Origin of the sequence: Subtercola sp. RTI3, from assembly GCF_035018625.1 — a bacterium.
Taxonomy (GTDB): Bacteria; Actinomycetota; Actinomycetes; order Actinomycetales; family Microbacteriaceae; genus Subtercola; species Subtercola vilae.
On record NZ_JASJXO010000032.1, the window covers coordinates 1 to 43,138 of the forward strand.

A 43,138-nucleotide genomic window follows, 5' to 3' on the forward strand; every position below is an offset into this window, starting at 1 on the left:
AGATGTGTATAAGAGACAGACCCCCACCCATCGAGTGGGTGGGGCGCGGGAGGATACTTGAGGCATGACTTCGAGCACGAGCAACAACGACACCGGCACGAGCAACACCGGCACGAGCAACACCAGCACCCAGTGGCACCTTGTCTCCCGCCCCAGCGGCGAACCGACGGGCGAGAACGTCGTACGCGTCGCCGTCGACCTGCCCGAGCTCGGCGAGGGCGAGGTGCGCGTGGCCAACGAGTTTCTCTCGGTCGACCCGTACATGCGCGGCCGGATGAACGCGGGCCGGTCATACGTGCCCCCTTTCGAGCTCGGCGAGCCGATGACCGGTGCCGCCGTCGGCCGGGTGACCGCGTCGCGCTCCGAGCGGTTCGCCGTCGGCGACACCGTGCAGCACCAGCTCGGCTGGCGCGATGTGGCGCAGGGCCCCGAGCGGGAGTTCAGGGCGGCGCCGCCGGTGCCCGGGCATCCCCTCTCGGTGTACCTCGGAGCACTCGGCCTCACCGGCATCACCGCCTGGGTGGGCCTCACCCAGATAGCCAAGGTGAGGGAGGGCGACGTGGTGTTCGTCTCGGGCGCCGCCGGGGGAGTGGGCACGATGGTGGGCCAGATCGCCCGACTGAAGGGCGCCTCCCGCGTCATCGGCAGCGCGGGCACGGCGGCCAAACTCGAGCTATTGCAAGGCAAGTACGGCTTCGACGCCGTGTTCAACTACCGTGACGGCGATGTGGCCGGCCAGCTGAAGAACGCAGCTCCCGGCGGCATCGACGTCTATTTCGACAACGTGGGCGGCGACCACCTCGAGGCGGCACTGCGGGTCTTCAACGACGGCGGCCGAGCGGCGCTCTGCGGCTCGGTGGGCGGCTACAACTCGGTCGGCGACGACCCGGGCGTGCGGCACCTGACGAACATCATCACGCGTGGCCTCACGCTGCAGGGTTTCACCATGCCGAGCTACTACCACCTGGCGCCTGCCTTCGCGGCTGAGATGCAGCCGTGGTTGGCTGCCGGCGAGATCGTCTACGACGAGACCGTGGTGCACGGCATCGACCGCGCCTTCGAGGCGTTCCTCGGCATGATGCACGGTGAGAACGTAGGAAAAATGATCGTGGCCCCCTGACCTGCTGCGGGCACGAGACGTACGATAGGCCCATGAGCGAGCCGACCCTGCCGATGTTTCCGCTCGGGTCGGTACTGTTCCCCTTCATGCCCCTGCAGTTGCGGGTGTTCGAGGAGCGATATCTCACGATGCTGTCGCACATTCTCGAGCTCGACCCCGCCGAGTTCGGCGTCGTGCTCATCGAGCGCGGGCAGGAGGTGGGCGGCGGTGAGCAGCGTTTCAGCACCGGAACCGCGGCCCAGATCATCGAACTCGACACCGACGAGGGGTTCGTCACGCTGGTAGCCGTCGGTGAACGACGGGTGGTCGTCGGTGAGTGGCTCGCTGAAGACCCGTACCCCGCGGCCACGGTGCGCGAACTGCCCGAGCTGCAGTGGGATGCCGCACTCGAGTCGCTTCGCGACGACGCCGAGCTCGTGGTGCGCCGTACCCTTGCGCTCGCCGCCGAGTACAGCCTGCAGCAGTGGCCGCCCGACCTCGTTCTCTCAGAAGACCCGGTGGCGGCCGTCTGGCAACTCGCGGGAATCTCGCCCCTCGGCCCGATCGACCAGATCGCGCTGCTGCGTGCGGAGACCGCCGAGCAGCTGCTCACCGACCTGATCGAGTTCACGATCGCCGCAGAAGAAGCGCTGAACATCACCTGGCCCGACGAAGAAGTGTGAGGGTGTTCGCCCAGCCGCCAGTCCGCTGAGTGTCTGCCCGATCGGCCCTTCTGTGCCGGGTGCGGGCGGTTATCTTTAGACGTGCGAACTTACTCCCTCGACTCGCGGCGCCTGGTCGTCGTGGGGTTGTTGGCAGGTGTTCTCTTCGCCGGGGCACAGGCGGCCCCCGCCTTCGCGCACGACACCATCGAGTCGTCGACGCCGGCTGCGGGTGAAGTTGTGACGACTTCGCTGAGTGCGGTGAACATCACGTTCAGCGACGACCTGGCTTCGGTGGGTGGGGTGCAGAACGCGCTCATCCAGGTCACGGATGCCTCGGGCGGCCACCACGAATCCGGCTGCGTGACGACAGACGGTGCGGCAGCCAGCACGAGTGTCGCGCTGGGCGAAGCAGGGGTGTACTCGGTGCTCTGGCACGTGGTGTCATCTGACGGGCATCCGGTCGAAGGGGCGTTCACGTTCAGCTGGCAGCCGTCGGCCGTCACGATGGCAGCCCCCTCGCTTGCGGAGGCTCCAGGGTGCGGCGACGACTGGTCTGGCACGACCTCGAGCGCTGCAGCAGGTTCTCCTAGCGGCGCCAGCGGCACCGACCCGACCGGTTCGACAGGCTCCGACTCCGCTGGTTCGACTGGGTCTGCCTCAACCGGCGCCGCGGCCGGCAGTTCGGGTCAGTCTGCGCCGCTCGCGTCAGACGCGCCGGTACCCGCTGGCAGTGCGACCGCACTGCCGCAGCCGACCATGACCATTCTCTCGGCTGTTCCCGCCGAAGCGACCGACCACTCGAGCCTGGCTCTGCCGGTCGCGGTCGGGGTGGCCATTGGGGGCCTCGCAGCCCTCTCGGCCCTCGTCGTCTGGGTGACCCGGCGACTGCGCAATCACCACTTCAGCGGCCGGGGCCGCTAGGCTTGAGTTGCACTGCACAACTGAATACTGTTGGCCGTTAGGTCGGCGCGGGAGAGCCTGGCACCAGTCGCCGGGCACCGAAGGAGCAATTCTCTCCAATAATCTCTCAGGTTCGTGTACCGCGTTGAACTGGCCACTCTGAAAAGAAGCACGTCGCTTGAAGCGACGAGGCTCGCCCACGGTGAAAGCCGGTTCACCCTGCGGGTGGCCGGTGAAACTCTCAGGCACCATGACAGAGGGAGAGTTCTCGGGCTTCGTTTCGAAGCCTGTGACCTATCGCCGCCTGTCGCTCAACGTTGTTGTTGCACAGGTCGGCACCGATCAGGAGAACTCATGACCGCTGGCCCCCTCTTCTCGCCACTTCACGACGAACATGTCGCGGCAGGCGCGAGCTTCACCGATTTCGCGGGGTGGCAGATGCCGGTTCGGTACTCGAGCGATCTGACTGAACACCATGCCGTTCGCACGGCCGCCGGCCTGTTCGATCTGTCGCACATGGCCGAGATTCTCGTCTCCGGTATCGACGCCCCACGGTTTCTCGACTACGCCCTGGCGGGCAAGATCTCTGCCACCAAGCTCGGTCAGGCGAAGTACAGTCTGTTGCTCACCGAGCAGGGCGGCATCGTCGACGACCTCGTGGTCTATCGAACGGGTGACGAGCGTTTTCTGGTGGTCGCCAACGCCGGCAATCACGAGGCGGCCGTCGCCGCGCTGAGCGAGCGGGCCACGGGTTTCGACGTCGACGTTCGTGACGTGAGTGACGAGACCGCGCTGATCGCGGTTCAGGGCCCGCTGTCGCGGGGCATCGTCGAGGCGGTACTCGATGTCGAGCCGCTGCATGCCCTGCGGTACTACTGGTCGGTCGAGGCGCATTTCGGCGGGCATCCGGTACTCGTCGCACGAACCGGCTACACCGGTGAAGACGGTTTTGAGCTGTACATCGCGCCGAACGCCGCGCCCGAGCTGTGGGCCGCACTCGTCGATGCCGGTGAGTCTTCTGGAATGGTCGCCGCGGGCCTCGCCTCCCGCGACACTCTGCGGCTCGAGGCTGGCATGCCGCTCTACGGGCACGAACTCGGGCTCGAGACCAGGCCCGCAGACGCAGGGCTCGGCCGTGTGCCGAACTTCACGAAGGGCGAGTTCGTCGGCCGCACGGCCCTCGAGAGCACGCCGGAGCCCGGCGCCGGTGCCGGCACGACAGCCTCCCGCGTTCTGGTCGGCCTCATCGCCGAGGGCAAACGGGCCGCGCGCGCCGGCTACGAGCTGTTCGAGAGCGACGCGGCGAGTACACCGATCGGGGTCGTCACCAGCGGCATCCTGTCACCGACGCTCGGCGTGCCCATCGCGATGGCGTACGTCGACCCGGCCTTCGCCGGTGTCGACACCCCTCTGAGCATCGACATCCGCGGCAAGCGCCTCGCCTACCGCGTCACCGAGATTCCGTTCTACAGCAGAAAGCGAGACCTATCGTGACCGACTACTCCGACCTCAAGTTCACGGCGCAGCACGAGTGGGTTCGGTTCGAACCGGCCGCTGACGGCGCGGCGCCCACCGCCACCATCGGTATCACTTCGTACGCGGCCGACAAGCTGGGAGACGTGGTCTACGTCGACCTGCCCGACGCGGGAACCGTGATCGCCGATGGCGCCATCGTGGGTGAGATCGAGTCGACCAAGTCGGTCGGCGAGCTGTTCGCCCCCGTCGACGGCACGGTCGTCGAGAAGAACCCGGCCGTCGAAGACGCGCCTGAGCTGGTGAACAGCGACCCGTTCGGCGAGGGCTGGCTCATTCGGGTCGAGTTCACGGCGCTGCCCGAACTGCTCGACTACGCGGCATACCAGGCGTTGCTTGGCGACGAGGAGTCTGCACACTGATGAGCATTCCCTTTCAGGCCCGCCACATCGGCACCGACCAGGCCGCCCAGGCCGTCATGCTCGAGCGCCTCGGCTACACGTCGGTGACCGAACTGGTCGAGGCCGCTGTTCCGCCGTCGATTCTCGTCGATGCGAACGGGCCGGCCTCGATCATCCCACCGCCCGCCAGCGAGCGGGAGGTGTCGGCTGAGCTTCGAAAGCTCGCCGACCAGAACTCGGTCAAGCGCTCGATGATCGGGCTCGGCTACTACGACACCATCACGCCCGCCGTGATCAAGCGCAACGTCTTCGAGAACCCGAGCTGGTACACGGCGTACACGCCCTACCAACCCGAGATATCGCAGGGCCGGCTCGAAGCGCTCATCAACTTTCAGACGATGGTCGCCGAGCTCACTGGCCTCGTCACCTCGAACGCCTCGATGCTCGACGAGGGCACGGCCGTCGTCGAGGGCATGCTGCTCGCCCGGCGCGCCAGCAAGTCGCCCACCTCGCCGTTCATCGTCGATGCGGATGCCCTGCCGCAGACCAAGGCACTGCTCGCGTCGCGCGCCGAAGCTGTAGGCATCGACCTCGTCGAGATCGACCTCGCAGCGGCCGACCCAGAGGGCCTGCCCGACGCGTTCGGCGTCTTCATTCAGTACCCCGGGGCTTCGGGGCGCATCTGGAACCCGGCCGAGGTCATCGCGAAGGTGCACGCCGGGGGAGGGCTGGCCGTTGTGGCGGCCGACCTGCTCGCGCTCACCCTGGTCACCTCCCCGGGCGAGCTCGGTGCCGACGTCGCAGTGGGCACCAGCCAGCGGTTCGGTGTGCCCATGGGCTTCGGCGGGCCCCACGCGGGCTATATGGCGGTGCGCAAGGGGCTCGAGCGCCAGCTTCCCGGCCGGCTCGTCGGCGTGAGCGTCGACGCGGTGGGCAACCGCGCCTACCGTCTCAGCCTGCAGGCCCGCGAGCAGCACATCCGCCGCGAGAAGGCGACCTCGAACATCTGCACGGCTCAGGTTCTGCTCGCCGTCATGGCCGGCATGTACGCGGTCTACCACGGCCCCGAGGGGCTGAAGGCCATCGCCCGGCAGACGGCCTCCTGGGCCGCCGAGCTCGCCCGGCTGCTCGAGGGCGGCGGCTTCACCCCGGTGCACGACGAGTTCTTCGACACCGTTCAGGTGCGAGTGGCCGAGGCGGGGGCATCCGCAGTCGTGGCACGCGCACGGGAGCTCGGCGTCAACCTGCTGCTCGTCGACGAGTCGATCGTGGGCGTCTCGGTCGACGAGACCACCACTGCCGACGACATCGCCCGGGTTGCGCAGGCGTTCGGTGTTGCTGCGTCGCCGGGTGCCGTTGTCGGCGATAGAGCCCCTGCCGGCGCAGCCTTCGGCATCACCGCGTCGCCGGGCCAGGCACCCGATGAATCGCTCACGCGCCTGCCTGCCGCGCTTCGGCGCACCAGCGAGTACCTCACGCACCCGGTCTTCAACACGCACCGCTCGGAGACGAGCATGATGCGCTATCTGAAGCGGCTCGCCGATTACGACTACGCGCTTGACCGCGGCATGATTCCGCTCGGGTCGTGCACCATGAAGCTGAACGCGGCTACCGAGATGGAGGCTGTCAGCTGGCCCGAGTTCGCCGGGCTGCATCCGTTCGCCCCGCGCGACGACGTCGAGGGGTACCTCACCCTCATCGACCAGCTCGAGGCGTGGCTCACCGACGTGACCGGGTACGACTCGGTTTCGCTGCAGCCCAACGCCGGCAGCCAGGGCGAACTCGCGGGCCTGCTGGCCATCCGCGGCTACCACCGCTCGCGGGGCGACGATGCTCGAACGGTGTGCCTCATCCCCTCGAGCGCCCACGGCACGAACGCCGCCTCGGCCGTTCTGGCGGGCATGAAGGTCGTCGTCGTCGCGTGCGACGAACTCGGCAATGTCGACGTGAATGACCTGCGAGCCAAAATCGCCGAACACTCGGCCACGCTCGCGGCCCTGATGATCACCTACCCGTCGACCCACGGGGTGTACGAGCACGACGTGGTCGACATCTGCCGGCTGGTGCACGAGGCCGGGGGCCAGGTCTACGTCGACGGCGCGAACCTCAACGCCGTTCTCGGGTTCGCGCGGTTCGGTGAGTTCGGCGGAGACGTCTCGCACCTGAACCTGCACAAGACGTTCTGCATCCCGCACGGCGGCGGCGGGCCCGGTGTCGGGCCGGTGGCCGCGAAGGCGCACCTCGCGCCCTTCTTGCCCGGGCACGCGTTCGCCCAGAACGCCGAGCATCCCGCCAGGGGCGGCTCGAGTGTGGTGCACGGCGGCGGGGCCGTGTCGGCTGCACCGTACGGCAGTTCGAGCATCCTGCCGATCAGCTGGGCGTACGTTCGCATGATGGGCGCCGAGGGCCTGAAAGACGCCACGGCTGCGGCGGTGCTCGCGGCGAACTACGTCGCGGCCCGGCTGCGCGAGCACTTCCCCGTGCTGTACGCGGGCGACAACGGTCTGGTGGCGCACGAGTGCATTCTCGACCTGCGGCCGTTGCGCGAGGCCACCGGCATCACGGTCGACGATGTGGCGAAGCGACTCGTCGACTACGGGTTCCACTCGCCGACCATGAGCTTCCCGGTCGCGGGCACACTGATGGTCGAACCGACCGAGAGCGAAGACCTGGCCGAGATCGACAGGTTCATCGACGCGATGATCGCGATCAAGGCCGAGGCCGACGCCGTCGCTGCCGGGCAGTGGCCGGCAGACGACAATCCGCTCGTGCACGCCCCGCACACGGCCGAATCGGTGGTGGTGGGCGACTGGATGCACTCCTACAGCCGCGAGACCGCTGTGTACCCCGTCAGCAGCCTGGTGCGGAGCAAGTACTGGCCGCCCGTGCGGCGCATCGACCAGGCCTACGGCGACCGTAACCTGTTCTGCGCGTGCCCACCGCCGGAGGCCTTCGAATAAAACGCAAACGAGAAAAAATCATTCCTCTATCATTGAGTGTGATGACTCGACACTCTCGCCGCACCAGGCGCACCACACTGTTCGCCGGCATCGCCGCCGCGTTTGTTCTCGTGCTGTTCGGGGGCGCGCCCGCTTTCGCGGCGGGCGCGCTGGCTGGGCCGATGCTGGCCGACCCCGTCTATTCGCACGACGGCTGCATCATCAACCGCAGCGCCAACGGGCCGGTTGCCGGCGGCAGCCAGTGCCCTGGTGTCGACCTGAGCGGGCAGCACCTGGCGCAGTCCGACTTCGACGGGGCGAACCTCACCGGTACGAACTTCGCGAAAGCCGACGTTCAGGCGTCGACATTCGCGGGGGCCGTCATCACGGGGGCCGACTTCAGCGGCACACGCATCGTGGGGGCCGATTTCACCGGCGCGGGCATCCTGCCGCCCACCGTCGACGCCGTGGCCGCCACGACGGCGGGCACGGCCGTGAGCCTCACGCCCGTGCTGCCGAAAGGCCTCACCATGACAGGCTGCAGCATCGCGGGGGAGCAGGTCGATGCAACCGCGGTGTTCCCCCTCGGCCAGACCGGTCTGGTTTGTTCGTTCGCTTCGTCGAGGCCGAACGAGGTGGCCACGGTACTCGTGAAGATCTCGGTGACCAATACCGCCACGAGCGCGCCTCCCGTACCGGTATTCACGCCCCAGCCGAGCGCCACCTCGGCGTCGGCCCCCGCCGCACAGGGGCCCAGTATGCAGACGCTCTCGCTGCTGCTCGTGGGCGCGGCGGCGGTCATCGTGCTGGGCGTGGTGGCGCTGGTGGTACGGGGAGTGCGCGGCAAGCGCGACTGAACCTACGACGCCGTTGAACCTACGACGCCGTGAACAGGCCGGGCAGCAGGGCCACGGCGAGCCCGTAGCCGACGAACGACGCGATGTCGAGAATCCAGTGCGTGATCACCAGCGGAACCGTGCGGCCCCAGCGCGTGTAGAGCCAGCCGAACAGCACCCCCATGGCGAAGTTGCCCACGAACGGCCCAAAGCCCTGGTAGAGGTGGTAGCTGCCCCGGAGGGCCGCTGTGCTGGCGATGATGACCCATTTGTGCCAGCCGAGCCGGCCGAGGCGCTCGAAGAGAAACCCGACAACGATGAGTTCTTCGGTGAGTGCCGCCCGCAGGGCCGACAGAATGAGCACCGGAATCGTGAACCAGTACGTGCTCTCGGGCTGCGTCGTCACGTTCACCGTGATGCCCACGGCACGGCCGAGCAGGTAGAACGCGAGGCCCGGCACGCCGATGACGACCACCAGCAGCAGCCCGCGGCGGAGGTCGCAGAGAGGCTGGCTGGCGGTGAAGCCGAGGCGGGCGAACGGGTTGCTGCCCGAGAGCTTCAGTAGGTAGAACGCCAGCACCACCGGGAGAATCGCGAAGAAGATGCCGAGCAGTTGATAGGTGAGATCGAACCCGGCACGGTCGCTCAGGTCGCCATTCAGCGCGGTCGACTGGGAGCCGAGAGGTTTGGCGCGGGTCAGTAGATCGATGAGCTGAACGACCGCGTAGACCGCTGATGCGCCCAGCGACAGACCGAGCACGATGAAGATTTCGAAGCCCACCTGGCCACGGCTCATCGGCTGCTCTGCGAGTGATGCAGAGGTCGGTGAGGGGGTCTCGGTCATGGCGCTGCTTTCTTGCGTTGAAACTTATGAATGCACAAAGATTGTGCATAGAGCACAACAATTCGGTGATTTTAGTTTCTAGTATGTAACTTTTTTCACACGCATTTGGTGAAGCACTGCGCCCCCTTTTAGGGTACTCCGTAGTCATCGTGCGTTCCGATCATCTCGGCGTGCGCGATTTGCGGTGCTTTCACACGCGTCGCGAGCGACACATTCGATTCGATTTCCCGGCCACAAGTCGTGATTTTGATTTGCCCAGTTTGCACAGGAGGAAACCTTGAAAATCAGACGTATTGGAGTGGGCGCAGTCGCCCTGGCCGCAGCCAGCGCACTCGTACTCACCGGATGCTCGTCAGGCAGCAGCACACCTGCGAGCAGCGCGAACACCACTGCCATCATCACGACCAACGGCTCTGAGCCCCAGAACCCGCTGATTCCCACCAACACCAACGAGACCGGTGGCGGCAAGATCGTCGACTCCATCTTCGCTGGGCTTGTGTACTACGACGCAACCGGCAAGCCGATCAACGACATGGCCGACTCGATCACCACGAACGACTCGCAGACCTACACGATCAAGATCAAGGCCAACCAGACGTTCAGCGACGGCGAAGCGGTCGACGCGAAGTCGTTCGTCGACGCCTGGCAGTACGGCGCCCTGACCAGCAACGCCCAGGTCAACCAGTCGTTCTTCGCCCCGATCGAGGGCTACAACGACGCGGCGAGCAGCCCCCTCACCGGCCTCACCGTCGTCGACGCCACGACCTTCACCGTGAAGCTCTCGGCTCCGCAGTCAGACTTCCCGCTGCAGCTCGGCTACACGGCGTTCGACCCGTTGCCGGCCAACGCATTCAAAGACATGACCGCGTTCGGCCAGAACCCGATCGGCAACGGCCCGTACAAGCTGGCTTCTGCATCGGCATGGCAGCACAACGTGCAGATCGATCTCGTTCCGAACACCACCTACACCGGTGGTCGCAAGCCTCAGAACGGTGGGGTGACCTTCAAGTTCTACGCTCAGGCCGACGCCGCGTACTCCGACCTGCAGGCCAACAACGTCGACGTGATCGACGAGATCCCCGACTCGGCCATCTCGACGTTCACGAACGACCTTGGTTCGCGTGCGATCAACCAGCCTTCAGCCGTGTTCCAGTCGTTCACCATCGGTACCTCGGCTCCGCACTTCCAGGGTGCAGAAGGCCTGCTCCGCCGCCAGGCGATCTCTGAAGCCATCGACCGCCCCACGATCACCAAGGTGATCTTCAACGGCACGCGCACCCCGGCGAAAGACTTCACGTCGCCCGTGCTCGATGGTTACACCGACTCGCTCAGCAACAACTCGGTGCTGACCTACAACGCTGACGACGCGAAGAAGCTGTGGGCCAAGGCTGACGCCATCTCGCCGTGGTCAGGTACGTTCCAGCTCGCCTACAACGCCGATGGGCCTCACCAGGCCTGGGTCGACGCCGTGGCGAACAGCGTCAAGAACGTTCTCGGCATCGACGCAGCGGGCGCGCCCACTCCGACCTTCGCCCAGTTCCGTTCGCTGGTCACAGACAAGACCAAGCCGATCGAGACCGCGTTCCGCACCGGATGGCAGGCCGACTACCCGGCGGTCAGCGACTTCCTCACGCCCCTCTACGCGACCGGTGCCAGCTCCAACGACGGTCACTTCAGCGACCCGGCCGTTGACGCCCTCTTCAAGAAGGCCGCTTCAGAGACCAAGACAGACGCAGCGATCAAGGACTACCAAGACGCTCAGGTCATCCTGCTCAAAGACCTGCCGGCGATTCCGCTCTGGTACGCGAACGTGACGGGCGGCTACGCCACGGGCGTGTCGAACGTTCAGTTCGGCTGGAACTCAGTTCCGCTGTACTACGCGATCACCAAGGGCTAGTCTCTCCCGCCAACCGAAAGGGGCGGCAGCTTCACGCTGTCGCCCCTTTTGGTTTGACTCTCGATAAGGTCTACTTACCCGTATGCGCACTTACCTCTCGTCTCGAGGCTGAACTTCTATGGCCGGATATATTCTCAGGCGCCTGTTGCAGGCAATTCCCGTTTTCTTCGGAACAACGTTTCTCATCTACTTCATGGTCTTCGCAATGCCGGGAGACCCGATCCTCGCCCTGTTCGGCGACAAGACACCCAGCCCGGCGCTCGTCGCCCAGCTCCGTGCGCAGTACCACCTCGATCAGCCCTTCATCGTTCAGTACCTGATCTACATCGGCGGAATCTTCCAGGGCAACTTCGGAATCTCGTACTCGGGCCAGCCCGTCGGCGACATCCTGCTCCGCACGTTCCCCGTCACCCTTCGGCTCGCTGTGATCGCGCTGTTCTTCGAGACGGTGTTCGGCATCGTCGTCGGCCTGATCTCGGGCCTTCGCAAAGGCAAGCTCTTCGATGCGTCGTCGCTCGTCGTCAGCCTCATCCTGATCTCGCTGCCGATCTTCGTGATCGCCTTCGTGGGGCAGTATGTGTTCGGGGTGCAGCTCGGCTGGGCCAGAACGACCGTCGGAACCGGAGCGCCGGTGCAAGACCTGATCCTGCCGGCGCTCGTGCTGGCGAGCATCAGTTTCGCGCAGATCGTGCGCCTGACTCGGTCATCGGTGATCGAGACGTCGGGGCTCGACTTCGTTCGTACGGCGTACAGCAAGGGCCTCAGCCGCAATCGCATCGTTCCGGTGCACATCTTGCGCAACTCTCTGATTCCCGTCGTCACCTATCTGGCCACCGACTTCGGTGTTCTGCTGGTCGGGGCAACGGTCACAGAGGGCATCTTCAACGTTCCGGGCGTCGGCAACACGCTCTACCAGGCGATCATCCGCAGCGAAGGCCCCACGGTCGTCTCGTTCGTCACCGTGATGGTGTTGCTCTACCTCATCGTCAACCTCATTGTCGATCTGCTCTACGGCTTGCTCGACCCAAGGATCCGCTATGTCAAATGACCTTTTCGAACACCCCGTGACCGCCTCCGAGCCCGGGGCCTCGCACTTCGTAGCGCCGCTCGAAGAGACGCCTCTCGTCGCCATCGACGTCGTCAACGTCGCCGACAAGCCCAGCAACCTCTGGATCGATGCCTGGCGTGACGCCCGGCGCCGCCCCACGTTCTGGGTTTCGGGTGCCCTGATCATTCTCGTCGTGGTCGTCGCGCTCTTTCCGTGGCTGTTCACGAGTGTGCTGCCCAACAACGACTGCCAGTTGCTCAACAGCAACGGAGGGCCCACCGCCGGGCATCCACTCGGCTTCACGAAGCAGGGCTGCGACGTCTACTCGCGCATCATCAACGGCACTTCGACGTCGCTGTCGGTCGGCATCATCGTCATCGTTCTGACCACCGTGCTCGGTCTGGTGTTCGGAGCCTTCGCCGGGTTCTACGGCGGAGTCGTCGACGCCGTGCTCTCGCGCATCGGTGACATCTTCTTCTCGATTCCCTACATCCTGGCCGCCGTGGTCATCATGTCGGTGCTCGTCAACTACCGCAGCGTCTGGACCATCTCACTCGCCATCGGGCTCTTCGCCTGGCCGGCGACTGCGCGCGTGCTTCGAGCAGAGATACTCCGCGTCAAGAACGCCGACTTCGTGATGGCATCCGAGGCCCTCGGGGTCTCGAGCCTTCGTATTCTGCTTCGACACGTCTTGCCGAACTCCATCGCCCCGGTGATCGCCATCACGACCATCTCCCTCGCCGCAGCGATCGTCGCCGAAGCCACCCTGTCGTTCCTGGGTGTCGGTCTCGGCAGCTCGATCATGTCGTGGGGCAACGACATCAACCAGGCCCAGCGTGACCTCCGCACCAACCCGCAGACGTTGATCTACCCGTCGCTTGCTCTGTCGATCACAGTTTTTGCGTTCATCCTCATGGGTGAAGTGATTCGAGACGCACTCGACCCGAAAGCGAGAGCCCTTCGATGAGTACCCCTTCTCCCAGAACGCCTGGTTCCTCCGGTACGGATGCCCGGGTGCCACTGCTTCAGATCACGAACCTGCAGGTCGGTTTCCAGACGCAGAGCGGTGTCATTCCGGCGGTGCGCGGGGCGAACATCACGCTGCACGCCGGTGAGACGTTGGCCATCGTCGGCGAGTCGGGGTCAGGCAAGTCGACCACCGCGCACGCCATCATCAACCTGCTGCCCGGCTCCGGCAAGATCATGGGCGGCCAGATTCTCTTCGACGGCCAAGACCTCACGAAGCTCTCCCAGAAGCAGATGCAGGAGGTGCGGGGCAAGCTCATCGGTTTTGTGCCGCAAGACCCGATGTCGAACCTCAACCCGGTGTGGAGCGTCGGTTTTCAGGTGCAGGAGGCCATCAGGGCCAACGGCATCGCACAAGGCCGGGCCGACGTGAAGAAGCACGCGATCCAGGTGTTGAAAGAAGCCGGCCTCGGTGACGCAGAGAAGCGCCTGAAGCAGTTTCCACACCAGTTCTCCGGCGGAATGCGCCAGCGAGTGCTCATCGGTATCGGTCTCTCGTCGAGGCCCAAGCTGCTCATCGCCGATGAGCCCACGTCTGCTCTCGACGTGACGGTGCAGCGCACCATTCTCGACAACCTCGAGAAGCTGACCCGTGACACGGGTACCGCGCTGCTGTTCATCACCCACGATCTGGGTCTGGCCGCCGAGCGCGCCGAGCACCTCGTGGTGATGTACAAGGGCCAGGTTGTGGAGTCGGGCCCGTCGAAGGAGATTCTGGCGAACCCGCTGCATCCCTACACTCAGCGCCTCGTTGCCGCGGCTCCGAGCCTCGCCTCGCGGCGCATCCAGTCGTCGGCCCACAAGCTCACCGAGCTCGACTACTCGGCCACCGGTGTGACCGAGGGTCTCGACCTCATCGAGACGGCAGAGGCGCGGGCCGGCCAGCTGGCAGCTGCGCCCAAGCGCGAAGACGCCATCGTCGTCGAGCACCTCACCAAGGTCTATAAGATCCGCGGCAACAAAGAGGCGTTCACGGCCGTCGACGACGTGTCGTTCAGTATTCAGCGCGGTACCACAACGGCGCTGGTGGGGGAGTCCGGCTCTGGCAAGTCGACTGTGGCGAAGATGCTGCTGCGGCTCGAAGACGCCACGCACGGCGAGATCCGCATCGACGGAACGAACACGGCACCTATGAAGGGTAAAGCTCTGCTCGACCTTCGCCGCAAGATGCAGCCGGTCTTCCAAGACCCCTACGGTTCGCTCGATCCGCTGCGTAACATCGGCAACACCATCGGTGAACCGCTGAACACGCACAAGGTGGGCGACAAGAAGTCGCGCCGCGACCGCGTGTTCGAGCTTCTCGAACAGGTCTCACTGCCGCGGGCCCTGGCCAGCCGGTACCCGAACGAACTCTCCGGGGGGCAGCGCCAGCGCGTTGCCATCGCCCGTGCGCTCGCGCTGAAGCCCGACATCGTCATTCTCGACGAGGCTGTCTCGGCTCTCGACGTGCTCGTTCAGGCTCAGATTCTGCAGCTGCTGTCAGACCTTCAGACCGAACTCGACCTCACGTATCTCTTCATCACACACGACCTCGCGGTCGTGCGGGTGATCGCCGACAACGTCTGTGTCATGCAGCGCGGCAAGATCGTTGAGACCGCTACGACCGATGAGGTGTTCGACAACCCGCGTATGGAATACACTAAAGAGTTGCTGAATGCGATTCCCGGGGCTGGTATTGCTCTGGGGGTCTAAGTTTTGCGTCGGCAACCCGGGCGTAGCCGCCCCCACCCGTTTATTTCGTCGGGCTCGCCTACAGATTGAGTCCGCATTACTTTGAGGACGATCATCCATGGCGTCAGCCACCCGCGATGACCTACGTAACGTAGCGATTGTTGCCCACGTCGACCACGGCAAGACCACTCTTGTCGACGCGATGCTCAAGCAGACCAACTCGTTCGACGCCCACTTTGAGGGCGAAGACCGCATGATGGACTCGAATGACCTTGAACGCGAAAAGGGCATCACGATCCTCGCGAAGAACACCTCGGTGCTCTACAGCGGCAAGCACGCCGATGGCAAGTCCATTGTCATCAACGTCATCGACACTCCGGGCCACGCCGACTTCGGTGGTGAGGTCGAGCGCGGCCTCTCCATGGTCGACGGTGTCGTTCTGCTCGTCGATGCGTCTGAGGGCCCGCTGCCGCAGACGCGTTTCGTGCTGCGCAAGGCGCTCGAGGCGAACCTTCCGGTCATCCTGCTGGTCAACAAGACCGACCGGCCGGATGCCCGCATCGACGAGGTCATCGCAGAGTCGCAAGATCTTCTGCTCGGCCTTGCGAGCGACATGTCTGACGACCACCCCGACCTCGACCTCGACAAGGTGCTCGACGTGCCGATCGTCTATGCCTCCGGGCGTAACGGTGCCGCGTCGAACAACAAGCCCGAGAACGGCACGCTGCCCGACAACGACGACCTCGAGCCGCTCTTCGAAGCGATCTTGAAGCACGTTCCGGCTCCCACCTACGACGACGATCTGCCCCTGCAGGCGCACGTCACCAACCTCGACGCGTCGCCGTTCCTCGGCCGCCTCGCGTTGCTGCGCATCTTCAACGGTCACATCAAAAAGGGCCAGCAGGTCGCCTGGGTTCGCCACGACGGTTCGGTTCAGAACGTCAAGCTCACCGAACTGTTGATCACGAAGGCGCTCACGCGCTTCCCGACCGAGACGGCTGGCCCCGGCGACATCGTGGCCATCGCGGGGATCGACGAGATCACCATCGGAGACACCATCAGCGACCCCGACGATGTTCGGCCGCTGCCGATCATCACGGTCGACGACCCCGCCATCTCGATGACCATCGGTACCAACACCTCGCCGATGATCGGCCGCACCAAGGGCTCGAAGGTCACGGCCCGTATGGTGAAAGACCGCCTCGACCGCGAGCTGGTCGGTAACGTCTCGCTGAAGGTCGTCGACATCGGTCGCCCCGACGCGTGGGAGGTGCAGGGTCGTGGAGAACTGGCTCTCGCCATCCTCGTCGAGCAGATGCGCCGCGAGGGCTTCGAGCTCACCGTCGGCAAGCCGCAGGTGGTCACCAAGCAGGTCAATGGCAAGACGCATGAGCCGTTCGAGCACCTGACCGTCGATGCGCCCGAAGAGTTCCTCGGTGCCATCACCCAGCTTCTCGCTTCCCGCAAGGGCATGATGGAGACCATGCAGAACCACGGCACCGGCTGGGTTCGCATGGAGTTCATCGTTCCGTCGCGTGGGCTCATCGGTTTCCGCACCGAGTTCCTCACCACCACGCGTGGTACCGGTATCGCCAACGCCATCTCACACGGCTACGCTCCGTGGGCCGGCGCCATCGTCACCCGCAACAACGGGTCGATCGTGGCCGACCGCTCGGGTGTCGTCACGCCGTTCGCCATCGTGAACCTGCAGGAGCGCATGTCGTTCTTCGTGGAGCCCACCCAAGAGGTGTACGAAGGCATGGTCATCGGCGAGAACTCGCGCGCCGACGACATGGACGTCAACATCACCAAAGAGAAGCAACTGACCAACATGCGCCAGTCCACTTCTGACACGTTCGAGCGCATGACGCCGTCGCGCAAGCTGACACTTGAAGAGTCGCTCGAATTCGCTCGCGAAGACGAGTGCGTCGAGGTCACGCCCGAATGGGTTCGCATCCGCAAGGTCGAGCTCTCCGCGCAGGCTCGCCAGCGGAGCGCGTCGCGCGTCAAGTCGCAGAACGCGAACGCGTAGCGCGTCCCGCCCCGCTTCACCAGACCCCCGCCCCACGCGCTTCGGCTCGTGCGGCGGGGGTCTGTCGTTGTACAGGCCCGGCCGGCGTGATAGCTGAGCAGTTGTCACGTGCAGACGCGCGGCGTAGAATGAGTGAGTGATTCTCAGTAAACGTCGGCCTAAGGGGCCGAAATGTGTTCGCACGCCGATCGCGCGTGCTCATCGGCTGAACGTCGGGTCGGCCCTCGGGCTCGGCCTGGCGCCGTTGGTTCTGACCGGATGCGCGGTGCTGCCGTCAGCGTCAGCGCCGGGTGCAGCGATTCCCAGTGCCGCTGCCGCCGTAGCCGCTATCGACGCTCAGCTCACTGCCGCGGGCTTCGTGGCCAGTGATCTGAACTCCCAGGGCAATCGGTTCGGTACCTTCGACGGAACAGCGTTCGATGTGGTCGGCGCGCAGGCGACTGGCTACGTTCGAGGTGCCTACTCTGTCATGGTCGGCGTCGGCACTGACGACAAGGGCAACACCGACGCGGTCTACTTCATCGACAAGGCCTCGTCGTGAGCGCCTCTAGGCAGGGCCGCCTGCGCGGACCCGCCCGCCGCCGCGCCCACATCGTTCTCTCGGTGCTGGCTGCGCTGGTGACGGCCGGGGTTGCGACCGGGTGTTCAAACCCGATCAACAGCATCGTCGGGCTCACATCGGGCGGACACGTGAGCGTGGGGGCGTTGCCCGGCAACTTTCCCTCCGACATTCCCATCGCCGACGGCAAGATCCTCGCCGGTACAACCGACTCCGATGACGTCGAGACCGATTGGGTGATCGCGGTGGTGCTCCCGAACGCCACCGATGCCGACGCCGTCGTGAGCCAGCTCACCGGGGCCGGGTTCACCGAGTCCGACCTCAACAGTGCCGGCAATCGCTTCGGCACGTTCGACGGCAAACAGTTCGACATCGTGGGCGGCGCCGGCCTCGGCTTCACGCGCGGCGACGACCAGATCATCCTCGTGATCGGCGTCGACCACCAGCACCGCACCATCGCCGCGTACGAGGTCACCCGGTACGCCCCCTCGGCAAGCGACCCTGCCGCGCCTGCCGCTGCCGGGTGAGTCAGTCGACCGCCGGGTGATTCAGTAGGAGGCGGGTGCGTCAGTCGGCGTCGGCGTAGCTGGCGACGATGGAGACGTCGAGCGGAACGTCAAGGGGGAACGCGCCGAAGAGCAGGCGGGTGGCGGCTGAGGCCGAGTCGCGGAGAGCATCCGCCACCGCGTCGGCGAGTTCAGCGGGGGCGTGCACGATGAGTTCGTCGTGCAGGAAGAACACGAGGTGCGGGGCGTGAGTGAACGGCTTGGCGGCCCGGCCCGCAGTGGTCGTGGGAGCTGAGACGGGTCGGCCCGACGGTGGCACGTCAACGACGGGTGGTGTCGGCCGGGCCTGCGACGGGCCAGACGGGACAGACGTGCCAGACGTGCCAGACGGGCCAGACGGGGGCCTCGGGGGAGTTCGCGGAGTGCTGGTTGACGGCGGTGCCGTTACGGCAGGGGCTGGGGCTACGACGGGAGCGGGCTCGGAGTGGAGGGCGACCGGGCGAACGCTCGCGCCGGAGGAGCGCAGCTCGGCGAGGCGCCTGGCCATGTCGGCAACCGGGTCGGCGGCCTTGAAGGGAGAGGGGGCGGCGATGCGACGCTCGCGTTCGGTGATCTCCGCTTCGACGGCCGCCCGGCGCGCCGATTCGAGCGCCTTCGCGGCAGCGGCAGCGGCGACAGGGTCGAGCGAAGCGGCAGAGTTGTCGCCGGTGAGCAGTTCGAGCGCGTGGGTGACGGCGTCGTCGCTGCCCGCAGCTGCAGTCGGGGCCGTGGAGATGCCGTCGAGCGAGGGGTCGGCGTGTGGTGTGGTGGCGTCGAGCGAAGGGACGGCATCCGGGGCTGCATCGTCGAACGAAAGCTCGGCATCCTGCGCCGCGTCGGCGAGGGGCGCATCATCGAGCAGTGGCTCGTCGAGCGCCGCGTCGTCTGCGGGCGCAAGGTCGGCGAGCCGTCGCCGCAGGTCTGCCATCCAGCAGAGCGCCCAGTCGGCGGCGCTCGCCTGCACGACGAAGTTGCGCGTGAAGCGGCCCCAGTCGCGAGCCTGCTGGCGGGCGAACTGCTGGGCGCGCTCGTTGGGGGTACCCTCCGAAGCCCGCGCCTGGGCCTCCCACCATTCCTCGTTGGGGCGCGGTGCGCTGCGCCCCAATCGCGACGTCACGACTTCGCCCCGTTCGCCGGCACGGGCGGCGTCTTCGACATAACGCAAAGCGGTGGGAAACGCGCGGGCCAGCCGCGGCAAGAGTCGCCCGCTCTCACCGGTGGTGGCACCATACATGGCTCCGAGCATCGCAACTTTGGCCTGCGCGCGGGTTTCGAGTGCGCCCGCCGAGACGATTCCGGCGTAGAGGTCGGTGCCCCGGCCGGCCGCCGCCATGACGGTGTCGCCCGACACGCCCGCGAGGATGCGCGGCTCGAGTTGGGCGGCATCGGCCACCACGAGCACCCATCCGTCGTCGGCAGTGACCGCGCGCCGAACCTGCTTGGGCAACTGCAGCGCCCCGCCCCCGCGGGTGGCCCAGCGCCCCGACACCACGCCGCCCGGAACGTAGTCGGGTGAGAATCGACCATTGGTGACCCAGGAGGCCATCCATGACCATCCGTTCGCACTGAGCAGGCGCGAGAGTTTCTTGTATTCGAGCAGGGGCGCGATGACCGGATGCTCGATCGACTGCAACTCGTACGACCGGGTGGTGGTGACCATCAGCCCGGCAAAACGCAGCGCCCGCAACAGGTCGGCGGGGGAGTCGGGGTTCAGCTGGGGCGTGCCGAGCGCGGCGCGCACCGCGACGGCGAGCTGTTCGAGGCGAGCAGGGCGAAGCCCCGGTGCGACCTGTTCGCCGAGCAGTTCGGTCAGCAGCGCGTCGTGCACGTCTTCGCGCCACGGCAGCCCGGCGTGCGACATTTCAGCCGCGATGAGTGCGCCGGCCGACTCAGCGGCGAGCAGCAGCCGCAGCCGGTTGGGTTCGGTGGCGGTACGGATGGCATCGAGTTGCAGCCTGAACTCCGCCACCAGCCGGTTCACTTCGGCCGCGCCCACGGCGTCGGGTTCCTGCCCAGAATCGCCGACCCCTCCGCCGCCGCCGCTCAGAACGCCGCCCGCCTGCGGCACAGCCCCACCAATGCCGTCGAACAGCGCCGTCTGCCCGGCCCGGCTGCTCGCCGAGCCAGGCACACCATCGCTCGGCATGAGCGGAGCATCCCACGCCGAGCGCGGCCCCGCAGCCAACGCAGACGCGGCCGTGAGGCTCGACGCCCGCAGAATGGCGTGTGTCAGCCGCAGGTCATGGCAACGTTCGACCCGAACTCCGTGCGCCAGCAGGCCCGGGTACCGGATGCCCGTGTCGGCCCACACCCAACGCGGGCGTTCGAGCTCCAGTGCTTCGACCGCGCCCGCGAGCTCTGCCTCTTCGTACGTCTCGCTCGGCTGCTCGGGGTCGTTCTCGCCGCTGTCGGTGAGATAGGTGAGGGTGAAGACGCCGCGGGGGGATTCGGAGAGAACGACGTACACAGCGTCTATTCTCCCCGACGAGGGCCGCACCGCGCGCACGCGGGCCGGGGCGTTGCGAGACCTGAGCGCCAGCTTCGAACTCGGATGAGCGCGAATTCTGGTTAGCACAGCCGAACCTTACTAAGTGTAGGCTTACCTTTGTTCGGCCGATTCAGGCGTTCTCATCACAACCGTCCCGCGGCACCTCTGCGGGCACCCACCGCTGGAGCTTCTTCGTGCTTGCAACGTTCGTCATCGGCCTTCGTGAAGGCCTCGAGGCGGCGCTCATCGTTGGAATCATCGCGGCCTTTCTGAAGCGCAACGGCCACTCGCTGAAGTCGATGTGGATCGGCGTCATCGCCGCCATGGTGCTCTCGGTTGCCGTCGGCGCGATTCTCGAGGTCATCTCGGTGGGCCTACCCCAGGCTGAGCAAGAGGGCATGGAATCGATCATCGGCGCCGTGGCCGTGGTCATGGTCACCGCCATGATCGTGTGGATGAGCAAGCACGCCCGCACCATGCGCCGCGAACTCGAGTCGACCGCCACCGAAGCCATCAAGAACGGTTCGGTTCTCGCGCTGGCCGGCATGGCCTTCCTCGCGGTGCTGCGCGAGGGCTTCGAGACCTCCGTCTTCATGCTGGCGGCGTTCCAATCGTCGGTGAGCCCGCTGACCGCAGGCCTCGGCGCTCTCCTCGGCCTGCTGCTCGCTGTTCTGATCGGCTACGGCATCTACCGCGGCGGTGTGCGGCTGAACCTCGGCAAGTTCTTCACCGTCACGGGTGTCTTCCTGGTGTTCGTCGCGGCCGGCCTCGTGATGAGCGCCCTCCGCACGGCTCATGAAGCCGGCTGGATCGTCGTCGGCCAGAACACCACCGTCGACCTGGCCTGGCTGGCTCCCGGTGGCTCGGTTCAGGCCGCCCTCATCACCGGCGTTCTGGGCATCCCCGCCGACCCCCGCGTCATCGAGGTGCTCGGTTGGGCGCTGTACCTCGTGCCCGTTCTGCTCTTCGTGCTGTGGCCCGTGAAGCTTCGCCCGGGCATCCACGCCTACCGCGTGCAGTTCTCGCTCGCCGGTGCCGCCGCGATCGCCGCCCTCGTCCTGGTGGTCGCCGTTCCCGCGCCCGCCCCGCCCACTCTCGGCACGGGCCCCGCCGCCCTTACCGGCACCGATGGCCGCCAGCTAGGCACGGCCCAGCTCACCGGCAGTGATGCACGCCTCGCTCTTGAAACAACAGTTCTCGCCAATTCGACCTCGACCCTCCTCGAGTCGTCGGCGTCGACCGCTGACACGCATCTGGGTCAGGATGCCCGCACCTGGTCACTCGACTCCACGGTCACTCCCACCACGCTTCCCACCACCCTCACGCTCGCCGACCTCGACACGCTGAACGGTGGTCGCACCCCGGTCGGAATCAACCGGCAGACCAACCCTGGCCCGTTCACCGCCGCCTGGAAGGTGAGCGTCACTGAGCACGTCTGGGCGGTCGGCACAACCCTCCTCGACGCCTCGCGGTCGACGGTCACCACTCTCGCTCTCTCCGGCGGCGGTCTCACGGCCGCTCGCACGGTCACGGTGACAGCGGGCGACACGGCGGCCGAGTCGCTTTCGTGGAGCCTCGACAGCCAACACACCGAAGCGGTCGCGGCTGAGCTCTCGGCGTGGCAATCCGATGTCGCCGAGACGCAGCTCTTCAAGACCTCCCTGCCCGCCGTGCTCGCAGTGGCCGCCCTCGTGCTGCTGCTCGCCGGCCTCAGAGGCTTTCGCGCCTCGCGGCGACGCGGCACCGCCCTGCCAGAGCCCGGCGGTGCGGGCGACGCTGCCCGGGCATCCGGCGCCCCCGATTCTCTCTCGCCCGATTCTGATCTCAAGGAGCTCGACCTACATGACGTCGTCACGAAATAGCCCGGCCACCCGCCGCGCCGCCCGCCTCGCCCTGTTGACCGGCCTCGTCGCCGGAAGCATGCTGCTCGCCGGTTGTAGCGCGGGGTCGACCACTGCGGGCTCAACCGCCTCGGCTGGCGGCACCGCACCCGTCGCCAACGGTGCCACGCAGATCAAGGTCACCCTCAGCGGTTCGAGCTGCGCCATGGACTACGCCACGGCACCCGCCGGCCCCGTCACGTTCACCGTGACCAACACCGACGCGGCCGGCCTCAGCGAGGTCGAGCTGATGAGCGACAAGCGCATTCTGGGCGAGCGGGAGAACATCGTCGCGGGCCTGCAGCCCGCCACCTTCACCGTCACCCTCGGCGGCGGCACCTACCAGCTGAACTGCCCGGGTGCCTCGGCCGAGAACACTGACTTCGTTGTCACCGGCGCTGCGGCAAGCACCGCCAGTGACGTGCAGACGCTGCTCACCACCGGTACGACCGGCTACGGCGCCTATGTCGAAGACCAGTCGGCGGCTCTCGTGACCGCCGTGGCCGCTCTGGATGCCGCGATCCAGTCAGGCGATGTCGCTGCGGCCCAGAAGGCCTACGCCGTCGCCCGCCCGTTCTACGAGCGCATCGAGCCGGTTGCCGAGAGCTTCGCCGACCTCGACCCTGAGGTCGATGCTCGCGTCGCCGACGTCGACCCCGGTACCGAGTGGACGGGGTTTCACCCCATCGAGAAAGACCTCTTCGAGACCGGCGCAATCAGTGCATCGACCAAGACGCTGAGCACCAAGCTCGTCGCCGACATCGCGCAGCTGCAGACCCTCACCAAGGGCCTCACATACAAGCCCGAAGAGCTTGCGAACGGCGCCTCGGGTCTGCTCGAAGAGGTTCAGTCGTCGAAGATCACCGGCGAAGAAGAGGCCTACAGCCACATCGACCTCGTCGACTTCGCGGCCAACGTCGAAGGGTCAGAGCAGGCGTTCGAGTATCTGAAGCCCGCGCTCAGCACGATCGATGCGAACCTCACGGCATCGATCAGCACCCAGTTCGACTCCGTGAACGCGCTGCTGGCCACCTACAAGGATGCCTCCGCTCTCGGCGGTTACGACCTGTACACCGAGGCGCTCAAAGCATCTGATGCCACGAAGCTCACCCAGGCCATCCAGGCCCTGCAGCAGCCGCTCAGCCAGATCAGCGAAAAGGTGGCGACGGCGTAACCGATGACACAACGCAGTTCTGGCGAAACGTCTGACGACGGGTCGAGCGAAGAGGCGCCTCGCGGGTTCTCCCGTCGGGCGTTCTTCGCGGGCGCCGTCTCGAGTGCTGCGGCCGGCGCCGCTGCCGGAGTGGTGGCGACCGGGCTGAGCGGTGCTGCCGCGAGCGGCACCGGCCCGGCGGCCGTCGCAGCTGCCGACGAGGTGTACCCGTTCTACGGGGCGCACCAGGCCGGCATAGCCACGCCCCCACAAGACCACCTCGTGTTCATGGTGTTCGACGTGACCACCACCTCGGCCAGCGAGTTGCAGGTGATGCTGGCGAAGTGGTCTGCCGCCATTGCGCAGTACACCCAGGGCCTTGCGGTGGGCTCGGTCGAGCCCGACCGAGCCCAGGCGGTGCCCGGTGACACGGGCGAAGCCGCCGGCATGGGAGCGAACCAGCTGACGGTGACGGTTGGCTTCGCGCCGTCGATGTTCGATGGTCGGTTCGGCTGGGCGAAGTACAAGCCCGCGGCGCTGAAAGACCTGCCTGCGTTTGCGAGCGATGCCCTGACACCAGCCTTCACGGGTGGCGACATCTGTGTGCAGGCGTGTGCCAGCGATCCGCAGGTGGCGTACCACGCGATACGCAACCTTGCGCGCATGGCCAGAACCACCGCGACGACACGGTGGACGGTGCAGGGGTTCGGGAGGGCATCCAGAGGCACCGGCCAGACCACGCCGCGCAACCTGATGGGCTTCAAAGACGGCACGCGCAACATTTCAAGCGACGACGACTTCGCGCAGCAGGTGTGGGTGGGGGCAGACAGCGACCAGAGCTGGATGACCGGTGGCTCGTACCTCGTTGCCCGCAAGATCCACATGCTGATCGAGACGTGGGATTCCGACGGCATCGGCGACCAGCACGCGGTCTTCGGGCGCACCAAGGCTGAGGGTGCACCGCTCAGCGGAACGGGCGAATTCGACACGCCCGACTTCGCGGTGAAGGCCGCCGATGGCACGCCGGTCATTCCCGTGAACGCGCACGTCGCACTGGCAGCGCACGAGAACAACAACGGCACCAAGATTCTGCGTCGCGGCTACAACTTCACCGACGGCATCGACAGTGTGGGGAGACTGGATGCCGGGCTCATGTTCATCTCGTACCAGAAAGACCCGGCGCAGTTCTCACAGCTGCAGTCGAAGCTGGGCGCCAACGACCGGCTGAACGAGTACATCCGCCACGTCGGATCGGGTGTGTTCGCGGTGCCGCCCGGCCTGAGTGCGGCCGGCGACTACTTCGGCAAGGCGCTGTTCGCCTGACGGCTGCGACGTGCGGTACTGCGGTGCGGCACTGCGGGGCGGTACTGCGCGGCGCCAGTGCGGTGCAGTGCAGTGCGGTGCGCTACTGCGACGCGCCGGTGACCGCGCCCATGGTGGGCGTGATCTGGGCGAGCGAACTTGCCAGGGCTGCGACCTTGGACTGCAGAGAGGCGCGGTCGGCGGGTGCGACGGCGTCGAACGTCTTCATCAGAACGCCGCTGCGTTCAGCGTTCAGCGACCCCTGCACCCCGTCGAACTCGTGGTCGAGGGTGGTGGCCAGAGCTGCGTCTTGCGTGACCAGAACGTCGCGAATTCCTTCGAACACCACGCGCACGCCGTCGAGGTAGCCCTGCAGATCGTTCAGATCGGTGTGCGAGGCCGCGTCTTGGGTGCCGCTCGCCGCGTTCAGGCCGAGTGTGAGCATCAGCGTCGCTGCCCCCGTGGTCTGCTGGTCGACCGAGGGGCGAAGCGCCATGATGCGCTGGTTGAGTGCGTACGTGTCGTCAGAGAGCTGGCGGGCGAGGCTCGACCGTGCGGCCGCGGAGAGCGGCACTGTGCCGGCCGGCGGGTACAGGTCTTGCTCTACAGCGTGCCAGCCGGTGAGGGTGGCACCGGGAGCGAGATCGGATGCCCTCAGGTCGAGCCGCGCCGTGAGGTCGCTGAACGAATCTGAGACGGCCAGCAGACGGTTGTAGAACATGCGCGACGGGGCATACAGCGATCGCGCGAGCTCATCGTTGCCGGAGGAGTATGCGGCCGCGAACTCGTCGGTGGCGGTCTGCAGCTGCTCGGCCTGTTGCCGGGCGTAGAGCGCGAAGTCGTTGTTCGACTCGCGCAGCTGCAGGGCGACGAACCCCTCCGACTGCACGGTCTGAGCCTGGGCGCCAGTGGTGCCGGTCGTGCTTCGGGCGCACCCCGTGAGAGCGAGTGCGATGATGACGACGGCCAGAGCCAGTGCGCCAGGTGTGGATTTCACGAAACAGGTTCCTCGTGGTCGATTCGAAACAGAAGCTCTACAGAACACGGCTCCATCGCCGTTTACACGGTACAGCGTTCAGGTTGGGTCGCTAAATTGAAGCGCAACAACGAAAGGCAATCGTGATGTCGTACAGTGAGCCCGCTGCAGTGGGCGAGTCGTGGTTCGTGCGGGTGGCGAGCTGGGTCGTGGGTCTGCTGCTCGGTGCGGTGTTCGCCATGCTCGGCACGGTGGTCAACCAGGCCAGCTTCAGTTTCTTCGGTCTGTTCGACGTTCCCATCGGCGTGATCATGGCCGTTCTGGCCAGCGCGCTGCTGCTGCTCGGCCTCCGTCTGGTACTGCCGAGTCGCACGGTCGCCATTCTGGCGGCGGTGGGTCTCGTGGGCATGGTGTCGCTGCTCAGCCTGCCCAGTCGCGGCGGCTCGGTGCTCATTCCGGCCACACCTCAGGGCTATGTGTGGACCTTCGCGCCCACCATTGTGGCGCTCGTCATTCTCGCGTGGCCGAAGAGGCCGGTTCGCCGCACCTCAGCCGACGCTTAGAATAAAAGTGCCGTTTCGAAGGGATTTCACCACTGTGACTTATGTCATCGCTTTGCCGTGTGTCGATGTCAAAGACCGGGCGTGCATCGACGAATGCCCCGTCGACTGCATCTACGAGGGTGAACGATCGCTGTACATCCACCCCGACGAGTGCGTCGACTGCGGTGCGTGTGAGCCGGTGTGCCCGGTCGAGGCCATCTACTACGAAGACGATCTGCCCGCCGAGTGGGCCGACTACTACAAGGCCAACGTCGAGTTCTTCACCGACATCGGTTCGCCCGGTGGGGCCGCGAAGGTCGGCGTCATCGCCAAAGACCACCCGGTCATTTCGGCTCTGCCGCCCCAAGTGACCCCGGCGTGAGCCTCGGGCCGCTGCCCGACTACCCGTGGGATCAGATGGTGCCGTTCGTCGAACGTGCCGCAGAGCACCCGGGCGGGCTGGTCGACCTCTCGATCGGTTCGCCTGTCGACCCCACGCCGCCGCTCATCCGTGGCGCGCTCGCTGCGGCGACGGATGCCCATTCCTACCCTGCGACGGCGGGTACCCCCGCTCTGCAACGCGCGATCGCGGCCTGGTTTGCGCGTCGTCGCGGGGTCGCCGGGCTCAGCGAGGCTCAGGTTCTGCCCACTATCGGGTCGAAAGAGCTCGTGGCCTGGTTGCCGTTCATGCTGGGTCTCGGCGAGGGAGATGCGGTCGTGCATCCACTGGCCGCGTACCCCACCTACGCCGTGGGAGCCACGCTGGCGGGAGCCCGGGCGGTTGCGGCAGATGACCCCGCGCTCTGGCCGGCCGACACCAAGCTCGTCTGGTTGAACTCACCCGGCAACCCCGACGGCCGCGTGCTCGATGTCGAGGCGTTGCGGGCAGCGGTCAATCGCGCCCGTGAGCTCGGCGCCATCGTCGCGAGCGACGAATGCTACGCCGAACTCGGCTGGGATGGCCGGTGGGCCACCGAGCCCGTGCCGAGCGTGCTCGACGAGCGCGTGACCGGGGGAGACCTAACCGGCATTCTCGCGGCCTACTCGCTCAGCAAGCAATCAAATCTCGCCGGTTACCGCGCCGCGTTCGTGGCCGGCGACGAGGCCCTCATCTCGAGGCTGCTCACCGTGCGCAAACACGCCGGAATGATGCCGCCGTCACCGGTTCAGACCGCGATGGTGCTCGCCCTCGGCGACGACGAGCATGTGGCACGCCAGAAGTCGCTCTACCGCGCACGCCGCGACGTGCTGAAGGCGGCGCTCGAGGCGTGGGGGCTGCGAATCGATCACAGCGAGGCGGGGCTCTATCTCTGGGCGACCGCCGGTGTCGACGGCTGGCAGACCATTTCAGAGCTGGCAGAGCTCGGTATCGTGGCCGGTCCGGGTCATTTCTACGGAAGCCACTACCCCGAGCACGTACGCTTCTCACTCACAGCGACAGACGAGCGCATCGCGGAGGCGGCCGTTCGGCTCGGAGCCGTGCGTCCTTTAGGCTGAGTGTGCAATCCCATATATCTCAAGGAGGCGCTGTGGGCGATTTGAACGAGGCGACAGCTGCTGAGGCGAACGTGACCGCCAGTGCTGAACCGAACACTGCAACCCTGCACTTCCCGGGCGGAACGGCGCAGTTCCCCATTCTGACGAGTGTCGACGGGGCATCGTCGATCGACATCTCCACCCTCACACGGCAGACGGGGCTGACAACGCTCGACTACGGCTTCGTGAACACGTCGGCGACCCGCTCGAACATCACCTACATCGACGGCGACAAGGGAATTCTGCGCTACCGCGGGTACCCCATCGATCAGATCGCCGAGAAGTCGACATACCTCGAGACCGCCTGGCTTCTGATCTACGGCGAACTGCCGACACCGACGGAGCTCGAAGACTTCGACACGCGCATCCGGCACCACACGCTGCTGCACGAAGACCTGAAGAGCTTCTTCGATGCGCTGCCGCACGACGCCCACCCCATGTCGGTGCTCTCGGCAGGCATCTCAGCCCTGTCGACGTACTACCAAGACTCGCTCGACCCGCGTAACCCCGAGCACGTCGAGATCTCGACGATTCGCCTGCTGGCGAAGCTGCCGGTGATGGCAGCGTATGCGCACAAGAAGAGCCTGGGCCAGGCGTTTCTGTACCCCGACAACAGCCTGAGCTTCATCGACAACTTTCTGCGGCTGAACTTCGGCACCATGGCCGAGCCGTACGTCATCAACCCGGTGCTGTCGAAGGCGCTCGAGCGGCTGCTCATTCTGCACGAAGACCACGAGCAGAACGCGTCGACCTCGACGGTTCGCCTCGTGGGCTCGACCGAGGCAAACATGTTCGCCTCGATCTCGGCCGGCATCAACGCGCTCTACGGCCCGCTGCACGGCGGCGCGAACGAGGCCGTTCTCACCATGCTCGCGCAGATTCGCGACTCCGGCGAAGGCGTCGAGAAGTTCGTCGAGCGCGTCAAGAACAAAGAGGCGGGTGTTCGCCTGATGGGCTTCGGCCACCGCGTCTACAAGAACTACGACCCGCGGGCGAAGCTCGTCAAAGAGGCGGCCGACGAGGTTCTCGCGGCGCTCGGCGTCAAAGACGACCTGCTCGACATCGCCAAAGAACTCGAAGCCATCGCGCTGGCCGACGACTACTTCATCTCGCGCCGGCTGTACCCGAACGTCGATTTCTACACGGGTGTCATCTACAAGGCGATGGGTTTTCCCACCCGCATGTTCACCGTGCTGTTCGCCATCGGCCGGCTTCCCGGCTGGATCGCGCACTGGCGTGAGATGCAGACCGACCCGGCCACCAAGATCGGGCGCCCCCAGCAGCTCTACCTGGGCAGCCCCATGCGCGACTTCCCGACGCGCTGACACCACCTTGGCCGCGGCGAGCGGGGGAGGCGGGGGCGCAGCGGGGAGGCGGCGCGCGCAGCGGGTCAGGCGGGGCGCGCAGCGGGTCAGGCGGGGCGCGCAGCGGGTCAGGCGTGCAGAACGGTGTTCAGCGTGACACCAGAGCCGGCGCGCGAGAGCACTTCGACCGCGCCCGAGAGCGAGTTGCGCCGAAACAGCAGGTTGGGCACGCCCGACAGCTCGACGGCCTTGACGGTCTGCGCCGATCCGTCGGCCCGGGGCGCTGAGCCCACGACGACGACCTTCGTGCCCGCCGTCACATAGAGACCGGCCTCGACGACCGAGTCATCACCGATCGAGATACCGATGCCCGAGTTCGCGCCGAGCAAGGCGCGCTCGCCGATCGATACCCGCTGCGTGCCGCCGCCCGAGAGGGTGCCCATGATGGATGCCCCACCGCCCACATCCGACCCGTCACCGACGACGACCCCCTGTGATACGCGACCCTCGACCATCGACGTGCCGAGCGTGCCGGCGTTGAAGTTCACGAAACCCTCGTGCATGACCGTGGTGCCGGGCGCGAGGTACGCGCCGAGCCGAACCCGCGACGCATCGGCGATGCGTACACGGTCGGGGCTCACATAGTCGAGCAGGCGCGGGAACTTGTCGATGCCGTGCGCGGCGATTCCGTGGCGCTGCAGCGACAGCCTCAGGCGGTCGAAGTCGGCGGGCAGCACCGGCCCGGCGTTGGTCCACACCACGATGGGCAGGTGAGCGAAGATGCCGTCGAGGTTGAGGGTGTTGGGCTTCACGAGCAGGTGCGAGAGCAGGTGCAGGCGCAGGTACGCATCGCTGGTCGTCAGCGGCGCCGCGGCGAGGTCGATCTCGACCGTCACCACTTCGAGCCGCACGTTGCGGCGCTCATCGGCCCCGGCCGCCTCTTCGAGTTCGGCGGGAATCACCCACGGTTCGGTCTCCTCCGAGAGCCGGCCGAGGCGGGGCGCGGCGAACCACGTGTCGAGAACTGTTCCGTTGCCGGCGATCGTGGCGAGGCCGTAGCCCCATGCATTACTCATGATTCAAGGGTAGTTCAGTGCTGGGGTTCGGTTCGGCCACCATAAACTTGAGCAATGCTGACCGACCCCCGCGCCCAGAACGTGCTCGACCTTGCCGCCTCGTCGGTCGAACTCACTCGCCAGATCTGCGATTTCGAGTCGGTGTCGGGCGACGAGAAGCCGCTGGCCGACGCCATCGAGGCCGCCCTCGCCGGGTTCGGGCACCTCGAGATCATCCGTGACGGCGACACGATCGTGGCCCGTACGAACCTCGGGCGATCGCAGCGCGTGGTGATCGCCGGGCACATCGACACGGTTCCGCTGAACGACAACCTGCCCACCCGCTTCGAGACCATCGACGGGCTCGAGTACCTCTGGGGCCGCGGCACGGTCGACATGAAGGCGGGTGTCGCCGTGCAGCTGAAGCTCGCCGCCGAGCTCACCGAGCCCACGGTCGACATCACCTGGATGTGGTACGACCACGAAGAGGTGTCTGCAGCGTTGAACGGCCTCGGTCGACTGGCAGCGAACCGCCCCGACCTGTTCGAGGGCGACTTCGCCATTCTGGGCGAGCCGAGCAACAGTCAGATCGAGGGCGGCTGCAACGGCAACCTCCGCATCGAGGTGCGCGCGTTCGGCCTGCGCTCGCACTCGGCACGCGGGTGGGTCGGCACGAATGCCATCCATCGCATCGCGCCCATTCTCGACACGCTTGCGGCCTATCGAGCGCGTGAGGTCGAGGTCGACGGGCTGGTCTACCGCGAGGGTCTGAATGCCGTGGGCATCTCGGGCGGCGTCGCCGGCAACGTGATTCCTGACGAGGCCATGGTGCACATCAACTACCGTTTCGCGCCCAGCCGCTCGGCCGACGAGGCGATCGCGCACATGCATGAACTGTTCGGCGAGTACGAGATAACGGTTGTCGACCTCGCCGAGGGTGCCCGCCCCGGGCTCGACGCGCCTCTGGCCCAGCAGTTTCTCGCGGCCGTCGGCGGCGAGGCCAAACCCAAGTACGGCTGGACCGACGTGGCCCGCTTCTCGGCCCTCGGCACCCCCGCGGTGAACTTCGGCCCCGGCGACCCCCTCAAGGCGCACGCCGACGACGAGCGGGTGCTCACCTCGCAGATCATCGACTGCGAGCGGGCGCTTCGCCTGTGGCTCTCGAAAGAGTAGGCAGATGACCCAGGCGCTCGACGACAGGGCTCTGCCAGCAGAGACGCCGGCTCCGGATGACCGGGGGCCGGGCATCCGGAGCCGGCGGTTCAGCAGCCCCTGGTGGCTCACCGTCACGCTCGTGTATCTCGCGGCGCGGGTGGTCACCACCGTGATGCTGCTCGCGCTGGCGAGCGTGCAGGGTAAGAACCCATGGACGGGGGCGAGCCCCTCGTACTGGGACTACGCCTCGATCTGGGACGGCACCTGGTACAAGATCATCGCCTACTGGGGCTACCCCGGCCAACTGCCCCTCAGCACGTCGGGGCATGTGAGCCAGAACGCCTGGGCGTTCCTGCCCGGCTACCCGTTTCTGGTGCGCGGGGTCACCGAGGTCACCAGCGTGCCGTGGGAGTACACCTCCGTCGCGATCTCATTCGTGTTCGGCCTCGGTGCGACACTGGTGTTCTACAAGCTGATGCGGCTCACGCTGCCGGCCGGTACGACGCTGTTCGCTGTGCTGTTGTTCTGCATCTCGCCGGTGTCTCCGTTGTTTCAGGTGGCCTACGCCGAGTCGATGTACACCTTCCTGCTCATGCTCGGGCTCTACTTCGTGGTCACCCGGCGGTACGTGCTGCTGTTTCCGATCATCCTCGTGATGTCGCTGACGCGGCCCAGTGGGCTGGCATTCGCTCTTTTTCTCGCCATCCACATCGCTCATCGCTGGTGGGTGCGGGAGCGCGATCCGTTCCCCACCGGCCAGCGGGTTCTCGCCGTCGCGGCAACGGTCTTCAGCGGCGTCATGGGGTTGGCGTGGAGCATCATCGCGTGGATCGGAACGGGGTACTTCTCCGCCTACACCGAGACCGAACTCGCGTGGCGCGCGTCGTACATCGGGTATTCGCACCTCGTGCCATTCACATCGTGGATCCAGGGCGGCAACTGGTGGCTGGGCGCACCGGCGGGTGCCGTGGTGGTGGTGCTGCTCGTCGTCGCCTTCGCGCTGTTCATGCTCACCAAGGGTGTGCGGCGCATCTCGCTCGATCTACGGTTCTGGGTGATCGCGTACGCACTGTACCTGTTGGCCGTTTTCTTTCCTCAATCGAGCGTCTTTCGGCTGCTGATGCCCCTCTTCCCGCTGCTCGGTGTCATCGCTCTGCCGAAGTCGCGCATCTACCGAGTTCTCGTCGTTCTGCTGTTCCTCGCCGCGCAGTGGGGCTGGCTGCTGCTCTGCTGGGGCGTCGACGGCGCCGACTGGACCCCGCCGTGATGCCCGGTGTTACGCCTCTGGCGGGCGGAGTTTTCTCCCGGGCCGCTCATGAACGATAATAGATGTACGACACCACGAAAGGGGATGCCGCATGGCCGCCATGAAACCCAGGACCGGAGACGGCCCGATGGAGGCTGTTAAAGAAGGGCGCCTCATCATCGTGCGCGTTCCTCTTGAAGGAGGCGGAAGGCTTGTGGTCTCTGTCAACGACGCCGAGGCTAAAGAACTGCACGACGCCCTCGCCGGCGTTGTCACCGCTGCCTGACCTCTACAGATGACGAATGCCCCGGGCCGCGGCCCGGGGCATTCGTTCGTCTCGGCGCAGAAAGTCAGCCGAGGAGTTTCGTGATCTGGAGCAGCCCGTCGCCAATGGGCGAGAGTGCCGTGATGACGGCACTCGACTGGGTGATCTCGCTGATGAGGGAGCGGAAGTCTGCCACGGTGTCGTCGCGCTGCACCGGGTCTGCCACGCGGTCGCGCCAGAGTGCGTGCGGCACGAGTACGGTGCCCCCGACACGGGCGAGGCGCAGGCCGTGCTCGACGTACTCGATCACCGACTCGGGGTCGGCGTCGATCAGAACCAGGTCGTACGAGCCCTCGTTCATGCGCGGGAGCACGTCGTTGGCACGGCCGGTGATCAGGCGAACACGGTTGGCCGCTGCGCCCTGGCTGATGAACGCGGCGCGGGCCGATTGCTGCCGGTCGACCTCGGTGTCGATCGAGGTGAAGGTGGCCAGGGGTGCGCCGGCGAGCAGCCAGAGCCCCGAAACCCCCACTCCGGTGCCAACCTCGATGATCGACTTCGCGGCCGTCGCCGCGGCAATGACTGCAAGCTGCGCACCGATGCCGGGAGACACTGCTTCGACCCCCAACTCGATGGAGTGGGCGCGTGCCAGCGCTATCACCGCCGGCTCAGCGACGATGTCTTCTGCATACTTCCAGTTGGTCTCTTTTGACACAGGTATTGCCTCCGGAGGTCAGCTTAGACACCGCCAGCGGTAGGTGAGGGAAGGCTCGCAGTATCTCTGGCAACACAGGGTAGTCTTTACGCATGTTCGGGTTGACGTTTGAGAAGCTGATAATCATCGGCGTCATTGCGGCCTTCGTGATCGGCCCAGAGCGCCTGCCCCACTATGCCTCGGTGCTCGCGAAGTTCGTGCGCCAGTTGCGTGATTTCACCAATGGTGCGAAGACGCGCATGAAAGAGGAGATGGGGCCCGACTTCGACGAGATCGAGTGGAAGAAGCTCGACCCCCGGCAGTACGACCCGCGTCGCATCATTCGCGATGCGCTTCTCGAAGACCCCGAGGCGGTGCCGGTGAAGCCCACAACGGCACCCATGGCGCCGGCCGCAGCGGCTGCCGCATCGGTCGACCCTCTGATCGCGAGCCAGTTGCCGGTGAATCAGTTGCCTGTCGACCCGCTCGCTGGCGACCAGCCCTTCACAGGGTCGCACCTGTCTCCGCCCGAACCGGCCTACCTCACCCGTAGCAAGACCGAGCGTGCCGAAGCCGCCCAGGTCACCCCGCACGACTCCGAGGCGACCTGAGCTGATTCGCGGTCGGCCTGCCGCTAGCGGTTCACCGACGACATGTCGGCGTAACGCTCGCCCGAGGGGGCAGCGACGGCGTCGAGAGTGGCCAGCTGTTCGATTGTCAGCGTGAGGGCATCCGACGCCGCGTTCTCTTCGAGGTAACTCACACGCTTCGTGCCGGGAATGGGTGCGATGTCGTCGCCCTGCGACAGTAGCCAGGCGAGCGCGACCTGGCCGGGCTTCGCGCCGAGCTCTGCCGCCACGAGATCGACCTGTTCGACGATGCGGATGTTCGCTTCGAGGTTGTCGCCTTCGAATCGCGGGCTCGTGCGCCTGAAGTCGTTCGCGTCGAGCTGGTCGACCGAGCGGATCGTTCCGGTCAGAAACCCGCGCCCGAGCGGCGAGTAGGGCACGAACCCGATTCCGAGTTCGCGTACGGTCGGCAGAACCTCGGCCTCGGGGTCGCGGCTCCAGAGCGAGTACTCGGTCTGCAACGCGGTCACCGGATGCACGGCGTGAGCCCGGCGAATGGTCTCCGGCGCGGCCTCCGACAGGCCGATGTAGCGAATCTTGCCCTCTTCGACGAACTTCGCCAGCTCGCCGACGGTCTCTTCGATGGGCACCTTCGGATCCATGCGGTGCTGGTAGAAGATGTCGATGTAGTCGGTGCCGAGCCGCTTCAGTGAGCCCTCGAGCGCCAGGCGCGCGTTCTCGGGGCTGCCGTCGAGCCCGCGGCTGCCGTCACCGCGGTGCAGCACGAAGCCGAACTTGGTGGCAAGAGTGACCTCGCCGCGGCGGTTGCCAAGGGCGCGGCCCACCAGCTCTTCGTTGACGAACGGGCCGTAGATCTCCGCGGTGTCGAAGAAGGTGATGCCGATTTCGAGGGCCCGATGGATGGTCGCAATCGACCCCGCCTCGTCAGTGCCGCTGCCCGTGTAGTAGTCGCTCATTCCCATGCAGCCGAGGCCGAGGCGTGAAACGTCGGGGCCGTCTGTTCCCAGTGTGATGTGTTTCATGCTTTCAGCCTATGCCTGCCCAAACGAAAGCCTGCCGATAGTCTGGCGGGTATGGAGCTCGGGATCTACGCCGTGGTCGGGGTCGCGGTGATCGTTGGCGTTGCCGCGTTCGCTCAGCGTCTCGGGGTGGCGGCGCCCATCATTCTGGTGGTCGTGGGCGTCGGTCTGTCGTACTTGCCAGGGGTGCCGGAGATCGAGATTCCGCACGAGTACGTGCTCGACGGGCTGCTGCCGCCGATTCTCTATGCCGCCGCCATCGCGGTTCCGGTGGTCGATTTTCGGCGCAATCTCGGCACGATCACCAGCCTGTCAGTGGTGCTCGTGCTCATCACCGCCTTCGGCACCGGGTTTCTGCTGTACACGCTGCTGCCCGATCTGAACCTCGCAGCTGCCATCGCGCTCGGCGCCATCATCAGCCCGCCCGACGCCGTGGCTGCCACCTCGGTTGGCCGCCGGCTGGGGCTGCCGCCGCGACTGCTCACCGTGCTCGAAGGCGAGGGCCTCGTCAACGACGCAACAGCCCTCGTGCTGCTGCGATCGGCGTCGGCCGCCGCCGTGGGCGCGCTGGCGAGCCCGTGGGCGGGGGTGGCCGACTTCTTCTACGCGGTGGTCGTCGCCATCGTCATCGGGCTGGCGGTGGGGTTCGTCACGGTGTTCGTCAGGTCGAAGCTGAACGACCCGGTACTCGACACTGCGATTTCGTTTGTGGTGCCTTTTGCCGCGTTCGCCCCGGCGGAGGCGTTGGGGGCATCCGGAGTTCTCGCCGTCGTCGTCGCCGGCCTCTACACCGGCCACGCGGCGCCGAGCCACTTCTCGGCCCAGTCGAGAATCAGCGACCGCATCAACTGGCGAACCGTGCAGTTCTTTCTCGAGAACGGTGTCTTTCTGCTGATCGGGCTCGAGATTCGCACGCTCATCGAGAACGTCAACGAGCACCCCTCGGCCATCGGCGTGTGGGAGTCGGTGAGCATCGGCCTGATCGCCACCGTCGCTCTCATTGTGCTGCGGTTCGTCTGGTCGGGCCCGCTGGTACTCGGGCTGCAGCGGCGCGCCCAGCACGCCGAGAAGAAGACCCTGAACAGGCGGCTGGCCCTCGACTACGTCAGAACTCTGCCGGTCACCGGCCCCCGGCAGGCCCGGCGGCGACGCTTCGCCGAGCGAACGTACGCGAGGCAGCGGGCCGACCTGCAGCAGCTGCGGCGTGAAGGCGTCGACTGGCGCGGGGGAGTCGTGCTCGGCTGGTCGGGCATGCGCGGCGTGGTGACGCTCGCCGCGGCGCAATCGCTGCCCGAAGAGACGCCCTACCGCGACCAGCTCATTCTCATTGCCTTCACGGTCGCCGTGGCGACGCTCGTCGTGCAGGGTGGAACGCTGCCGTGGCTCATCCGGCTGGTGGGCATCCAGGGCATCGATGTGGCCGACGATCGCCGCGAACTGGCGCGGCTCATCGACGAGATCAGTGGGCAGGGGCTGACGGTTCTGGATGACCCGGCCGCCGCCCTCGGTGAGACCACCCCCGTCGACCCTGACGTCATCGAGCGTGTTCGGCAGTCGTCGTTCCTGCGCACAGAGTCGGCCTGGGAGCGCTCGAAAGAGCTCACCGGTACCACCGACGACACCCCTCACCAGGTGTACCGCGAGCTGAGGCTCGCCGTGGTGGCGGCCGAGCGGCAGGCGCTGCTCGACATTCGAAGCCGCGGAGACTACGCCTCGCGCATCCTCGCTGAGGCGCAGGCCATGCTCGATCTCGAGGAGACCCGCCTGCGCCCGCGCGGCGGCGGCCACTGAGGCTTGCCGCTGCCGCTGTCGCTGCCAATGCCGTCGTGCGGGCCGCGGGCGGCCATCACGCCGAAGTCGCTCTACAACCCGGCGAGCGTGTCGATGAGACGGGCGGCGAGTGCGTCGGCCTCGATGAGCTGCGCCTCGGTGAAGCTGCCCGCCGGGCCGAGCACGTTCAGGCAGCCGTAGAAGACCCCGTTGCGCGCGATGACGGCATTGATCGCAGCGCCGAGATTGAGCGCTGCCAGTACATCGTGGTGCTCGAAGGCGTCAGAGGTGACGGCAGCCTCGTCTTCGGCGATGAACGACACCTGGTCGATGACGCACTGGCGCACCCAATCGGCACCGAGCCCGCTCGAGATGCCTCCGACGCGATACACCGCGGGCAGGTTCGAGGCGATGCGCACCAGATCGTGCTGCTCGGGGCGCCACAGCGACACGGTCACGAGGGTTGCCCCGAGGCTCCGGATGGCCGCTCCACACACCCCCGCGAGCATCCGTTCTGCGGCAGCGCTCAGCTCGACCCGCACGTTCTCCTCGTGTACCTCGGGCCCGGTCACAGCAGCGCTTTCATGGCACCATGCAGCCCGCGCGCGGCAGCATTCACGGCACCACCTGCACGGCCGGGAGCGCGCTGGAGCGCACCCTCGGCCGTGCAATCGACAGCACTACCACACCGGCCAGCGCGAGCACCCCGCCGATCCAGGCGGCGATGCTCGGCACTTCGCCGAACAACCACCAGCCGAGCAGAAGTGAGAACACGGGTACGACGTAGAGCAGCGAACCGCCTTGCGCGACGCTGGTGCGGGCGAGTGAGACGTTCCAGAACCCGTATGCCAGGCACGTGCTGACGACGATCAGCACGAGAAGGGCGAACCAGAAGCCCACGCCGAGCTGGCTCTGGTTGACGCCGCCCGCGAAGTCGGTGGCCGGCAGGGTGGCGAGACCACCGAGGGCGCTGCCCCAGAAGACCACTTCGACGGCCGGCAACTCGCGAAGGAGTGGCTGCTGCACGATGAGGAAGACTGCGAGCACGAGCGCGGCGGCGACGATGTAGAGAGCGCTCATGTTGAAGCCGACGGCTGATGAGCCACCCAGTGTGATGATGACGACGCCGATCACGGCCACCACGATGCCGGTGTAGCCGAGCAGGGAGGTTCGTTCTTTCAGCACCACGAAGCCCAGGAAGAACGCAAAAACGGGCGAGATGTTCAGCAGTAGGCTCGTCGTTCCGGCGGGCACGGTGGTCTGCCCGACGTTCAGCAGCAACCCGTAGCCGGCGTAGCCGAGCAGGGCTGTTGCGATCATGCGGGGCAGGTGCCGGGTGCGCAGGCGAAGGCTCTGCCGCCTCACGAGCAGAAAGATGCCGAGTACGACGGCGGCGCCCAGAAATCGCACCGCCGTGAGGTCTTGCGGTGACAAACCGGTGAGGGCCTGTCTTGTAGCCACGTAGGTCGGCGCCGATGTGACCACCATCAGTACATCGGGTCTGAGCAGCCAGCTCCTCAATCGGTTCTCCGTAACGGTGTGTTTCCGGCCTGTAAATTCTGCCGATTGAATTGTTATTAAAAGCGAGCTATTCGTACGCTAGAACAAATAGTATTGCGCCAAACCAAATAACTCAAAGGATGTGACAACTCGATGGATCGTCTACTCGACACCGTGAAGGGCCACCAGCTGAGCCGGAGGAACGTCATCTTCGGTGCGGCTCTCGGCGTTATTGTTCCTACGCTACTGGCCGGCTGCAGCACCGGCGGCGGGGGCGCCACCACGAACGCCATCGGGGCTCCGCGCACGGGTACGGCTGCCAAGGGCGGCATTCTGCGCATTGCTCGGCCACCGGCATCCAAGGCCGAGACCCTCGACCCGGCCAGCTCGCTCTCGGCCTACGAGTACCTCGGCGCTCTGTACAACCGCCTGGTGAAGCTCTCGACCTCCGGCAGCCTGCTGCCCGACCTCGCCGCCTCGTGGCAGCAGACCCCCGACGCCATGACCTGGACCTTCACACTGCGAAGCGATGTCTCCTGGCACGACGGCAAGCCCTTCACCTCTGCGGATGTCGTCTACACGATGCAGCACATTCTCGACCCGGCGACCGCCTCACCCCAGGCCGGCGTGCTCAGCCCGTTTCTCACGGGCAGCTCGATCAGCGCGCCCACCGCAACCACCGTGGTCTTCGCGCTCAGCTCACCGAACGCGGAGTTCGCCAGCCTGCTCGCGGGGTACAACTGCTACATCATCCCCGCCGGCTCGGCCGCGACCATCGGTGCCAGCGGCATCGGCACCGGCCCGTTCTCGCTCACGAGCTTCACGGCAGCCGGCCCCGGCGCTGTGGCCCGCAATGAGAGCTACTTCGGAGACAAGCCGATGCTCGACAGCATCGAGTTCTCATCGATCGCCGACACCCAGGCCCGCGTGAACGCGCTGCTCGCCGGCCAGGTCGACTTCATCGCCCAGACGAACCTCGACTTCGCCTCGGCCAAGCTCGTCACCGCGTCGACGACCGTCACCGTGTCGACCATCAAGAACGCCCAGTGGTACCCGGTGCCTATGCTCAACTCGAGCGCCGAGTTCTCGAACCCGCTCGTGCGCCAGGCCCTCGCCCACGCGTACAACCCCACCGAGGTGCTGCAACTCTCGGTTCAGAACTACGGAACTGTGGCCAAGAACAACCCGGTGCCGCCGACCGAGGCGTATTACCTCGACTACGGGCTCGACTACGACCCCGACAAGTCGAAGTCGCTGCTGAAGCAGGCCGGCATGGATTCGTTCACCAGCGACATCTACACCTCGACGTACGACCCGGTACTCACCCCGCTCGCCCTCGCCCTCAAGGGCTCGATGGCGCCGTCGAACATCACGCTCAACGTGGTGAACGCCTCGGCCGACTCGTACTACACCGATGTGTGGATGAAGAAGCCGCTGATGACCACCTACTGGTACACCGGGCGGCCCATCGACCAGCTTCTGAACCAGATCTTCCGCTCGGGCTCCTCGTACAACGAGACCGCCTACTCGAACCCCACGTTCGACCAGACGCTCGACGCGGCCCGTGCCACGGTCGACGACGCCAAACGAAAGACGCTCTACCAAGACGCTCAGAAGATTCTGATCGACGACGGTGGCTCGCTCACCCCGTTCTTCTCCGACCGTCTCGTGGGCCTGAGCAAGAAGATCGTCAACTACGACGAGCACGGCTTCGAGTTCGACTACCTAAAGATCGGTTTCGAGGCCGTCTGATGACACTGCTCATCGCCAGGCGCGTTGCGCTTTCTGTGGTCACCGTGCTGCTCGCAACGGTGCTGGTGTTCACTGCGATCCAACTGCTGCCTGGCGATGCAGCGACCCAGATCCTCGGTCAGAATGCGACTCCGGATGCCGTGGCCACCCTCCGCAGCCAGCTGGGCCTCGACCAACCGGCCATCGCCCGCTTCTTCTCATGGCTGGGCGGTGCCCTGCACGGCGACTTCGGCACGTCGCTGGTCTCGCACCAGAGCGTGGGAGCCGAGGTGGGCCGCGCGCTCGTCAACACCTCGCTGCTCGCCGTGATCACCATCGTGGTGGGCATCACCCTCGCCCTCGTGCTCGGAATGGTGGCCGGGCTGCTGCGCGACAAGTGGCCAGACGTTGCCATCTCGACCATCGCCCTGGTGGGCATGAGCGTGCCAGAGTTCGTGGTGGCGACGGTTCTCGTGCTGCTGTTCTCCATCACTATTCCGTTCTTCCCCGCGGTGGTGGTGGCCGGCCAGAACGCGACAATTGCTGAGCTTCTGCCCTCGGTGACGCTGCCGGCGGTGGCCCTCATCTTCGTGCTGAGCGCCTACATCATCCGCATGATGCGAACCTCGGTCATCGACGTCTCCGACAGCGAGTTCGTGCGCACCGCGGTGCTGAAGGGCAACTCGCTCGGCCGCATCGTGTTCAAGCACATCCTGCCGAGCGCCATGCTGCCCACCCTCAACGTGATCGCGATGAACGTGGCGTGGCTCGTGGGCGGTGTGGTGGTGGTCGAGAGCATCTTCAACTACCCGGGCATCGGCACGCTCATGATCCAGTCGGTGCAGACCCGCGACCTGCCGGTCATTCTTCTCATCACCGTTCTGAGTGCGGTGGTGTTCGTGGTGTGCAACCTGCTCGCCGACCTCATTTCGATTGCGCTGAACCCGCGCCTCAGGCACTCAAGGAGCGCACGATGACCGCCGTGACAGTTTCGAGCAGATTCACACAGAATCGGGCATCCGCTCGCCGGGTAGTGCGCTCGATTCTCTCGTCGAAGAGCGCCACGGTGGGCTTCGGCCTGGTGATTCTGCAGATCATTCTGGCGATCTTCGCGCCGGTGCTGACGCCGTACAACCCCACGACCAACGACGCGATGTCGGCGCTGGCCGACCCGTCGGGTGCTCACCTGCTCGGCGCCGATGCGCTCGGGCGCGACATTCTGACCCGTACGCTCTACGGCGGTCAGTACGCGCTCACGGTGAGTTTCGCCGCGACCGTCATCACGGTGGCCCTCGGTTCGCTCATCGCGGGCATCGCAGCCTTTCGAGGCGGCATCGTCGACGAGGTCATCACGCGGGTGCTCGACTCGATTCTCGCTATTCCCGCCATTCTGTCGCTGCTGGTGATCGTCACCGTGTTCGGCAGCGGCCAGTGGGTCATCGTGTTCGCCGCCGTCGTGGTCTACACCGGGGGTGTGACCCGCGTGGTTCGCGCCGCCATTCTCGATGTGCTCAGCAAAGACTTCATCACGGCCGCCCGCGCCCGCGGTGAGGGCATGTTCTCGATTCTGCTGCGCGAGGTGTTCCCGAACGTGCTCGACGTGATTCTGGTCGAATTCGCCATGCGAGCCTCGTGGATCGTGCTGCTCATCAGCTCGCTCTCGTTCCTCGGCTTCGGCGCCAACCCACCCACCCCCGATTGGGGCCTCATGGTGGCGGAGAACCGCAACCTGATGGCCATCGCACCCCTGTCGACGGTGGCGCCGATCGTGGCCCTCGCCACCCTGATCGTGGGGCTCAACCTGGCCGCAGACGGGCTCGCCAAGAGCTTCGGCATCGACCGCATGAAAGAGGTACTCGGCTGATGAACACCACAGAGCAGGTTGTCGGGGTCGACGACCTCACCGTGTCGTATCGCACCGGCAGCGGGGCGAACGCCCGGCAGGTCGACGTACTGAAGAACGTGTCTGTGTCGCTCGAGCGGGGCCGCGTTCTCGGCCTCGTCGGCGAATCGGGTTCGGGCAAGTCGACCCTCGCTGGCGCGCTGCTCGGGTCGCTGCGTTCGACGTCGTTTATCTCCGGCGGAACTGTGAGCGTGGCCGGCAACGACGTCTTCGCACTCGGCTCGGCAGAGCTTCGCCGTTTTCGCATCAATGAGGTGGCGATGGTGCCGCAGAATGCGGGCAATGCTCTCACGCCCACCATGAAGATCCGTGAGCAGATCGCCGAGTCGCTGCACGGGCTCCGCGGCGACAAGCGGGCCCAGCGCGAGCGTGCAGAAGAACTGCTGCGGCTCGTTCGGCTGCCGAACCCGCGGGCGGCGCTCGACCGGTACCCGCACCAGTTCTCGGGCGGCCAGCAGCAGCGCATCGGTATTGCCATCGCGCTCGCCTCCGACCCGACCGTGCTGGTACTGGATGAACCCACCACCGGCCTCGATGTGGTGACCCAGGCGGCAATTCTCGACCTGTTGCTCGACCTGCAGCGCTCCCGCAGCATGTCGATGGTGATCGTGAGCCACGACCTCGGAGTCATCGACAAGATGTGCTCCGACGTGGCGGTGCTGCGTATGGGAGAGATCGTGGAGTTCGGTGGGGTTCGACAGGTGCTGGGCTCGCCCGGGCATCCCTACACCCGAGGGCTCATCGCGAGTGTGCCGCGCATCGATCGACCGGGTATTCCGCCGAGCCTCGACCACCAGGCGCTCGATGCTGATGCCGAGTGGGTGCAGAGCGACGAGGTCACGCTGCGCGTCGCTCCGGTGGATGCGCCCGTGGTGCTGTCGGTTCGCGACCTGTCGGTCGACTACCGGCGGCGGCCTGTGGCCGGAACGGGGCCCACGGTGCAGGGTGTGAGTTTCGATGTCGCCGCGGGCGAGATCGTCGCGCTGGTGGGGGAGTCTGGCTCTGGCAAGTCGACGATAGCGACGACCATCGCGGGGTTGCAGCGGCCGGCGGCGGGGAGCATCACGCTCGCGGGCTGTCTCTTATACACATCT

Annotated in this window: 37 protein-coding genes, 1 pseudogene and 1 riboswitch; of the genes and pseudogenes, 30 read left to right on the forward strand and 8 right to left on the reverse strand. The window is 66.2% G+C overall.

Annotated features, from left to right (window positions below; all coding sequences use genetic code 11):
- The first annotated feature begins 64 nt into the window (after nucleotides 1–64).
- The 7 genes from QN358_RS12215 (at nucleotide 65) to QN358_RS12245 (ending at nucleotide 8,334) form a co-directional block, all read left to right on the forward strand.
- The gene (locus QN358_RS12215) at nucleotides 65–1,120 is read left to right on the forward strand and encodes an NADP-dependent oxidoreductase (RefSeq protein ID WP_136642046.1); all 1,056 of its coding nucleotides are present in this window, start codon (nucleotides 65–67) and stop codon (nucleotides 1,118–1,120) included.
- A 32-nt stretch (nucleotides 1,121–1,152) separates the two neighbouring features.
- Nucleotides 1,153–1,782, forward strand: coding sequence for an LON peptidase substrate-binding domain-containing protein (locus QN358_RS12220; protein WP_323512538.1), 630 nt, complete (start codon nucleotides 1,153–1,155; stop codon nucleotides 1,780–1,782).
- Between the two features lie 81 nt (nucleotides 1,783–1,863).
- The gene (locus QN358_RS12225) at nucleotides 1,864–2,685 is read left to right on the forward strand and encodes a copper resistance CopC family protein (RefSeq protein WP_323512539.1); all 822 of its coding nucleotides are present in this window, start codon (nucleotides 1,864–1,866) and stop codon (nucleotides 2,683–2,685) included.
- 38 nt (nucleotides 2,686–2,723) lie between these two features.
- Nucleotides 2,724–2,817: riboswitch (glycine riboswitch) on the forward strand.
- A gap of 201 nt (nucleotides 2,818–3,018) precedes the next feature.
- The gene (gene gcvT, locus QN358_RS12230; protein WP_136642044.1) at nucleotides 3,019–4,158 is read left to right on the forward strand and encodes a glycine cleavage system aminomethyltransferase GcvT; all 1,140 of its coding nucleotides are present in this window, start codon (nucleotides 3,019–3,021) and stop codon (nucleotides 4,156–4,158) included.
- Nucleotides 4,155–4,559, forward strand: a complete 405-nt coding sequence (gcvH, locus tag QN358_RS12235; protein WP_136642043.1) for a glycine cleavage system protein GcvH — start codon at nucleotides 4,155–4,157, stop codon at nucleotides 4,557–4,559. The genes gcvT and gcvH overlap by 4 nt, the downstream gene beginning before the upstream one ends.
- Entirely contained in the window at nucleotides 4,559–7,498 is a 2,940-nt protein-coding gene (gene gcvP / locus QN358_RS12240; RefSeq protein ID WP_323512540.1) for an aminomethyl-transferring glycine dehydrogenase, read from the forward strand. Before gcvH ends, gcvP begins: the two co-directional genes overlap by 1 nt.
- A 41-nt stretch (nucleotides 7,499–7,539) precedes the next feature.
- The gene (locus tag QN358_RS12245; RefSeq protein WP_136642041.1) at nucleotides 7,540–8,334 is read left to right on the forward strand and encodes a pentapeptide repeat-containing protein; all 795 of its coding nucleotides are present in this window, start codon (nucleotides 7,540–7,542) and stop codon (nucleotides 8,332–8,334) included.
- 19 nt (nucleotides 8,335–8,353) lie between these two features.
- Here QN358_RS12245 and QN358_RS12250 read toward each other — a convergent pair whose 3' ends face one another.
- Nucleotides 8,354–9,157, reverse strand: coding sequence for a CPBP family intramembrane glutamic endopeptidase (locus QN358_RS12250; protein WP_323512541.1), 804 nt, complete (start codon nucleotides 9,155–9,157; stop codon nucleotides 8,354–8,356).
- Nucleotides 9,158–9,434: 277 nt separating this feature from the next.
- Between QN358_RS12250 and QN358_RS12255 the strand changes: the two genes are divergently transcribed.
- The 7 genes from QN358_RS12255 to QN358_RS12285 all read left to right on the forward strand — a co-directional run bounded on the left by QN358_RS12255 (nucleotide 9,435) and on the right by QN358_RS12285 (nucleotide 17,917).
- Complete coding sequence (locus QN358_RS12255; RefSeq protein ID WP_323512542.1) at nucleotides 9,435–11,054, forward strand: ABC transporter substrate-binding protein; 1,620 nt, start codon at nucleotides 9,435–9,437, stop codon at nucleotides 11,052–11,054.
- A gap of 118 nt (nucleotides 11,055–11,172) precedes the next feature.
- Nucleotides 11,173–12,102 carry an ABC transporter permease gene (locus tag QN358_RS12260; protein ID WP_136642038.1) on the forward strand — a complete coding sequence of 310 codons (930 nt, stop codon included), beginning with the start codon at nucleotides 11,173–11,175 and terminating at the stop codon, nucleotides 12,100–12,102.
- On the forward strand, nucleotides 12,092–13,069 hold the full coding sequence (locus QN358_RS12265) for an ABC transporter permease (RefSeq protein ID WP_136642037.1): 978 nt from the start codon (nucleotides 12,092–12,094) through the stop codon (nucleotides 13,067–13,069). Before QN358_RS12260 ends, QN358_RS12265 begins: the two co-directional genes overlap by 11 nt.
- Nucleotides 13,066–14,820, forward strand: coding sequence for an ABC transporter ATP-binding protein (locus tag QN358_RS12270; RefSeq protein ID WP_323512543.1), 1,755 nt, complete (start codon nucleotides 13,066–13,068; stop codon nucleotides 14,818–14,820). The genes QN358_RS12265 and QN358_RS12270 overlap by 4 nt, the downstream gene beginning before the upstream one ends.
- Before the next feature lie 97 nt (nucleotides 14,821–14,917).
- Nucleotides 14,918–16,831 carry a translational GTPase TypA gene (typA, locus tag QN358_RS12275; RefSeq protein WP_136642035.1) on the forward strand — a complete coding sequence of 638 codons (1,914 nt, stop codon included), beginning with the start codon at nucleotides 14,918–14,920 and terminating at the stop codon, nucleotides 16,829–16,831.
- Nucleotides 16,832–16,967: 136 nt separating this feature from the next.
- Complete coding sequence (locus tag QN358_RS12280; protein WP_136642034.1) at nucleotides 16,968–17,372, forward strand: hypothetical protein; 405 nt, start codon at nucleotides 16,968–16,970, stop codon at nucleotides 17,370–17,372.
- Nucleotides 17,369–17,917 (forward strand): hypothetical protein, encoded by a 549-nt coding sequence (locus tag QN358_RS12285; protein ID WP_323512544.1) that lies wholly within the window; start codon nucleotides 17,369–17,371, stop codon nucleotides 17,915–17,917. The genes QN358_RS12280 and QN358_RS12285 overlap by 4 nt, the downstream gene beginning before the upstream one ends.
- A 901-nt stretch (nucleotides 17,918–18,818) precedes the next feature.
- On the opposite strand, the pseudogene QN358_RS18870 reads toward QN358_RS12285, so the two are convergent.
- Nucleotides 18,819–20,402: pseudogene (locus QN358_RS18870) on the reverse strand (bifunctional 3'-5' exonuclease/DNA polymerase); the annotation flags it as partial.
- 215 nt (nucleotides 20,403–20,617) lie between these two features.
- On the opposite strand from QN358_RS18870, the gene efeU reads away from it, so the two are divergent.
- From efeU to efeB, 3 genes are read left to right on the forward strand one after another with little or no spacing between them, the layout of a single operon-like run.
- Complete coding sequence (gene efeU / locus QN358_RS12295) at nucleotides 20,618–22,285, forward strand: iron uptake transporter permease EfeU (protein ID WP_201799275.1); 1,668 nt, start codon at nucleotides 20,618–20,620, stop codon at nucleotides 22,283–22,285.
- Nucleotides 22,266–23,477 carry an iron uptake system protein EfeO gene (gene efeO / locus QN358_RS12300; RefSeq protein ID WP_201799274.1) on the forward strand — a complete coding sequence of 404 codons (1,212 nt, stop codon included), beginning with the start codon at nucleotides 22,266–22,268 and terminating at the stop codon, nucleotides 23,475–23,477. Before efeU ends, efeO begins: the two co-directional genes overlap by 20 nt.
- A gap of 3 nt (nucleotides 23,478–23,480) precedes the next feature.
- Entirely contained in the window at nucleotides 23,481–24,779 is a 1,299-nt protein-coding gene (efeB, locus tag QN358_RS12305) for an iron uptake transporter deferrochelatase/peroxidase subunit (protein ID WP_136642031.1), read from the forward strand.
- Nucleotides 24,780–24,861: 82 nt separating this feature from the next.
- Here efeB and QN358_RS12310 read toward each other — a convergent pair whose 3' ends face one another.
- Nucleotides 24,862–25,755 (reverse strand): EfeM/EfeO family lipoprotein, encoded by an 894-nt coding sequence (locus tag QN358_RS12310; RefSeq protein WP_161580401.1) that lies wholly within the window; start codon nucleotides 25,753–25,755, stop codon nucleotides 24,862–24,864.
- A gap of 125 nt (nucleotides 25,756–25,880) precedes the next feature.
- Between QN358_RS12310 and QN358_RS12315 the strand changes: the two genes are divergently transcribed.
- From QN358_RS12315 to QN358_RS12330, 4 genes are all read left to right on the forward strand, one after another.
- Entirely contained in the window at nucleotides 25,881–26,297 is a 417-nt protein-coding gene (locus QN358_RS12315; protein WP_136642029.1) for a hypothetical protein, read from the forward strand.
- Between the two features lie 34 nt (nucleotides 26,298–26,331).
- On the forward strand, nucleotides 26,332–26,658 hold the full coding sequence (gene fdxA, locus QN358_RS12320) for a ferredoxin (RefSeq protein ID WP_136642028.1): 327 nt from the start codon (nucleotides 26,332–26,334) through the stop codon (nucleotides 26,656–26,658).
- On the forward strand, nucleotides 26,655–27,773 hold the full coding sequence (gene dapC, locus QN358_RS12325; RefSeq protein WP_136642027.1) for a succinyldiaminopimelate transaminase: 1,119 nt from the start codon (nucleotides 26,655–26,657) through the stop codon (nucleotides 27,771–27,773). Before fdxA ends, dapC begins: the two co-directional genes overlap by 4 nt.
- Nucleotides 27,774–27,844: 71 nt before the next feature.
- A complete protein-coding gene (locus QN358_RS12330; RefSeq protein ID WP_136642059.1) occupies nucleotides 27,845–29,137 on the forward strand; it encodes a citrate synthase in 1,293 nt (430 codons plus the stop codon).
- Nucleotides 29,138–29,244: 107 nt separating this feature from the next.
- Here the strand turns inward: QN358_RS12330 and dapD are convergent, their stop codons facing one another.
- The gene (gene dapD / locus QN358_RS12335; protein ID WP_136642026.1) at nucleotides 29,245–30,192 is read right to left on the reverse strand and encodes a 2,3,4,5-tetrahydropyridine-2,6-dicarboxylate N-succinyltransferase; all 948 of its coding nucleotides are present in this window, start codon (nucleotides 30,190–30,192) and stop codon (nucleotides 29,245–29,247) included.
- A 54-nt stretch (nucleotides 30,193–30,246) separates the two neighbouring features.
- Here dapD and dapE point away from each other — a divergent pair, with 54 nt between their 5' ends.
- From dapE to QN358_RS12350, 3 genes are all read left to right on the forward strand, one after another.
- Complete coding sequence (dapE, locus tag QN358_RS12340; RefSeq protein WP_136642025.1) at nucleotides 30,247–31,344, forward strand: succinyl-diaminopimelate desuccinylase; 1,098 nt, start codon at nucleotides 30,247–30,249, stop codon at nucleotides 31,342–31,344.
- Between the two features lie 4 nt (nucleotides 31,345–31,348).
- Nucleotides 31,349–32,593: a hypothetical protein gene (locus QN358_RS12345; protein ID WP_237280342.1), complete on the forward strand. Its 1,245-nt coding sequence runs from the start codon at nucleotides 31,349–31,351 to the stop codon at nucleotides 32,591–32,593.
- A 91-nt stretch (nucleotides 32,594–32,684) separates the two neighbouring features.
- Nucleotides 32,685–32,858 carry a DUF3117 domain-containing protein gene (locus QN358_RS12350; RefSeq protein WP_136642024.1) on the forward strand — a complete coding sequence of 58 codons (174 nt, stop codon included), beginning with the start codon at nucleotides 32,685–32,687 and terminating at the stop codon, nucleotides 32,856–32,858.
- 64 nt (nucleotides 32,859–32,922) lie between these two features.
- Here the strand turns inward: QN358_RS12350 and QN358_RS12355 are convergent, their stop codons facing one another.
- Entirely contained in the window at nucleotides 32,923–33,552 is a 630-nt protein-coding gene (locus QN358_RS12355; protein WP_136642023.1) for an O-methyltransferase, read from the reverse strand.
- 92 nt (nucleotides 33,553–33,644) lie between these two features.
- On the opposite strand from QN358_RS12355, the gene QN358_RS18875 reads away from it, so the two are divergent.
- Entirely contained in the window at nucleotides 33,645–34,142 is a 498-nt protein-coding gene (locus QN358_RS18875) for a Sec-independent protein translocase TatB (protein WP_416351990.1), read from the forward strand.
- 23 nt (nucleotides 34,143–34,165) lie between these two features.
- Here QN358_RS18875 and QN358_RS12365 read toward each other — a convergent pair whose 3' ends face one another.
- The gene (locus QN358_RS12365; RefSeq protein ID WP_323512546.1) at nucleotides 34,166–35,143 is read right to left on the reverse strand and encodes an aldo/keto reductase; all 978 of its coding nucleotides are present in this window, start codon (nucleotides 35,141–35,143) and stop codon (nucleotides 34,166–34,168) included.
- A 51-nt stretch (nucleotides 35,144–35,194) separates the two neighbouring features.
- Between QN358_RS12365 and QN358_RS12370 the strand changes: the two genes are divergently transcribed.
- Nucleotides 35,195–36,931, forward strand: coding sequence for a cation:proton antiporter (locus QN358_RS12370; RefSeq protein WP_136642021.1), 1,737 nt, complete (start codon nucleotides 35,195–35,197; stop codon nucleotides 36,929–36,931).
- Between the two features lie 71 nt (nucleotides 36,932–37,002).
- On the opposite strand, the gene QN358_RS12375 is transcribed toward QN358_RS12370, so the two are convergent.
- Together QN358_RS12375 and QN358_RS12380 are read right to left on the reverse strand one after the other, a co-directional pair.
- Nucleotides 37,003–37,482 (reverse strand): hypothetical protein, encoded by a 480-nt coding sequence (locus tag QN358_RS12375; protein ID WP_136642020.1) that lies wholly within the window; start codon nucleotides 37,480–37,482, stop codon nucleotides 37,003–37,005.
- Nucleotides 37,483–37,525: 43 nt separating this feature from the next.
- Entirely contained in the window at nucleotides 37,526–38,398 is an 873-nt protein-coding gene (locus tag QN358_RS12380) for a DMT family transporter (RefSeq protein ID WP_136642019.1), read from the reverse strand.
- A gap of 165 nt (nucleotides 38,399–38,563) precedes the next feature.
- On the opposite strand from QN358_RS12380, the gene QN358_RS12385 reads away from it, so the two are divergent.
- From QN358_RS12385 to QN358_RS12400, 4 genes are all read left to right on the forward strand, one after another.
- Nucleotides 38,564–40,162, forward strand: a complete 1,599-nt coding sequence (locus tag QN358_RS12385) for an ABC transporter substrate-binding protein (RefSeq protein ID WP_323512547.1) — start codon at nucleotides 38,564–38,566, stop codon at nucleotides 40,160–40,162.
- A complete protein-coding gene (locus QN358_RS12390) occupies nucleotides 40,162–41,118 on the forward strand; it encodes an ABC transporter permease (protein WP_323512548.1) in 957 nt (318 codons plus the stop codon). Before QN358_RS12385 ends, QN358_RS12390 begins: the two co-directional genes overlap by 1 nt.
- The gene (locus QN358_RS12395; protein ID WP_136642016.1) at nucleotides 41,115–42,005 is read left to right on the forward strand and encodes an ABC transporter permease; all 891 of its coding nucleotides are present in this window, start codon (nucleotides 41,115–41,117) and stop codon (nucleotides 42,003–42,005) included. Before QN358_RS12390 ends, QN358_RS12395 begins: the two co-directional genes overlap by 4 nt.
- A partial coding sequence (locus QN358_RS12400; RefSeq protein ID WP_323512549.1) for an ATP-binding cassette domain-containing protein occupies nucleotides 42,005–43,138 on the forward strand: 1,134 nt, incomplete at its 3' end. The genes QN358_RS12395 and QN358_RS12400, both read left to right, overlap by 1 nt.

What these genes read in the sequence shown, in the direction of transcription:
- QN358_RS12215 (WP_136642046.1), top strand. Translation starts at nt 65, where the DNA reads ATGACTTCGAGCACGAGCAACAACGACACCGGCACGAGCAACACCGGC.
- QN358_RS12220 (WP_323512538.1), top strand. Translation starts at nt 1,153, where the DNA reads ATGAGCGAGCCGACCCTGCCGATGTTTCCGCTCGGGTCGGTACTGTTC.
- gcvT (WP_136642044.1), top strand. Translation starts at nt 3,019, where the DNA reads ATGACCGCTGGCCCCCTCTTCTCGCCACTTCACGACGAACATGTCGCG.
- gcvP (WP_323512540.1), top strand. Translation starts at nt 4,559, where the DNA reads ATGAGCATTCCCTTTCAGGCCCGCCACATCGGCACCGACCAGGCCGCC.
- QN358_RS12245 (WP_136642041.1), top strand. Translation starts at nt 7,540, where the DNA reads ATGACTCGACACTCTCGCCGCACCAGGCGCACCACACTGTTCGCCGGC.
- QN358_RS12250 (WP_323512541.1), bottom strand. Translation starts at nt 9,157, where the DNA reads ATGACCGAGACCCCCTCACCGACCTCTGCATCACTCGCAGAGCAGCCG.
- QN358_RS12260 (WP_136642038.1), top strand. Translation starts at nt 11,173, where the DNA reads ATGGCCGGATATATTCTCAGGCGCCTGTTGCAGGCAATTCCCGTTTTC.
- QN358_RS12265 (WP_136642037.1), top strand. Translation starts at nt 12,092, where the DNA reads ATGTCAAATGACCTTTTCGAACACCCCGTGACCGCCTCCGAGCCCGGG.
- QN358_RS12270 (WP_323512543.1), top strand. Translation starts at nt 13,066, where the DNA reads ATGAGTACCCCTTCTCCCAGAACGCCTGGTTCCTCCGGTACGGATGCC.
- typA (WP_136642035.1), top strand. Translation starts at nt 14,918, where the DNA reads ATGGCGTCAGCCACCCGCGATGACCTACGTAACGTAGCGATTGTTGCC.
- efeO (WP_201799274.1), top strand. Translation starts at nt 22,266, where the DNA reads ATGACGTCGTCACGAAATAGCCCGGCCACCCGCCGCGCCGCCCGCCTC.
- efeB (WP_136642031.1), top strand. Translation starts at nt 23,481, where the DNA reads ATGACACAACGCAGTTCTGGCGAAACGTCTGACGACGGGTCGAGCGAA.
- QN358_RS12315 (WP_136642029.1), top strand. Translation starts at nt 25,881, where the DNA reads ATGTCGTACAGTGAGCCCGCTGCAGTGGGCGAGTCGTGGTTCGTGCGG.
- dapD (WP_136642026.1), bottom strand. Translation starts at nt 30,192, where the DNA reads ATGAGTAATGCATGGGGCTACGGCCTCGCCACGATCGCCGGCAACGGA.
- dapE (WP_136642025.1), top strand. Translation starts at nt 30,247, where the DNA reads ATGCTGACCGACCCCCGCGCCCAGAACGTGCTCGACCTTGCCGCCTCG.
- QN358_RS12345 (WP_237280342.1), top strand. Translation starts at nt 31,349, where the DNA reads ATGACCCAGGCGCTCGACGACAGGGCTCTGCCAGCAGAGACGCCGGCT.
- QN358_RS12350 (WP_136642024.1), top strand. Translation starts at nt 32,685, where the DNA reads ATGGCCGCCATGAAACCCAGGACCGGAGACGGCCCGATGGAGGCTGTT.
- QN358_RS18875 (WP_416351990.1), top strand. Translation starts at nt 33,645, where the DNA reads ATGTTCGGGTTGACGTTTGAGAAGCTGATAATCATCGGCGTCATTGCG.
- QN358_RS12365 (WP_323512546.1), bottom strand. Translation starts at nt 35,143, where the DNA reads ATGAAACACATCACACTGGGAACAGACGGCCCCGACGTTTCACGCCTC.
- QN358_RS12370 (WP_136642021.1), top strand. Translation starts at nt 35,195, where the DNA reads ATGGAGCTCGGGATCTACGCCGTGGTCGGGGTCGCGGTGATCGTTGGC.
- QN358_RS12380 (WP_136642019.1), bottom strand. Translation starts at nt 38,398, where the DNA reads ATGGTGGTCACATCGGCGCCGACCTACGTGGCTACAAGACAGGCCCTC.
- QN358_RS12385 (WP_323512547.1), top strand. Translation starts at nt 38,564, where the DNA reads ATGGATCGTCTACTCGACACCGTGAAGGGCCACCAGCTGAGCCGGAGG.
- QN358_RS12390 (WP_323512548.1), top strand. Translation starts at nt 40,162, where the DNA reads ATGACACTGCTCATCGCCAGGCGCGTTGCGCTTTCTGTGGTCACCGTG.
- QN358_RS12395 (WP_136642016.1), top strand. Translation starts at nt 41,115, where the DNA reads ATGACCGCCGTGACAGTTTCGAGCAGATTCACACAGAATCGGGCATCC.